Raw genomic sequence first — 44,626 nt, 5'->3', positions numbered from 1 at the left:
GTCGTCGGTCAGCTCGGCCTCGTCGAACTCGAACAGGACGTCGGCCCGCAGGGCCACGGTCTCCTGGTCGGAGTCGGTCTCCCGCCCGCCGACCACGCTCTCGGTCGTCGAGACCAGCGAGGAGACGAGGGGCTCCTCCTCCGACTCCCCGCCATCCACCGGGACGGTGACCGTCTCGCCTTCCTCCGGCCACCCTTCCGCCCGCTCCTCGGGGAGGCCGGCGGGGTCGTCCCGCGGTTCGCCGTCGGTCACGGGCACCCCCGCGAACTCCCCGATCCCGCCGGGCCCCTCGACGGTGACGCGGTCCGGGTCGCCCTCCAGGGGCGGCAGGAACGCCACCATCTCGTAGGTGACGCCCGGCTTCCACAGCTCTTCCTCGTAGAAGTCGCCGATGTCGGCGCCGATGTCGGGGAACGGGGCGTAGCGGAGCTGGTTGACCGGGTCGAGCACCCGGAAGAACGACTGGATGTGCATGGGGTTGTCGTAGGCGCCCATCTCCTGGATGGGTTCGTCGCCCAGACCCGTGTATTCGACGGTGAGGCGCGTCATCCCGTCGATGCTCGCCAGCTCGGTGACCTCCATCCGGACGTTCTGGTACGCGCCCCAGGTGCCGACGTAGCCTTCGCGGACAAATCCGTCTTCGGGGGTGCCGCCGGAGCCGCTGCCGCCGGGCTCCTCGGGTTCGCCCCCTCCGCCGAAGAGGCCGCAGGAGCTGGCGGACAGAGTCAGGGCCACGGCTCCCGCTGCGGTGGACAGTGTGCGCTGCATGGAGGGGCTCCATTCGTAGGCATGCGCTCTCCACTGTGACGTGCAGCACCGGATTCCGGTTCGGCTGGCGCGGAAAAACATCGGTAGGGCAGTGCAGCGGCGTCCCCGCGCCGCCCGCCCGCAGCGGCCTGGGCGGCGGGTCCCGGTGCGGACGTGCGGTCCCCTTTGCCTGCGGGTCCCTAGGATGGGGCCGGTGGAACCCGATCGCTTCGTGCGCGTCCGCGGGGCGCGCGTGCACAACCTGCGCGACGTCGACGTCGCCATTCCGCGCGACGCACTGGTCGCCTTCACCGGCATCTCCGGGTCGGGGAAGTCGTCCCTGGCCTTCGGCACCCTCTACGCCGAGGCGCAGCAGCGCTATCTGGAGTCCGTCGCCCCCTACGCGCGCCGGCTGCTGCAGCAGGTCGGAGCGCCCGACGTGGACGCCATCACCGGAATGCCGCCGGCTGTGGCGCTGCGCCAGCAGCGCGCCGCGCCGTCGTCGCGCTCCACGGTCGGCACGCTCGCCCAGCTCTCCAACACGCTGCGGATGCTCTTCTCGCGCGCCGGCGATTACCCGCCCGGTGCCGAGCGGCTCGACTCCGACGCGTTCTCGCCCAACACCGCGGCCGGCGCGTGTCCCCGCTGCGAAGGCATCGGCGCTGTCCTGGACACGACCGAAGAACTGCTGGTGCCCGATCCGGGCCTGAGCATCCGGGACGGTGCGATCGCGTCCTGGCCGGGAGGGTGGCAGGCGAAGAACCAGCGGGAGATCCTGGAGACGCTCGGCTACGACGTCGACGCCCCGTGGAAGTCGCTGCCCCGCGGCGACCGCGACTGGGTCCTCTTCACCGACGAGCAGCCGGTGGTGACCGTGCACCCGGTCCGTGCGGCGCACCGGATCCAGCGGCCGTACCAGGGCACGTTCGCCAGCGCCCGGCGGATGGTGCTGCACGCCTACGCCGCCTCCGCGAGTGACGCGCGCCGGGACAAGGCCGCCGCGTTCCTCTCCAGCGAGCCGTGCCCGGTCTGCGGCGGAAAGAGGCTCCGCCCGGAAGCGCTGGATGTGGCCTTCGCGGGCCGCGACATCACCGAGCTGGCCGCGCTGCCCATGTCCGATCTCGCCGCGGTGCTCGCACCGCACCGCGACCGCACCGAAGGCGCCGCGGGGGTGCTCGTCTCGGACCTGCTGGACCGGATCGACGTGCTGGAGCGGCTCGGCCTGGGCTACCTGAGCACCGGGCGCGGCGCGCCGAGCCTCTCGGCCGGCGAGGTGCAGCGGCTCCGGCTGGGCACGCAACTCCGCTCCGGCCTGTTCGGCGTCGTCTACGCGCTCGACGAGCCGTCCGCCGGCCTGCACCCCGCCGACGCCGAAGCGATGATGGAGGTCCTCGCCGGGCTCAAGGACGCCGGCAACAGCGTCTTCCTGGTAGAGCACGACCGCGATATCGTCCGCCGCGCCGACTGGATCGTCGACGTCGGCCCGGGCGCAGGCGCCCGCGGCGGGCGCATCCTGCACAGCGGCCCGGCCGCGGAGCTGCGCAGCGCAGCGGAGTCGGCCACGCGCCGCTACCTCTTCGACCCGCCGCAGCGCCCCTCCCGCGGACGCACGCCGGACGGCGTCCTGCCGCTGCGCGGGCTGTCCCGCAACAACCTGCGCGACCTCGGCGCGGACCTGCCGCTCGGTGTCCTCACCGCGGTCACCGGCGTATCCGGCGCGGGCAAGACGTCGCTGCTCGCCGAGGTCGCCGCGCACGCAGCGGAAGCCGGCGGCGACCGCATCACCCGCACCGTCGAGGTCGACCAGCGCCCGATCGGCCGGACCCCGCGGTCCAACCTCGCCACCTACACCGGCATGTTCGACGCGGTACGCAAGCTCTTCGCGGCGACCGGTACCGCGCGCGAGCGCGGCTACGGTGCCGGGCGGTTCTCCTTCAACGTCGACGGCGGGCGCTGCCCCGTCTGCCGCGGCGAAGGGTTTGTCGAGGTCGAACTGCTCTTCCTGCCGAGCAGCTACGCGCCCTGCCCCACCTGCCGCGGCGCCCGCTACACCCCGGAGACGCTGGAGGTGGCCTACCGCGGCGCCACCATCGCCGACGTGCTCGCGATGACCGTGGAGGAGGCGTCGGCGTTCTTCGCCGACGTGCCGGCGGCCGCACGTGCGCTGCAGGCGCTGGACGAGGTCGGCGTCGGCTACCTCCGGCTGGGACAGCCCGCGACCGAGCTGTCCGGCGGCGAGGCGCAGCGCATCAAGCTCGCCTCGGAACTGCAGCGCGGCCGCCGCGGCCGCACCCTGTACCTGCTCGACGAGCCCACCACCGGCCTGCACCCGGCCGACACCGACCTACTGGTGCGGCGGTTGCAGGACCTGGTGGACGGCGGCGCGACCGTGGTGGTCGCCGAGCACGACATGGACGTCGTCGCCGGCGCCGACCACGTCATCGACCTCGGGCCGGGCGGCGGGGCCGCGGGCGGCCGGATCGTCGCCCAGGGCACCCCGGCCGAGGTGGCAGCGGCCCCCGGCAGCCGCACCGCCGACTTCCTGAAGGCGTAGCCGGCCCGGCCCCCGGCGGCGGCCGGCCCTGCGGGGAGGCGGCCGGCCCGGCGGCGTCCGTGTGAGGATGGGGCGCATGAGCGACACCGGTGCGGGCGGCACGGACACCGCCGACATTCCAGCGGCCGTGGCGCGGGTGGCGCGCCGACCCGCGGGGCCCGCGGAGAGCGCGCGGGCCAGCCGCGCCTGGTGGGACGCCTCGGCCGACGAGTACCAGGCCGAGCACGGCGGCTTCCTCCGCGACGCCGGGTTCGTGTGGGGTCCGGAGGGGCTCGACGAGGCCGACGCCCGGCTGCTCGGCCCGCCCGAAGCGCTGCGCGGCGCGCGGGTCCTGGAGATCGGCTGCGGCGCCGCCCAGTGCGCCCGGTGGCTGCTCGCCCAGGGCGCGCGGCCGGTGGGGGTCGACATCGCCTTCCGCCAGCTCCAGCACGCCCGGCGCATCGACGGCAGCGAGGGCGTCCGAACGCCGACTGCGCAGGCCGACGCGCAGGTGCTGCCGTTCGCCGACGGAGCCTTCGACATCGTCTGCTCGGCTTTCGGCGCCTTCCCGTTCGTCCCGGATGCGTCCGCCGCGGTCGCCGAAGCCGCCCGCGTGCTGCGCCCGGGCGGCCGCCTCGCGTTCGCCGTGACCCATCCGGTGCGCTGGATGTTCCCGGACGACCCGACCGCGTCGGGGCTGACCGCCGAGCAGTCCTACTTCGACCGGACCCCCTACATCGAAGAGGACGCCGCGGGCCGCGCCGCCTACGTCGAGCACCACCACACGCTGGGCGACTGGATCGGCGCCATCGCCGCCTCCGGCCTGGTCCTGGCCCACCTGGCCGAACCCGAGTGGCCCGCGTCCCTCACCCAGACCTGGGGCGGCTGGGGCCCCGTCCGGGGCCGCCTCCTCCCCGGCACCGCCATCTTCGCCGCCGACAAGCCCGCGGAGGCCCGATGAAGCTCAAGCTCGACCTGCACGACATCTACAACCGCGGCGCCGACATCGACCGCGCCCTCGCCGACATCCTCGCCGAAGCCGTCCGCACCCGCGCCCCCCTCGTCGAGATCATCCCCGGCAAGGGCTCCGGCCAGCTCAAGAAGCGCGTCCTGCGCTACCTCGACCGGAAGGACGTCCGGCCGCTCTACCACCGGATCGACAAGGACTCCAAGAACCACGGCCGCCTGTTCGTGCGCTTCAAGCACTGAGGAGGATTGGTGCCCGGGGAGCCCGTGGACGGTGGCCATCGCGCCGGTATGAGGCGGTGTCCGCGGAATCGGCGGAGGAGCTGACCGAGCATGCCGATATGGCCGGGATGGACGTGCCGTCTTGCCTTGTCAACGCGGCCCTGCGGCAGATGGCAGAGACCGAGCAGGCGGAACAGCAGTTCGCCCGCGTCGGTGCGCTCATCGCGGAGGCCGAGCGCGATGCCCCCGGCGTCGAAGCGTGAGCGGAAGGCGGAGCGGTGGGAGGAGCGTTCGTTCGAGGCGCTAGGGCTGCCTGCGGATCCATGATTGCCGCGGAATCGTGCCAACGTGGCCGACCTCGCCAACATCGCCAACATGGCGCATAATGGTGGCATGAGTGCTGAGCGCGCCGAACTGTCCGTTGCCCACGCCCGCGATCACTTCTCCGAGCGTGTGAACAGAGCCGCTTATGGAGATGAGGTCACCTATGTGACGCGTGGTCGCAAGCATGAGCGCGTGGCGGCGATCGTCCCGATCGGTCTGGTCGAGGCATATGAGGAGATGATCGATCTCGAGGACGGGCGAATCGCCCACCAGCGGCTGGAGGAGATCCGGTCCGGGGACGCTGAAGTCGTTTCCGCTGAGGACGTGGCCAGGGAGCTCGGCCTGTGACGGACGGTGGATCACGCGTCTTCGAGGTGGTGTTCGACAGCCGGGCCCGCAAAGAACTCGGCAAGCTGGACGGGATCGTCGCTCGCCGCGTGTACTCGGCCGTGCTGGCGCTGGCTGAGGAGCCGCGCCCCGATGGCTGCCGCCAACTCAGCGGTTACCCGGGCCTGTGGCGTGTCCGGGTGGGCGACCATCGAGTGGTCTACTCGATCGATGACGGCCGGCTCGTCGTCGTAGCCCTGCGCATCGCTCATCGCCGTGAGGTGTACCGCAAACTCTGAGGCCGCTTCCACGTCCTGAGCCGCATTTCTCCTTTCCGTGCGTCGCACGGCCGCGCCGCTACGGGGTCGGGCCGGTTCGCGGGGCCGGGCGGTAGGTGAGCCTGCGCAGGAGGACCTCGGCCGGTCCGCGGAGGCCGGCGCGGTCCAGGGCGAAGGCGATGGCGACGGTGGCCAGCCAGGCCGCGATGCCGAGGGCGGCGGCCGACCAGCTCGACAGGTGGGCGCCCAGGCCGAGGCCCCAGGCGGCGAGCAGCGGCCAGAGCAGGACGGACTGGGCGAGGTAGCCGCTGAGCGAGCGGCGGCCCAGGGCGGACAGCGCGCGGACCGGCAGCCGGCCTGCGGAGCCGCGCCGGGCGATGCGGTGCGCGATCAGGCCGAACAGGGCGGCGTACCCCGCGCCGGTGAAGATGCCGGTGAAGAAGTGGACCGCGGTCAGCGCACCGTCGGGGGCGATCTCGGCGGCACCGGTGTGCTGCAGCGCCACCGCGATCCCGGCCGCCCAGCCGGCCCCGATACCGAGCACGGCGGTGCGGCGCAGCAGCTTCAGGTGGCGCTGCGGCTCCTCGAGCACCCGGTGCCGCGCCGCCAGCAGGCCCATCACGAACGCCGCCGGCAGGGCGAACGAGACCACGCCCGAGAACATGGTGAACACCCAGGTCGGGAAGCGGACCAGCGCCGAGGCGAGGAAGGCCGGCTCGGCGATGCTGAGCCGCTGCATGTCGGCGGCGCTGAACGCTTCGCCGGCGGGGGCCGCGTAGGCCGCCGCGACGGACACCGCGCACACCACGGCGGCCGCCCCCAGCAGCGCGCCCAGCCAGATCATGATCGTGCGGTCGCTGCGGTGCAGCAGCAGCCCCACCATGATCAGCCCGATCAGGCCGTAGGTCCCGATGATGTCGCCCTGCCACAGCAGCGCCGCGTGCACCGCACCGAACGCGAGCATCCACCAGTGGCGCCGGCGCAGCAGCCGGCGCACGTCCGCAGGGCCGGCGCCGCGGGCCGCCTGCCGGGCGGCCATCTGCCCGATTCCGTAGGCGAACAGGAAGCCGAACATGGTGTGCGTGCGGGCGTCGACGACGATCAGGGTGAGCGCCTGCACGATCCGGTCGGCGAGGCCCCCTCCGACCGGGTGGAGCATCGCCGCGCCGGTCGGAGCGGTGTAGAGGAACCAGGGGACGTGGGCGAGCACGATCAGCAGCAGCATCATGCCGCGGGCCAGGTCGGGGGCGAGGATGCGCTCGGCCGCCGTCGTCGGGGCGGCCGGCTCGGCAGGGCGGGGGGCGCTCGCGGGGAGGGGCGGAGCGGTGGATTCGGACATGGCATCAACGATGTGCCGCAGGCCCGCCCCGGGCCCAGTGGGGCGAGTCACCGGTTGGCCGTGACATCTGTGCGGGGGCGGACATGACGCGGCGTCACTGGCGGGGGTGGGATGCTGAGCCGGAGACTGCTGGGTGTCCGATCCGCGACACCGACACTGCTGGGGGTTTTCCGGATGGTTCAGGGCCTGCGGGCGCCGGCTGCGGCGGCCCATCGGGGGGTGTGCCCGTGACGTCGCCGCAGACTGAGGCGCAGCAGGGCCAGTTGCGCAGCCTGAACCACTCGATCGTGATCGGCTCGCTCTCGGCGGTCGGGGCGCTGCTGATCGCCGTCGACGCCCGGTCGCTGTCCGACGGCCTTCTGCTCGGCTCCGGGCTGGCGCTGACCCTGCTCGTCGTGCAGCGGTGGAAGGGCGAGCGCGTGCCTCCCGGCGAGCTGCTCGCCGGCCTGGCGGCGGTAGCCGTGGTGTGGCTGCTCAGTGTGCTGGTCGCCGACCTCACCGCCGGCGCCTACTTCTTCGCGGTCCTCGCCACCGTCACGCTCCTGGAGCTTCCGCGCCACCGGCGTGTGCTGAGCGCGGTGCTCGGCGTCTATGTCGCCGCCGTTCTCGTGGTGAAGCTGACGGTGGGCCGCGAAGACGCGGTGGACGTGCTCATCCGGTACGTGGGCATCTCCGCGTGCGTCTCCCTGGGCGGCGTCACCCTCGCGTTCCTCGCCCATGCGGTCCTGGGCCTGGTCAGCGAGCTCGCCCGGGCGCGCGAGCGCGAGGCGGAGATGGCCGTCATGCAGGAGCGGGTGCGCTTCGCCGGCGACCTGCACGACATCCAGGGCCACACACTGCACGTCGTGAAGCTCAAGATCGCCCTGGCCAAGCGGCTCCTGCAGGTCGACGCCGGCCGGGCCGAGCGGGAGCTGGACGAAGTGCACACGCTGGTCGGCGACACCATCGCCGAAACGAAGGAGCTCGCCTACGCCCAGCGCAGGCTGAACCTCTCCGCCGAGCTGGAGAACGCGAAGAACCTGCTCGAGGCGGCCGGGATCAGCGTGCACGTCGACCGCAGCGGCGAGCCGGGAGCCGGCGGCGAACTGCTCGGCCAGGTGCTGCGCGAGACCACCACCAACATCCTGCGGCACTCCGACGCCGGCGAAGTGCGGATCAGCCTCACCGGCGACGGCATATCCGTCGCCAACGACGGGGCCGGCACCGGGGAGCAGCCCCGGCTGGGCGGGCTCGCCGCGCTGCGCGACCGGCTGGCCGCCGAAGGCGGCACGCTGGAGGTGGAGCGGAGCGGGGGGCGCTTCCGGACGGCCGCGGCGGTTCCGTACCGCCGCTCCGGCGCCGCACCGACGACGCGGAAGGACGACCGATGACCACCGTGGTACTCGCCGACGACGAGGCGCTGCTGCGCACGGCGCTCGCGTCGCTGCTCCCCCTGGAAGGCGACGTCACCGTGCTCGCCGAGGCCGCAGACGGCGACGAGGCCGTGCAGGCCACCCTGGAGCACCGTCCCGACGTGCTCGTGATCGACCTGGAGATGCCGGGCACTGACGGGCTCGGGGCGGTCGCGGCGATCCGGCGGAAGCTGCCCGACCAGCCGGTCCTCATGCTGACCCGGCACGCCCGGCCCGGTGTGCTGCGCAAGGCCCTCAAGCTCGGCGTGCAGGGTTTCGTCAGCAAGTCCGCGGACCCGTCGCACATCACCGAGGTGGTCGCCGCCCTGCACGGCGGCCGCCGGTGGATCGACCCCGAGGTGTCGGCGCTGGCGGTCATCGACGACAACCCGCTCACCGACCGCGAGGCCGACGTGCTGCGCGAGACCGGCGAGGGCTACTCCGTCGCCGACATCGCGACCCGCGTGCACCTGGCGCAGGGAACCGTGCGCAACTACCTCTCCAACGCCATGCAGAAGACCCAGACCCGCAACCGCCACGAGGCCGCCCGCTACGCCCGCGAACACGACTGGCTGTAGCGGCGGGCCGGTCCGGGTGATGTGGCCCACCGCGCCGCGCAGGGCGGGTGATCTCGGGAGCTGCGGGTAGAGGGCGGGTGGGGCCGGAACAGGCCCGTCCGCGCCGCGGACCGCCGAATCAGGAGGGGCCACTGCAGATGGCGAATCTGAGCAGAAGCAGTTCGTCGAAGGTCATCGCGGGGGTGTGCGGCGGCCTGGCCAAGCGCTTCGGCCTGTCGCCGACACTGGTCCGCGCCCTGTTCATCATCTCCTGCGTGCTGCCGGGCCCGCAGGTGCTCATCTACATCGCCCTGTGGATCATCATGCCCAAGTAGAACTGACCCCTGCCCGGCCGCGCGCCGGAGCAGGCGGCGCAGGACGCACGGGGCTCGGCAGCGGCGGCAGCGGGCTGAGGAGCGGCTGCCGTCAGCGGTCCTCGTTGAGCACCTGGTAGACGATGTGGTCCTGCCACTCGCCGGCGATCCTGAGGTAGCGGGGCGCGATCCCGAACGGGGTGAAGCCGTTGCGCGCGAGCACGCGCTGCGACGCGGTGTTGTGCAGGAGCGTCTCGGCCTGGAGCCGGTGCAGCCCCAGCCCGGTGAACGCGCGGACCTTCGCCTCGGCGAGCGCGGCCGTGGCCACCCCGCGGCCGGCGGTGTCCTCGGCCACCCAGTAGCCGACGCTGGCCGACTGGAAGGCGCCGCGGGTGATCCCGCTGAGCGTGATGCGCCCGGCGATGCGCCCGCCGTCGACGATGGCGAGCGGCAGCATGGCCCCGGCCGCGTACGCCTTGAGCGCCGCGTTCAGCAGGCCCCGCTGGGCGGCCGCGGTGAAGTAGGCGTCGTCGCGGAGCGGTTCCCACGGTGCCAGGTAGGCGCGGTTGCGGCGCAGCACCTGCGCCAGCTCCTCGGCGTCGTCAGGGGTGAACAGCCGAGTGGTCTCCACGGTCCCGCCTCCGTCGCCCGGCACCCGCTCCGGGCGCACCGGAACGACTCTACTGGGGCCGGCCCCTCCCCGGGGCGCTCCCGCAAGGGCAGCCCGACGGGGCGTGCGGCCGCTGGTCCGGGCCGGCTTCCCGCTACTTCAGCAGCCGGGACATGCGCCGGTCCGCCAGGATGCGCCCGCCGGTCTGGCAGGTCGGGCAGTACTGCAGGGACGAGTCGGCGTAGGAGACCTCGCGGACGGTGTCCCCGCAGACCGGGCATGCCTGCCCGGTGCGCCCGTGCACGCGCATCGCGCGCCTGCCGGCCGCTGCCCGGTCCCCCGCCGCGGCCCGGGCGCGCTCCAGCGCCGCGCCCAGCACCGAGCGGATCGCATCCGACAGCCGGTCCACCTCGTCTCGGCCCAAGTCCGCGGCCAGCGCGAACGGTGAGATGCGCGCCGCGTGCAGGATCTCGTCGGAGTAGGCGTTGCCGATGCCGGCGATCAGCTTCTGGTCGCGCAGCACCCCTTTGATCCGGGTGCGCCGTCCGTTGAGCAGGGCACCCAGAGCGGCGGCGCCGAAGTCCGGCGCCAGCGGCTCGGCGCCGAGGTCGGCGAGGCCCGGTACCTCGGCCGGATCGTGCACGAGCCAGACCGCGAGCCGCTTCTGCGTGCCCGCCTCGGTGACGTCGAATCCGGAGCCGTCATCCAGCCGGATCCGCAGCGCCAGCGGGCCCTTGCCCGGCCGCGGCGCGGCGGACGGCAGCCGGTCAGCGAGGCGCACGCGCCCGGCGCGGGCGAGGTGCAGGACCAGGTGGAGGCCGCCGATCTCGGCGTCGAGGTACTTGCCGCGCCGCTGCACCCCGGCGAACTCCAGGCCGCCCAGTGCGTCCAGCGGCGGGTCGTAGGTCTTGAGCACGGCGACGGCGCGCACGTCCGCGCGGGCGACCGCGCGGCCCCGGGTCCGCGCGTCCATCTCCTCGGCGAGCGCCTCCAGCTCAGGCAGTTCGGGCATGGCGCATCCCCCTCACGTCTCCTCCAGGTGCCTACCCCGCGTCTCCCGGATGCAGCGGAGCACGAACACGGACGACAGCGCGGCGGAGACGGTGTGGAGGAGGGGGGAGCCGCTGAGGCTCCACCCGCACGGGCGCGGGACGCTCGCCGTGGCCGGCCGGTTCGCGATCCACCGGGCGGCGGTGGCCGCACCCGTGGCCGCGCTCCGGATCGGCATCGGGAACATCTCCCCGATCAGCACCCGCATGACGATGCTCTACGACGTCCCGTAGCAGAGCACGAACAGGCGTGCGGCGGCCAGCGCGGCGCCCCCGGCCGAACGCGGCGCCCCATCCGGTCGACCAGGAGGAGCGCGATCACCGTGCCGGCGATGGTGGCCACCGAGGTGAACAGGCTCGGCAGTAGCGCGCCGTCGGCGCTCGCCGAGTAGGAGAAGACCACGCCGGTGCCGGCGCGCGACGCCGCCGCAGCGTGCCCGCTTACGGTGCCGGCTTCCCCCCCCCGGGAGGCCGCCGGGCACCGTGCCACATGCCCGGGCGAGGGGCGGGCGCGGCGGCGCAGTCCGGCTCCGCCGCGCCCCGACGTCACGCCCAGCCGTCGGGGACGAGGCCGGCGGCCGTCAGCAGCGAGTAGAGGAACGCGAGGCCGAAAACGGTGATGAGTACGGCCTGGAGCACGGGATGCGCGATCCAGCCCGCCTTCCACAGGGGCTCCTGGTCACCGAAGCGGCGGGCGCGGCGCAGCATGAGCACGGGGACGACCGACATGATCGCGCCGGCGAACCCTCCCGCGTACCCCAGCGCGGACACGAAGCCGGCCAGGTTCAGGGCGGCGATGAGGAACGGCGGCACGGCGATGAGCGCGAGGGCGGCCAGCCGGTACCCCGGCGCGTCCTGCGCGGGCCAGGAGAAGCGGTCGAAGACGTTGGTCATCAGAGTGAGGCCGATCGCCCAGAAGGACGTGAGCATCGCGAGCACCGCGAAGGCGTTGGCCAGGATGTAGGCGACCGGGCCCAGCTCGCGGCCCCAGCCGATGGTGATGACCTCGGTGACGCCGTCCGGCCCCATCATCCCCAGCGCCGCGAGCGGCACCAGCACCAGCAGGAAGCCGGTCGCCCCCATGCCGGCCACGACCGCGCCGGGCAGGACGCGACCGCCGTGCCCGGCCAGGCCGCGGGCGAGCTCGGGCACCGTGTACTGCGCGATGAACGCGAACACGGCGAGGTTCATGATGGGCACCACGAAATAGGGGTTGGTGTAGGCCAGGTGCTGCGCCTCCACCCCCGGTCCGGCGATCGTCCACCCGCACAGCAGCAGGATGATCCCCAGCATCGCGACGGTGATGAACTGCTCCGAGCGTCCGGTCGCCTTCAGGCCCAGCCACACCACCGCGACGCCCGGCACATAGAACAGGGCGCTGCCCAGCACCGGCGGGATGCCGAACAGGTCGCCGAGGATGGCGCCGCTTCCGCTGGCGTAGGAGATCAGCGCGCCGATGCCGTTGACGGCCACGCCGGCGAAGATCAGCCAGGAGCCCGTCTCGCCGAGGTACTTGCGCGCCAGTCCAGCCAGCTGGAGCGGCTTGCGGGTACGCAGCGACACCTCGGCCACGTACAGCATGGAGACCGTGGTCAGGAAGCCGGCGATGCCCAGTGCCACGACGAGGGCGAGCAGCCCGCCGTTCCGGGCTCCGTAGGGGAGGCTGAGAATTCCGGCACCGATGTTGGCGCCGAAGATGATCGCCACGCCCTGCCAGAAGGACAGGACGGGGGAATGACTGCGCTGCTGAGAGGACACGGTTCTCCTTGCGCCGGTGGCGGCAGGCGCCGCCCAGGGGGTCCGGATGTGACGAGGATACGCATCGTATGTGTCGATTCGGTGTCCCGGGCTGGGGAAACCGGCCCCCGCCGTCGCCGATGGCCGCGCCGGTGGAGCACCATCCTCTGGACGACCCGCTGGAGGAGGAGAACCATGGACGCACCCGCCCCCCGATCCCCGCGCATCCAGGATGCAGAGGGGGTCCGCACCATCGCGTTCGACCGCCCGGAGGCCCTGAACGCCCTCATTCCGGACGACCTCGCCGCCGCGGTGGCGGCCCTGCGCGAGGCCGAGGACGGCGCCGCCGCGGCCGTCGTGTTCACCGGGACCGGGGAGCGCGCCTTCTGCGCGGGGATGCACCTCTCCTGCTTCGAAGGGCTCACCCCGGGTTCGGCGCGCGCGCTCATCACCGGGGTGCGGGACTTCCTGCGGGCGGTGCGGACCAGTCCGCTGCCCACGGCGGCCGCCGTCAACGGGCACTGCATCGGCATCGCGTTCGAGCTGGCCCTCGCCTGCGACCTAAGGAGCTCATCCTCACCGGAGACCTCTGGGAGGACGCCCGGCTGGAGGGGCACGGGTTCTTCAACCGCATCGTCGAGCGGGCCGAACTGCACGGGGCCGCGGCGGAGCTGCTCGGGCGGATCACCCGGCACGAGCCCCGCGTCATCGCGGCGCAGAAGCGGCTCTTCGAGACGTGGCAGAACACCGGGCTGCAGGACGGCGCAGAGGTGAGCATCGGCGAGTTCGCGCGCGTCTTCGCCTAGCGCGCGTGGTGGGTGGCGTCTGCCGCGAGTCGTGCCGCCGGGGGCACCGCCGACACCGCTCGCGACGAACGCCATTCACCGCACACGCCCTAGCCGCGCGAACCCACCGCGTAGGCGTACTGGTGCGGCCAGCGCCGCTCGGCGCCGAGGTGGCGGGCGGCGTGGTGCGGCCAGTAGGGGTCGCGGAGCAGTTCGCGGCCGAGGAAGACGGCGTCGGCAGCGCCGGAGGCGACGATCGACTCGGCGTGGTCGGCGTCGGTGATCATGCCGACCGCGCCGGTCGGCAGCTGCGTCTGGGCCCGCACGTCCGCGGCGAACGGGACCTGGTAGCCCGGCTCCGCCGCGATCGCCGCGTCCGGCACGGCGCCGCCGGTCGACACGTCGAGCAGGTCCACACCGAGCGCCCGCAGCTCCTTGGCGAGCCGCACGGTGTCCGCACCGGTCCAGCCGTCCCGCGGGTCGGCGGGGTTCTCCGACAGCCAGTCGGTGGCTGATGTGCGGAACAGCACCGGAAGGCTGTCCGGCCAGACCTCGCGGACCGCCGCCGCCACCTCCAGCGCCAGCCGGATGCGGTTCTCGAACGGGCCGCCGTAGGCGTCGGTGCGGGTGTTCACCGCGGGGGAGAGGAACTCGTGCAGCAGGTAGCCGTGGGCTCCGTGCACCTCGGCGACAGCGAAGCCGGCGCGCAGGGCGCGCCGGGCGGAGTCCGCGAACGCGCGCACGACGCCGGCGATCTCCTCCTCCGTCAGCGCGTGCGGCGCGCGGAAGCCGCCGAACGGCTCGCCCGTGGGGCCGACCGGCGTCCAGCCTCCCTGGTCCAGGGGCACACTGGCCGACGGGTCCTCCCAGGGCACGTGGGCCGACGCCTTGCGTCCGGCGTGCGCGAGCTGGATCGCCGGGACGGCGCCGTGCGCGCTGACCGCCGTGGTGATGCGGCGGAAGGCGCTCTCCTGCGCGTCGTTCCAGAGGCCGAGGTCGGCGGGGGAGATCCGGCCCTCCGGGCGGACCGCGGTCGCCTCGACCATGACCAGCCCGGCGCCGCCGGCGGCGCGCGCCGCGAGGTGCCCGAGGTGGAAGTCGGTGGGGGAGCCGGTCTCCGGCCCTTCCGCGGCCGCCGAGTACATGCACATCGGCGACATCCACGCCCGGTTGGGGATGGTCAGCTCGCGCAGTGTCAGAGGCTCGAACAACGCACTCATGAATCGTCACTTTCCAAGCGGGGAACGCGGTTTTGTGGACAAAACCGGCACTCGAACCCTAACCGCGCGGTCGGAGTGAGGGGGCGCACGCCGGCGGCGGGGCCGGAGCGGAGGGGCTCAGCAAAAGTGCGTCACTTCTCGCCCACAAGAGGACAAAGTGGGGCATCCCACCGGGATTGGGAGGGCACCGGACCCGTAGCGGAGATGACGAGTCGGGGGATTGGTTCACATGGCGGAACAGCGAACGGCACAGGACTTCGTCGGCCACAGCCTGCTGGACAGGGAAGGGAACCACGTCGGCAAGATCGAGCAGGTCTTCGTCGACGACCGGACGTCGCAGCCGAAGTGGGTGTCCGTGCAGACCGGCATGTTCCGGAGCCGGCACGTGTTCGTCCCGCTCCAGGGGGCCCGCTCGCAGGCGGACGACCTGACGGTCCCCTACGACCGGCAGATGATCAAGGACAGTCCCCGATTCGACACTGACCAGCACCTCTCCATGACCGAAGAGGAAGAGCTCTACCAGTACTACGGCGTGAACGTACCGCACGCCCGCACCCAGCCCGAGGCCGAGCAGATGGACCACGCGGCGGAGCACCGGACCGAGGCGTCCGGCGGCGCGGACACCGCGCAGCGCGCGGCTCCGGACAGCGCGGCCCCGGACAGCGCGGCCGCGGGCACCGCTGCCGCGGCGGGTACCGCCGCAGGCACGGACGAGGGGCAGCATGCGCAGCACGCCGGGCCCGAGGCGGAAGCGGCGGACTCGGCCGCGGCGCCCGACGAGGCGGCCGCGCAGCGCGCGGCCATGCCCCCGCGCGGGCGGCACGCCGCCCCGGCCGGGGAGACCGCGGAGGGGATGGCGGCCGCGGAGGACACCGAGGGCAGCGCAAGCGGTACGGCCCACGAGCCGATTCCCATGCCGGCCGCCGCTCCGGAGTCCGCGCCGCACGACTCCGATTCCCTGCAGTCCGAACGCATGGTCTACGAGGGCAGCCCGCCGAACGCGGCCGGAACCGCAGCCGCGCCGTCCGCTGAATCGGCGGCCGCACCCGCGGCAGCGCGGGCGGAGGACGACGGCGACCTGTCCATGACCCGCTACGAGGAGCAGGCCCGGGTCGAAGTCTCCAACGACGAGGTGGGGCGGGCGCGCGTCCGCAAGACCGTGGAGCACCAGCACTTCGAACGCGACATCCCGGTCAGCCACGAAGAACTGCGCATCGAGCGGATGCCGGTCACCGAGGCCGACCGCGCGCCGGACGGCACCTTCCAGGAGCGGGACGAGGAGATCTACCTCTACGCCGAGCACGCCACGGTGACCACCGAATCCATCCCGGTGGAGAAGATCCGCATCACCAAGGAGGCGGTGTCCGGCACCCAGCACGTCGAGGGCGAACTGCGCCGCGAGCGGATCGTGATCGACGGCGACTCCGGTTTCACCACCGACGACGACGCCGAAGAGCAGACCGGCGCGGCCGACGGCACCGCCGGGCCCGGTACGGCGGACTCCGCCGCCGAGACCGGCTCCGACGACCACCGCGCCCTCTGACCCGGAACCGTCCGCAACCCCGGCGCCCTGCCGATCCCGCATCGGCCGGGCGCCGCTGTCCTGCGGCCTGCGCCGGCGGCCCGGCACCGGCACTGCGCCGGCGGCCCGCCATCCTTGCCGCGGGCTGCCGCCGACCGCCGTGCGGGAGGCGCGGCGCGTGCGGACCGCGGAATCTGTTCTGCGGTCCGGCGACCGGCCCGGCTGCCCGGGCTCGTCAGTTCAGCTCTGCGCGGCCGGGCCAGGCAGCCCCGCCGGTGCACGGGACGCGGCAGGGGAAGGGCGGCCCGGCTCCGGGAGCCGCCTGCCCGGCGGATCCTCAGCGGGCGGGCAACCGATCGGGGCAAACCCGCGCGGTCATCTAGGCGCGGGCCGGAATTGGGCGCACAATGACCGGCGCGACACAGCGAACCCGCCGTTCCCGACCAGCACCACCCGCCCCATCCGCGGATTCCCGACGAGGAGTCGTTGATGACTGCTGGCACCCCTGACGGACCCCCCGACGCTCAACCGCCCCGCACTGACGTCGAGTCGGCGCTGCTCGGCCAGGCCACCTACCGCAGCCTCGGCGAGCAGCGGCTCTCCCCGGCCGAAGAGAGATTCGAGAAGGCCCGCAACACCGCGGGGTTCATCCTCGCCCCGCTGATCACCGCTCTCGTCTGGTTCCTGCCGCTCGACATCCCCGGCGACCAGCACGCCCTCGCCGCGATCCTGCTGGGCGTGATGGTGCTCTGGGTGACCGAGCCCGTGCCCATCCCCGTCGGCGGGCTGATCGGCGTCGCGGCGGTCGTCATCCTCGGTGTCGCCGAGCCGGACGCGGTCCTCGGCCCGTTCGGCAACTCGACCGTCTTCACCTTCATCGGCGCGTTCATCCTCGCCCAGGCGATGCTGCGGCACGGCCTGACCCGGCGGTTCGCGCTGTTCATCCTCGGCCTGCCCGGCGTCGGCCGGAGCAGTCACGCGGTGATCATCGCCTTCGGCTTCATCACCTGCGTCATCTCGGCGTTCATCTCGAACACGGCCACCGTCGCGATGCTGCTGCCCACCGCCCTGGGCATTCTCACCGTCATCGCGAAACTGCTGCAGACCCGCGGGCTCGTCGCGGCCGACTTCGACCCGACCCGGCTCCGCGTCGGCACCGCGCTGATGCTGATGCTCGCCTACGGCGCGAGCGTCGGCGGCCTGCTCACCCCGGTCGGGTCGCCGCCCAACCTCATCGGCCGCGGCCTCATCGAGGAGGCGACCGGCGTCCGCATCTCGTTCGGCGAGTGGATGATCATGGCGCTGCCGATCTGCGCCGCGATGTTCGTCCTGCTCGCCGTGGTGATGCTGCTGCTCAACCGGCCGGAGCTGCGCCGGCTGGAGGGCGTCGAGGAGTACGTGGCCTCCGAGCGCGCCGAGCTCGGCCGGATGTCGCGCGCCGAGGTCAACACCCTCATCGCCTTCTCCGCCACGGTCGCCCTGTGGATCGCGCCGGGCATCGTCGCCGTGGCCGCCGGCACCGAGTCGGCGATCTACGAGACGGTCTCCAACCGGCTGGACGAGGGCGTCGTGGCGATCGCCGGCGCATCGCTGCTGTTCCTGCTGCCGGTGAACTGGGGCCGCCGCGAGTTCACCCTCACCTGGTCGGAGGCGGCCCGGATCGACTGGGGCACCGTCGTGCTGTTCGGCACCGGCATCATCTTCGGCACGCTGCTCACCGACGTGGGGCTCGCAGAGACGATCGGCACCGGCTCTGCCGACCTGCTCGGCATCGGCAGCCTCTTCGCGCTGACCGCGTTCGCGGTGGTCCTGTCGATCATCATCTCGGAGACGATGAGCAACACCGCGTCCGCTGCCGTCGTGGTGCCGATCATCATCCCGATCGCGGTCGGTGCGGGTGTGGATCCGCTGGTGCCGGCCTTCGCGGCGACGTTCGCCGCCTCGTTCGGCTTCATGCTGCCCGTGTCGACGCCGCAGAACGCCGTCGTCTACGGCTCCGGGACCGTGCCCATCACCCGGATGATCCGCACCGGCGTCTCCTTCGACGTGCTCGGCGGGCTGATGATCCTGGTCCTGCTGCCGCTCATGGTGGCGGCGATCAGCCTGGGCGCCTGAGCCGGCATCTTCTGCGCGAACGCCGCAGATCCGTGCCCGCAGATGCGGGTCAGCGGCGGCGAGAAGGGAAAGGATCACTCGCGGCGCCCGTCACCGGCGGGCGCCGCTCGATCGTGCAGCCGAAAAACCGACAAGGAGACCGGACATGGCGACCAAGCGCAAGGCGACCACCGAGTGGAGCGGCGGACTCCGCGACGGCTCCGGGCAGGTGGCCCTGGAGTCCTCCGGCACCGGCACGTTCGACGTGAGCTGGCCCTCGCGTGCGGAGGAGCCGAACGGAAAGACCAGCCCGGAGGAGCTCATCGCCGGCGCGCACTCCTCGTGCTTCTCGATGGCCCTGTCCAACGGCCTGGGCCAGGCCGGCCACACCCCGGAGTCCATCCGGACCAGCGCCGAAGTGGCCTTCCAGCCGGGCCAGGGCATCACCGGCATCGCCCTCACCGTCCGCGCCCGCGTCCCCGGCATCTCCGCCGCCGATTTCACCGCCGCGGCGGAGGACGCCAAGGCCAACTGCCCGGTCAGCCAGGCCCTCGCCGCCGTCCCGATCACCCTTGACGCATCCCTGGAGTCCTAAGGCGTTCGGCGGCGCCGCCCCCCAGCCAGGGGCGGCGCCGCCGTGCCGCTACCCTTCGCCGCCGGAGCCGCCGCGGCCGGCGGTGAGCGTGTGCTTCCGCGACACGTAGACCGCGGCCATTCCTGCGGCGACGGCGACTCCCGCCAGCCGGACCGCCCAGGCGGCGATCTCGGATGCGACCGCGCTGATCTGCGCGCCCGCTGCCCCGCCGGCGGCGACGCCGACCGCGAACAGCAGGCCGATCACCACGCCCAGCGCGACGGCAGCAGCGACGAGCACCGCGTAGGCCTTCTCCAGAACCGGTTGCACGGCCTCTCCTATCCGGCTCCGACCGCGGCCAGCGGCAGAAGCCCTGCGAGCAGGATGATGGTGGTCAGCAGGTGGAAGGCGACCCAGGGGAGGGCCGCCCTGACGGTGGCGCCGAAGCCGGAGCCGGCGATGCCCATGGTGACGAACAGCCCGAGCGCCATCGGCGGGGTCATGCCCTCCATCGCGCCGGTCATCGCCGGGAGCAGCACGGCCAGCACCAGCGGGTCGCCGCCGGTCGCGGCGAAGCCGGCGACGACCGCCGAGCCGAGGATGGCGACCTGCGCCGTGCCGGGCAGCACCATGCCGAGCACGGCGAAGAACAGCGGGATGACGATGATCATCGCCGTCAGGTTCAGGTCGAGCCCCACGAACCAGGCGTGGATCTCGTCGTCGGCCTGCAGCCCCGCGAACGCCTCGGAGACGGCATAGGCGAAGTACACCGTCGCGCCGATCGGGACGACCCGCGGCACCGCTGCGGACAGGGTGGACAGCAGGGCGGACGGCCGGAGCAGCCGGCGCCCGCCGCCGCCCGCGATGAGCAGGGCATACAGGGCGGCGGTGCCCGGGATGATCATGAGCACGCTGTCCGAGAAGGCCGCGGCGCCCGCGGTGCCCAGCCGCGCGGCCAGCAGGTCCTGCGCGCCGATGTCGACCAGGAGCGGGATGAAGAGGACGACGGGGAGGAGCAGGGCCGGCCACCCCTCCCGCCATGCCTGGCGCAGGTCGGGCCGCTCGTGTGCCGGGACCGGTTGCACGCCGGCCCGCCGGCACAGCACGTAGAGGTAGAGGAACCGCTGCAGCAGGTACCAGCCGCCGACCGAGTACGACGCCAGCAGCCATCCGCTGAGGGAGATGCTGCCCGGGGCGAAGCTGTCGTAGATCCCATAGGTCAGGAAGATGATCCCCGCGGGCGGGATGATGTTGCCCAGCATGCTGGCCGACATCTCGATGGTGGCCGCGTGGGCGGGGCGGAAGCCGGTGCGCTTCATCAGCGGGATCGTGAAGGTGCCGACGGCGGCGGCGTTGCCCGGCCCGCTGCCCGACAGCGAGGCCATGAACGCGCTGGCCGTCAGCGCCACGTAGCCGGCGCCGCCGCGGACCCGCCCGATGAGGGCCAGCATGATGCGGACGATGCGGTCGACCGCGTCGGTGGCGTCGAAGACGACGGCCACCACCATGAAGGCGACGATGACGTAGAAGAGGCTGCTCTCGGTCGGCGCCGCGAGGTAGGTCGGCAGCCGGTCCAACTGGCCGGAGGCGGCGACGAAGAGCACGAAGGCGACGGCCATGCACTCGTAGATCGGGCGCTTGGCCACGAGGAAGAGGACTGCGACGGCGGCGAGGAGGCCGGCGAGCAGGAGGAGGGCGGGGGGTATTCCGAGCACGGTGGCGCTCCCGGAGTGAACGGGTAGATACCATTGGTGTTACTGGTCATATCCTGTTGGCGCGGAAACCTAGCACGGCGGCGCCTCGCGGGGGAAGGCCCCGGCTCTGCGGCCCCGGCTGCCCCGGCGATGCGGCATCGTGGTCCGCGGCGGCCGGAGTGGCGCCGCAGTGGCGACGCGAGGGAGAGTGACGGTGAACGGTTCCGGGCGCCCGCTGTACGCGCAGCTCGTCGAGACGTTCCGGGAGCGTATCCGCAGCGGAGAGTGGGTTTCAGGGCAGCAGCTCCCCTCTGAGCGGGAGCTGTGCCACCTGTTCGGCGTCAGCCGCATCACGGTGCGGCGCGCCATCGACATCGCCGCCTCCGAAGGGCTGCTCGACCGCGCCCAAGGGGTGGGCACCTTCGTGGCCGATCCCCGCGTGGCGCAGCCCATCGACCACATCAACAGCTTCGAGCGCACGCTCGAAGAGCGCGGGATCGTCGCCTCCACCCGGGTGCACGCCGCCCACCCGGTCGTCGGCGACCTGCAGACCGCCGCCATCCTGCGCATCCCCACCGGCGATCCGGCCGTCCAGCTGCAGCTCGTGGGCTGCGGCGATGCGACGCCGATCGTGTTCTACGACAGCGTCTTCCCGCGCGGCCTCGGCGAGGAGATGGTCGCCGCCGCGCGCCGCACCGAGGGCGCGGGCACCCCGTTCTCCACCCTGGACCTGTACCGGGAGCCGGTGTCGCGGCGGCCCGACCGCCTGGAGCAGACCTTCGAGGCGACCACCGCCGACCCGGCCCTCGCCGGCCTGCTCGAGGTTGCCGAGGGGTGGCCGATCCTGCGGGTGACCTCCCTGCTCACCGCTGCCGGGGAAGCGCTGGAGTACCGCCGGGCCGCGTACCGGGGCGATCGGTACACGTTCGCCGTCGACCGCCGGCTCCCGCCGCTCGCACCGGGTTCCTGACCGGCCGCTCCGGCCCGTCCCCGCGTGCCGGGACCGGTGCGGCTGCGGTTCCCGCCGCCGTCTGCCGCCGTCCGTTCGCCGCTGCGTCCGGGGGTTTCCCGCGTTCTCCGGCGTTCAGCCCCGGCGCAGGGCTGTTGACAGCCCCTGGAGCCGCTGCAATGCTGCGCCAAGTGGTTATAACCGGTTATAGGGAGGTCTCGTGAAGTCCGAGCTCCGAGTCGTCAGCCCCAACGGCCATCTGGGATTCGCTCCGACCAAGGAGGAGAGCTTCCGCATCGCCGCGGCCACGCGGCCCGACTACTACTGCTGCGACTCCGGCAGCGATGACATCGGCCCCGGCGCGCTGGGGACGGACTCGTCGGTCAGCATGGCGGAGTGGCAGCGGCACGACCTCGAGCTCATGCTGCTCGCCTCCCGCGAGCAGGGGGTGCCGATGATCGTCGGCTCGGCTGGGGACTGCGGCAGCGACAGCAGGGTCGACCTGTTCGTCCAGATGATCCGGGACCTGGCCCGCGAGCACGGGCTGGCGCCCTTCACGCTCGCCTACTTCTACTCCGAGGTGGACACCGCGGACCTGTCCGCGGCGCTCGGGCGGGGGCTGGTCCTCGAAGGGCTCGACGGCCGCGCGCCGCTCACACCGGAGGACGTGGAGCGCACCACGCGGGCCGTCGCGGTCGCCGGCGTGCACCCGTTCATCACTGCCCTGGAGGCGGGGGCCGACGTCATCATCGGCGGGCGCTCCAGCGACTGCGCCGTGTTCGCCGCCCCCGCGATCTACGAGGGCTTCCCCGAAGAGCACGCCTACTACCTGGGCAAGGTGCTCGAATGCGCCTCCTTCTGCGCCGAGCCCTACGGCGCCAAGGAGAGCGTGATCGGCACCATCACCCACGACGACGTGAAGGTCACCGCGATGGCGCCGCACCAGCGGTGCACCATCGCCAGCGTGGCCGGCCACGCGATGTACGAGCGCTCGAACCCCTTCTACGAGCACTTCGCCGGCGGCATGCTGGACATGTCCGACTGCACCTATGAGCAGTACGACGAGCGCACCACCCGCGTCACCGGGCAGCGCTACGTGCCCTCGGCGGGCGGCGCCGCGGTGAAGATCGAGGGCTCCGGGCGCGTCGGCGAGAAGTACATCGGCATCGCCGGTGTCCGCGATCCCTACACCATCGCCAATATCGACACGGTGGTCGAACTGGCGCGCAACGAGGTCGCGGCCGTCCTGGGCGGGGCCGACTACCAGCTGAGCTTCCGCGTGTTCGGCAAGAACGGGGTGATGGGCGACCTCGAGCCGGTGCGCGAGACCGCCTCGCACGAGCTGTGCATCGTGATCGAGGGCATCGCCGAGACGGCGGAGCTGGCCGAGACCGTCGCGCTGATGGGCACCCGGCAGATCTTCTACGCCCGCCTGCCCGAGGTGAAGGGCACCGCCGGCACGGCCTCCTTCGTCGTGGACGAGGTGCTGCCCGCGAAGCCCGCCTTCATCTGGACCGCGAACCACACGCTGCCGGTGGACGACCCCGCGTCGCTGTTTCCGGTCCACACGGTGCACATCGACGGCACCGGCGGCGCGGAGCCGGTCGGCGCCGCCGCCGCGCAGCAGGGCTGACCCAGCGGCGCCGGGTGCGCGCCGCACGTGGAGAGATCGGGAGAGGACATGGCGATCACAGCGGATGAGACCACCGGCACGGCACTGGCGGAACTCGCCAAGACCGTGCGGAGCAAGAACGCCGGCACCGACCGGATCACGTTCGACGTGATCTTCCACGGCCGGGAGGACTACGAGCGGGTGAAGCGCAGCGGCGCACTGACCCGGGCGACCGTGGCCGCGCTCTACCGCATCCCGGACGAGCGGATCGTGGACTTCGTCGAGTTCGATCCGGCGTTCGCGATCAAGTTCACCATTGCGCGGACGCAGCCGAGCGGAAGCCCGGGCGAGGGCGACATCTTCGGCTGCCAGCAGTACCCGCCGCTGCTGGGGGTGCGCATCCCCGCGGACTCCTGACGGCGTCCGAACGGCGCGCTGCCCGCGGGTTCCGGCTGCTGCCGGAGCGCGCGGGCAGTTTCCGGTGCCCCCCGGGTCAGGCGCGCTGGCGGATGGCGGGGAGGACGCGCTCGGCCAGGAGGGGGGCGAGGCGGACGCCGGCGGGCGGGGCGGCGGGGTCGATCCGGAGGAGTTCGGCGATCTCGCCGTCGGCGGCGGGGGTTCCGGGGAGCGCGGCCGTGTAGACCGTCGCGCAGACCTCGGTGTCGGCCTCGTTGGCCGCCGGGGCGGTCCAGGCGCCGAGGGGGGCCAGGGTGCCGGCGGGCACGGTCAGGCCGATCTCCTCGGCGACTTCGCGGACGGCCGCGTCAAGCGGCTCCTCGCCCGGTTCGAGCTTGCCGCCCGGAAGCATGAAGGCGCCCGTTCCGCGCTTGCGCACCGCGACGACGTGCCCGTCCGGGTCGGTGAAGCAGACAGCCGCGACGTACAGGGTGGTCAGAGGCATACCCGGATTCTATGGCGCGCTCCGGACCGCGGCCCGCCCCCGCCCCCGACCGGGACGCTCGGCCCACCCGGATCCGCCGGCGGGCCCCGCGCTAGGGTGTGGGCTGTGACGAAGGTCTCAAGAGGCGGCGAAAGCGGCGGACCTGCGCCGATGGGCGGCGAAGCCGGCCGGGTGCAGGCGTTCTGGCGCGCGCTGGACATCCCCGGACTGGCCGATGCCCGCACACGCCGGGTTTCAGGGGGCGCAGATGCCTGACGGTGTGCGGCGCGAAGCGCCGTCTGAAGAGCCGCCCTCGGGCGTCGCCGGCGTGCGCGGCGAGGCGGAGCGTGTGCGCGGGCTGTGGGGTGGGCTCGGGATCCCCGGGCTGGTCGACGTGCACACCCATTTCATGCCCGACAACGTGCTCCGCAAAGTCTGGGCCTACTTCGAGGCGCTGCCCGGGGGCGTGTGGCCGATCACCTACCGGCGCTCTGAAGAGGAGCGGGTGGACCTGCTGCGCTCCTTCGGCGTGGCGGCCTACAGCGCACTGTCCTACCCGCACCGGCCCGGCATGGCGCAGTGGCTCAACGGATGGGCCGCCGGCTTCGCCGCGGCCCATCCCGACAACCTGCACAGCGCCACGTTCTACCCCGAGGAGGGCGCGGCGGCCTACACCGCGGAGGCCGTCGGCGCGGGGGCGCGCATCTTCAAGGCGCACCTGCAGGTCGGCGGGTACGACCCGCGGGACCCGCGGCTCGACGGCGTGTGGGGGACGCTGGCCGAGGCCGGTGTCCCGGTCGTGGTGCACTGCGGCTCCGGCCCCGAGCCGGGGCGCTTCACCGGGCCCGGGCCGTTCGCGGAGGTGCTGCGCGCGCACCCGCGCCTGATCGCGGTCATCGCGCACGCGGGCACGCCCGAGTACCGCGGCTTCCTCGATCTCGCCGACCGCCATCCAGGGGTCCACCTGGACACCACCATGGTCTTCACCCCCTTCACCGAGCGCACGGCGCCGTTCCCGAAGGATGAGCTGCCCCGGTTGAAGGGGCTCCAGGACCGGGTGCTGCTCGGCTCGGACTTCCCCAACATCCCCTACCCCTACGAAGTGCAGCTGGAGAGCCTGGCGGCGCTGGACATGGGAGGCGACTGGATGGCGGACGTCCTCTACCGCAACGGCGCCCGGTTGTTCCGGCTCGGCACAAGCGGCACCTCCGCCTGACGGCCGCACCGCCCCACCCCCTGATCGATCCCCGCGCAGCATCACCGTCCCGGAGAGAAGGCGCCATGGAAATCGCTCTCAGCCCGCTGCAGTTCGCCCGCCGCACGCGCCGGCTGCACCCGCAGCGCGAAGCCGTCGTCGACGGCGGGCTCCGCCTCACCTACGAGGAGTTCTTCGACCGGTGCGACCGCTGGTCCACCGCACTGCAGGGGATGGGGGTCGGCAAGGGCGACCGCGTCGCCTACATCGCCCCCAACACCCATGCGCAGCTGGAGTCCTTCTACGCCGTGCCGCAGATCGGCGCGGTCCTCGTGCCGATCAACTACCGGCTCACCGCCGAGGACTTCGTCTACATCGTCGAGCACTCCGGCGCGACGGTGCTGTGCGCGCACTCCGACCAGCTCGACACGGTCGACGGCGTGCGCGACCGGATGCCCGGTGTGCAGCGGTTCATCGCGCTGGAGGGCGCCGAGGAGGGACGGCCCGGGTGGGAGGACTACGAGAGCCTCGTCGCCGCCACCGAGCCCGCCGTCGTGCAGCCCGACATCGCCGAGTCGGACCTGCTCACCATCAACTACACCTCGGGAACCACCGCGCGCCCCAAAGGCGTGATGATCACCCACCGCAACGCCTACATGAACAGCATCGGCACGCTGCTGCACCTGCGGATGGACCTGGGCGACCGCTACCTGTGGACGCTGCCGATGTTCCACGCGAACGGGTGGACCTACACCTGGACGGTGACGGCCGCCGCGGCCACCCACGTCTGCCTGCGGGCGGTGGACCCGGCGCGGGCGTTCGAACTGATCCGCACCGAGCAGATCAGCTGGCTCTGCGCGGCCCCGACGGTGCTCATCATGCTCGCGAACACGCCGCCCGAGGTGCGCGGCGAGCTGCCGCCGGGCGTCCACGTGGTGACGGCCGGCGCGGCGCCGGCGGCCGCGACCATCGAGCTGCTGGAAGACGTCTTCGGCTGGACCGTGACGCACGTCTACGGCCTCACCGAGACCGCGCCGTTCATCACCGTGTGCGAGATGCGCCCGGAGCACGCGGGCCTCGGCGCCCGCGACCGCGCTGCGCACAAAGCCCGCCAGGGCGTCGAGATGATCAGCTCGGGCGAGCTCGCCGTGCTCGACGACGCCGGGCGCGAGGTGCCGTGGGACGGCGCCACCGTCGGAGAGATCGCGGTCCGCGGCAACGTGGTGATGGCCGGATACTTCAACGACCCGGAGGCGACCGAGAAGGCGATGGGCGACGGCTGGTTCCACACCGGCGACGCGGCCGTGACCCACCCGGACGGCTACGTCGACATCCAGGACCGGATCAAGGACGTGATCATCTCCGGCGGCGAGAACATCTCCTCCGTCGAGGTGGAGGGTGTGCTGCTGCGGCACCCGTCGGTGCTGGAGGCCGCGGTGGTCGGCGTGCCGCACGAGCGGTGGGGCGAGACGCCGCTGGCCACCGTCGTCCTCCAGCAGGGCGCGGAGGCCACCGAGCAGGAGATCATCGCCTTCGCCCGGGAGCACCTCGCCCACTTCAAGGCCCCGACCCGGGTGGTCTTCTCCGACGCCCTGCCCAAGACCGCCACCGGCAAGATCCAGAAGTTCGTCCTCCGCGGTGGCGCCTCCGCGGTCACGCGCCAGTAGGGCGCATCCGGCGGCGCGCTCCGGCGCGCCGCCGGCTCGGGGCACTGCCCCCCCCGCCGCGGAGCGCCCGAAGCCGGAGGGGGCGGGCAATCACGGCAAAAGGCCGGTGATGCACGCGTAAAACCAGATGCCGGGCCGCGCGCCGCCCCGCCCCGGTCGCGCACGCGTACGCAGACTGGCCCCCATGAAACGAGCGGGCACTGTGAGGGCGGGCGTGCGGATGCTCGCGGCGGCCGCGGCGCTGCTGCTGGCGGGCGCGCCGGCCGCCGGTCCGTCCGCCGCGGCGGAGCGCGTTGCGGCCGGACCGGCCGCACCCGCTCCGGGAGCGGCCCCGGTCCCGGACCCGCCCTCAGCGACGGCGACCCCCGAGCCGCAGCCGACTCCGGACCCGCCCTTCCCCTCTGCCGAGCACGGCGCCTCCTCCGCAGAGGCGGGGGCGGCCGAGGCGGCGGGCGGCGCGAGCTCCCCCGGGGCGGACCGGGAGACGCCGGACGCCGGCGAAGGCGGTGGCGGAGAGGGCACCGCGGACGGGGCCGAGGACGGCCGGCTCGCTCCGCAGCTGTCGGTGTCGAAGACGGCGTCGCCGGACCCGCTGGCCATCGGCGGTGAGGCCGTCTACACGATCACCGTCACCAACTCCGGCGACGAGACGGCGCGCGGCGTCACCGTCACCGACACCCTCGACCCGAACGTCACGGCCGGTGCCCTGCCCCCGGAGTGCAGCGCTACGGGCGCGACCGTCACCTGTTTCGGCGCCGGTACCGACATCCCGGCCGGCGAGTCGGTGACCGTGGAGGTGCCGGTCACCGTCGACCCGTCGCTGTCGGACGGGACCAACATCGCCAACCGGGTCAGCGCCGTGGCGGAATCCGGCGAGTCGGCGAACGACCAGCTCATCAGTGTCGCGCGGGTGGAGACCGACGTCGAGATCATCAAGACGGCGTCGGCGACGGCCGAGGAGGACGGGACCGTCACCTACACGATCACGGTCATCAACCACGGCCCGTCGAACGCGGTCGAGGTGACCGTGGAGGATCCGACCGACGGGAACCAGACGACGCTGGTGGGGCGGCCGGGCGTGTGCAGTGTCGAGGGTCTGACCCTGACCTGCCCGCTGGGCACGCTGGCCCCCGATGAGGAGGTCTCCTTCTCCTTCACCGAGTCGGTGAACGACGGTGTCGACGCCGGTGAGCTGATCGAGAACTGTGCGGAGGTCTTCACCGGGAGCACGCAGACCACCACCGACAACGACCGCTCGTGTGCGACCACCACGGTCGTGCCGGCTCCGACCCCGACTCCGACGATCAGCCCCAGCCCGATTCCCATCCCGACCGTGTCACCGCTGCCGATTCCGTCGCCCAGCCCCAGCCCCAGCCCGACCGTGGAACCCTCGCCGAGTCCGAGTCCGACGGTGAGCCCGAGCCCGACCACGTCGCCCACGGCTTCGCCGTCGCCGGAGCCCACGGCGTCACCGGGCCCCACCGCGGAGCCGTCCGGTGAGCCGGAGGAACCGCCGGGTCCGGGCGGCGGCGCTGCGGGGGCGGGCGCCGCGGGAGAGCCGGCCGGCCCGATCCTGCCGCTGACCGGTGCGGGGATCTGGTCGCTCGTGGTGGCGGCGGTCGCCCTGACCACGGCGGGGGTAGCGGCCTGGCGGATCGGCCGGCCCCGCGCCGGCGGCCGCTGAGGCACCGCGGCGCCGTGCGGGCGGCGCCCCGCCCCTCCCCGGAGGGGCGGGGCGCCGGGCCCGGCCGGGAGCGTCTGCACGGATCGGACGCCCCGCATCCCGGTGCGCGCGTGTGTCCGCGCGTCAGCCCGCCGCGGACGGGATGTGCTCCCGGAGGAAGGCGGTGACCAGGCCGGCCACCTCCGCGGGGCGGTGGTAGAGCATGCCGTGGTCGGCGGCGATCCGGCGGACCCGCAGCGAAGGACGTGCCGCCGCCAGCGCATCGAGGTCGCGCAGCAGCGCGGTGCGGAACGCGGCCATCAGCGGGTGCAGCTCGGCCGGGACCTCGGGGCCGGTCTGCGTCGCGGCGACGACCAGCAGCGGCGCCGTGACTTCGGCGAACACCGGAAGCGAATCCCGGAACTCGGCGGACTCGCGGAGTGCGGCGGTGGTCTCGGGACCGGGGCGCAGCCGGGTGCGGCCGCCGCGCTCGTCCAGGTTGCGCCGCACCGCCTCGACCGCCGCGTCGGCATCGGCCCCGGTGGCGGCGCTGGCGCGGCGCTGCATGGCGAGCAGTGCGGTGACACCGCCGGCGTCCATCGGCTGCGCCGTGGCGTCCTGCTGCGCACTGAACAGCGCGCGGAGCCGGGCGAGGTCCTGTTCGAGCCGTTCCGCCGGGAGGCCCGCGTAGTGGACGGCGTCGGTCTCGGCGGCGCGGTGCCCGTCCAGGCTGACCGCGGCCGGGCAGTCGGGATGCCGCCGCGCCCACGCCCCGGCGAGCATGCCGCCCAGGGAGTGGCCCACCACTGCCGGGGTGCCGAGGCCGCACTGCGCGGCGACCGCGTCGAGGTCGTCGAGCACCCGCTCCCATTCCCAGGCCGCGTCGCCGGAGCGGCCGTGGCCGCGCAGGTCCACGGCGACGACCCGGTACCCGGGCACGAGGAAGGGGGCGAAGCCGGCCCAGTGCAGCAGATTGCCGCCCGCGCCGTGCAGGAGCAGGACGGGCGGGCCGTCCCCGCCGTGGTCGCGGACGGCGATGCGGGTGTCCGGGGTGGTGACGGTCGCCGCGGTCATCCCTGCGCCTCCGGTCCGCCCGGACGCGCGGCGGCGCGGTCGCGCACCGACGCCGACGTCACTCCGCCGTCGGGGTGGCGCACGAGCTTTCCGCGGCGCGCCAGGTCGTGCACGCCCTGCCGGGTGATCCCGAGCATCGCGCCGGCCTCGGCGAAGGTGACCCGCTGCTTGGCGGTGTGCCCGAGCGTCCGCGCCACCGCGCCCCCCAGCGGCGTCCGCCACCACTGCTCGGGCGGATCGAACGCCTCGTCACCGGGGTAGAGCAGCCCCACCAGCCGTGCCGCGGTATGTGCCGCCCGCTCCTGGTCGCGCCCGAGCAGCTGCGCCGCCCACATCTGGGCGTCGGCCTCCACCCGGCGCCGCACCGGAGCCACCAGCTCTTCGTCCTCCACCAGCACCGCCAGCGGATCCACCAGCCGCGCCGCCACCACCCGCCGCAGGTCCTCCACCAGCGCCGCGTGTACCGCCGTCGACACACTCGCCATCAGCCCGCCTCCTCTGCTTGACAGGAGTGTGCAAATGCTTGACATAATTTGTCAAGGATATTGCGGGCGGTGGCGAAGCTCGGTGGTTGCAGCGGAGGCGGCACCGCGCGGCCTCCGCGCGGTGCCGCCTCCGCTCAGTCGTGCGCGGGGTCCGCGGCGGTGGTCGTGGTGAGCCGCTTGGTGGACTTGCGCCATGCCCAGACGATCACCACGGCGGCCACCGCTGCCAGCGGGAACCCGGTGACGGTGTCCGCGATGGCGAGGCCGGTGGTGGAGTCGGCGCGGTAGAACCATTCCTGCGAGATGTAGCGGGCGGCGAAGACGGCGGCCACCGTGCCGGTCGCCAGGTCGTGCGCGAGCAGCACGGGCCGGTCGGCGCGCCAGTCGTGGCTGCCGCCGTGCATCGCGTTCCAGATCATGCCGGTGACCGGGCGGCGCGCGACCAGGGTGGCCAGGGTGGCCAGGCCGAGCACCAGCGCGGCCCAGATCCCGATCAGGAAGAAGTCGGCGGCCGAGCCGGTCGCGGCGGACACCGCACCGGCGGCGGCGACACCGATCACGCCGCCGGTGGCGGCGCCGAACTTCTCGCCGCGCCACATGCGGAAGACGGCGAGCAGGACGGCCGCGGCGACCGCGACGCCGATCGCCACCGGCAGCGCGGTGAATCCGGTGATGGCCGCGAAGAGGACGACGGGCAGGGCCGTGTAGACCATCCCCATCGGTCCGCCGACGCCGTCCAGCACCGCCTGCTTCACATCGGCGGACGCGCCGTTCGTTTCGGGGCCGGCGCCGCTGGGCGGGCCGTGCGGATTCGGGTCCGGTTCGGGGGGTTGCATAGTCACTCCGTCGTTCGGGTAGCGGGAGGCTGCGGGTCCGCCGCAGCCGTCAGCGGCCGCCGAGGTGCTCGGCGAGGAAGCGGTCGGCCGCGCGGTAGGCGGTGACCTGGTTCTCCGGGTTCACCAGCGCGTGGCCCTCGTCGGGGAAGACGATGTACTCGGTGTCCACGCCGCGGTCGCGGAGCCCCTGGACGATCCGGTCGGACTCCTCCTGCACCACCCGGGCGTCGTTGGCGCCCTGGACCACCAGCAGCGGGGTGCGGATGGCGTCGATGCGGCTGATCGGCGAGCGGGCCAGCATGTCGGCCTCCTGCTCGGGGATGTCCGGATCGCCGACGTAGCGGTACCAGTTGGTGACCAGGCCCGGCCGGACGAACTCCGGCTGATTGCGCATGAAGTTGGCGAGGTCGGAGATGCCCACCAGGTCGATGGCCGCGGCGAAGCGGTCGGGAGTGAAGGTGACACCCACCAGCGCGGCGTAGCCCCCGTAGGAGCCGCCCACGATCGCCACCCGCTCCGGGTCGGCGTAGCCCTCTCCGACCGCCCAGTCCACCGCGTCGATCAGGTCGTCGTGCATGGCGCCGGCGAACTCGCCGATCGCCGCCTCGGTGTGGGCCCGGCCGAAGCCGGTCGATCCGCGGAAGTTGACCATCAGCACGGCGTAGCCGCGGTTGGCGAACAGCTGCGCCGCGGTGTGGAAGCCCCAGGAGTCCCGGGCCCACGGGCCGCCGTGTACGCAGAGCACCAGCGGCAGGGCGCGGGGTTCGATGCCCACGGGGAGGGTCAGGTACGACGGGAGCCGGAGCCCGTCGCGCGCGGTGATGGTGACCGGCTGCATCGGGGCCATGGCCTCGGGGTCCCGGTGCGGGTAGGGGCGGAACAGCATTCGCGATTCCCCGGTGGCGTGGTCGTAGAACCAGGTGACGCCCGGGTCCCGGTCGTGCACGAAGGAGACGGTCCAGCGCATCCCGCTGTCGTCGCAGGAGAGCGCGCCGACGTCGCCGTCGGACAGCGCCTCCAGGTGCGCCAGCACCTCCGCGAAGTGCGGGTCCAGCGGATGGATCACCTGGCGCTCGCCGTAGTAGCGCACCCCGAGCAGCTCGCCCCTGCGGTCGGTGATCAGCGGCGCCGGCAGGGTGGGGAACGCCTGGGCCCGCGGGTCGATGTCGTACTCCGGATGGCTGTCCACCTCGGTCTGGGCACCGGTCGCCAGGTCGATCCGGACGAGCCGGGTGCGGTCCGTTCCGCTGTTGGAGCCGATCAGCATTCCGGTCCCGTCGGGGGTGAACTCCGACGGGTAGGCGCCCATGGGGAAGTCGTCGCCCTTGAGCCGCACCACCGGGCGCCGCTCGCCGGTCTCGGGGTCCACCCGCGCGAACTCGGTATCGCCGTTCTCGGCCAGGGAGCTGGAGAACCACTGCCCCTCACCCACCTCGAACACGCTCTGGCCGGGACCGGGGCTGCGCGCGAGCATCGTGAGCTCACCGCTTGCCACGTCCAGCTCGTGCAGGTCGAACTCCCCGGGTGTGCGTGCGTTGAGCAGCAGCGTCATCTTCCCCGGGCGGCCGACGGCCTTGTCCATGGACACGACCCGCGCGCCGGGGAACGGTGTCATGTCCACCGCGGCCGCCCCCGGGGCCTCCAGGTCGATGCGGAACACGTGCCAGTTCTCGTCCCCGCCAGTGTCCTGCAGGTAGAGGATGTGGCGCGCGTCGTCGGCCCACTCGAAGCTCAGCACGCTGCGCTCCTCGAACGAGACGCACCGGTCAGTCCCCTCGCCGCCGAGGTCGGCCACCCACACGTTGAGCCGGTTCTTCCACGGCGCCAGGTAGGCGATCCGCAGCCCGTCCGGCGCGATCGCCGCCCCCGCACGTTCCGGCGATCCGAAGAAGTCCTCAACCGCGATCCTGTCGGGCAGTGCCATGCCGTCTCTCCTCCGTGCGGACTGGGGCCGCCCTTGCGGCCTGCTGACATGCCCCAATCCCATCCGCCCGAGCCGCGACAGCACAGTGCACGCGCGTCACCACTCCGCGATGACATTCCGCGAGGCCGCGCATGACCCCCGTCATAAGCCCAGCTCCGAGTGGTTCTCCCGCAGAGCTCCCGGAGCGGGTCGAAGGGGGAGCTGCGTCCGACGGGCGCCCCCGCTACCTCCGCGCCCTCGGCATCCGCGGCGTCCGGAGTGCACGCTCCGGCGCAGTTTCGGGGGATTGGTTGCGATCTGGTGACGGGACGTTCCTTCGCGGTGCCGCTCTGTCTACCGTTATGGGGTCCTGCCAGGGGTGGCGGGACGGCTGCGCTCCTGGCCGGCCTGGGCTCCGTGAGGGAGGGCGATGGAGCTGGAGGGGCTGGAGCCGGCGGATCCCGAGCGGATCGGCGGATACCGGCTGACCCGCCGGCTGGGCGAGGGCGGGATGGGCCGGGTCTACCTCGGCAGCACCGCATCGGGGCGCCAGGTCGCCATCAAGGTCATCCGGCCGGCGCTGGCCCGGGAGGAGGGCTTCCGGGCCCGGTTCTCCCGGGAGGTCGAGGCCGCGCGGCGGGTGGGGGGATTCCATACTGCGCCGGTCGTCGACGCCGATCCGGACGGGGAGCCGGCCTGGGTCGCCACCGCGTATATCCCCGGCCCCACCCTGGACCGTGCGGTGCGCGACGAGGGGCCGCTTCCATCCGCTGCGCTGCGCACGCTTGCGGCTGGACTGGCGGAGGGACTCCAGGCGGTGCACGCCTGCGGCCTGGTCCACCGCGACCTGAAGCCGGGGAACATCATCCTCAGCGCCGACGGGCCGCGGATCATCGACTTCGGCATCGCCCGCCCGATGGACTCGGAGAGCCTGACGACCCACGAGGCCGTGTTCGGCACCCTGCCCTACATGTCCCCCGAGCAGACCGAGAACTCCCACGTCGGGCCGGCCTCGGACCTGTTCTCCCTCGGCACCGTCCTCGCCTTCGCCGCCACCGGCACCAACCCCTTCAACGGGGACTCCATGGCGGCCACCGTGCGCCGCCTCATCGGCCCGCCTCCCGACCCCGGCGACATGGACCCGGAGATCCGGGCGCTGACCGCGGAGTGCTGGAACCATGTCCCGCACCGGCGGCCCACCGCGGAGGCGGTCCTCGCCCGGTTCGCCGCGCACATCGACCGCCCCGCTGATCCGCCGCCCGGTACTCCCCGGGAACCCGCCGGCGGAATCGGGCCCGACGCGGTCACGCATGCCGCGGGGCCGCCGGCGCCGACCTTCCTCGAACCCACTCGCCGGGTTGCCGGTGCCCCGACACGGACGCCGGCGGACGGCGCGGCAGCCGCTCGTTCCGGCGGATCGCGGCGGAGAGCGCTCTGGATCGCCGCGTCGGCTTTCGTCGCGGTCAGCACCGCCGCCGCAGTGGGCGCCGTCGCGCTGCGCGCGCAAGGCGACAACGCCGCGCCCGCAGGCGACGCCGGCGGCCCCGAGCTTGCGGCCACCTTCGCTGAATACGAGGAGTGGGTGGTCACGGTGGCCTTCAGTCCGGACGGGTCCACTCTGGTCACCGCCTACGAGGGCGGCACGGTGGAGCTGTGGGACACCGGCAGCTGGGAGCGGGACCGCACTCTCATCGAGGAAGACGACCTGCTGACCCAAGGCTCGCCCGTGGCGGCGTTCAACGGCGCGGGGGACCTCCTCGCCACCGGGGGAGAATCGCTCGAAGTCTGGGACACCGGTACCTGGGAGAAGACGCAGACCCTTGAGGACGAGGACTGGATCACCGCGGTCGCGCTCACCACGGGCGGGGACACCGTGGCCGCCAGCGACCCGGTTGGGCGGGTGCGGTTGTGGGACACCGCAACTGGTGCGGAGTCCGCCGAATTCTCCGGTCCCGGCGACTACATGACCTCGGTGGCCTACAGCCCGGACGCCTCGGTGATCGCAACCAGTACCGCGGTGGACACCTCCGAGGTCGTCGAGGACAGCGACGGCGGTGCCATCCGGCTGTGGGACGCCGCCACCCTCGAAGAGGTCGACGCCCTCGTCACCGAGGGACCGTCCTACGAAGCGGTCGTGTTCAGCCCGGACAACTCGATGCTTGCCGCGGTCTCCGGCGGCCTCGATGTCTGGGACACCGGGACATGGGAAGAACGCACCGGCCTCCCGGACTGGCGGCAGGAGGACGGCGTGCTTTCGGCGGCGTTCAGTCCCGACAGCGGCACGCTCGCCACCGGCCACAACAGCGGCACCATACGCCTCTGGGACACCGCAACCTGGAAGCGGACCGCCGAGATTCCCCCGAAGGAAGACGATTCAGTACTGTCCCTGGCGTTCAACCCGGACGGCGACACACTCGCAGCGGGCCACGCCAACGGCACGGTCCGGGTGTGGGACCTCCCCTGACCCCGCCCGTCCCGCAGACGTGCCCACCGGCCGCATCCGCCGCGTGTGCGTCACGCCTCCGGGAAGCCCCAGTAAACGACGAAAGCCAGGCCCCGGTTTCCCGGTGTGACCTGGCTTTCGTCGTTGCTGGAGCGGATGACGGGGATCGAACCCGCGTTATCAGCTTGGGAAGCTGAAGTTCTGCCATTGAACTACATCCGCGTGCGGGGAGTACCCGACAGTGGACAGCTTAGCGGATGGCGGGTGGGAGCGGTAATCGGCCGGGCCGGATCTGGCCGGGCTGGGGGGACGGAGCAGGTAGGTTCGGAGCGTGCTGCTCTCAGATGGGGATATCCGGGCCGAGATCGAGGCCGGGCGGGTGCGGATCGACCCCTATGACCCGGGTCTCGTCCAGCCGTCCAGTATCGACGTGCGGCTGGACCGGTTCTTCCGGGTGTTCGAGAACCACAAGTACCCGCACATCGACCCCGCTGCTGAGCAGCCCGACCTGACCCGGCTCGTCGACGTGGAGCCCGACTCCGAGTTCGTGCTGCACCCGGGGGAGTTCGTGCTCGCCTCGACGTACGAGGTCGTGACACTGCCGGACGACATCGCGAGCCGCCTCGAGGGCAAGAGCTCGCTCGGCCGGCTCGGGCTGCTGACGCACTCCACGGCCGGCTTCATCGACCCGGGGTTCTCCGGCCACGTGACGCTGGAGCTGTCCAACGTCGCGACGCTGCCGATGAAGCTCTATCCGGGCATGAAGATCGGCCAGCTGTGCATGTTCCGGCTGACCTCGCCCGCCGAGTACCCCTACGGCTCGGACCGGTACGGCTCCCGCTACCAGGACCAGCGCGGGCCCACCCCGTCGCGCTCCCACCTCAAGTTCAGCCGCGCCTCCTTCTGAGCGCAGCGGCTGCGCCCGTACCGGCGCAGCCTGCCGGCAGCACGAAGGGGCCGGGCGGTGATCGCCCGGCCCCTTCGCCATGCCTGTCCCCGGTACGCCGTGCCCCGGAGCGCTGCCGCCCCCGGGCGGCCCCGTTCCGCTAGTACCGCCCGTACGGCGGACCGTAGGGACCGGTGTTCGGCGGGCCGGGGCGGTAGCCCGGGGTGGGGCCGTAGCCGGGGCGCGGGTGGTAGCCGCCGGCCGGCGGCTGGCCGTAGGCACCCGGGACGGCGGGCCCGGCGGGGCCGGCACCCCGGGTGCGCCTGGGCAGGAACCAGGCGGAGAGGAGCCCGCCGAGGAAGCCGAACAGGTGGGCCTGCCACGAGACCCCTTCGGTGAGCGGGAGGACGCCGATGATCAGCGTCCCGTAGAAGAGGATCACGCAGACCATGATCACGATGTCGATGGTCTTCCGCTCCACGATTCCGCGCAGCACCGTGTAGCCGAAGTAGCCGAAGACCAGGCCGCTCGCACCGACGGTGAGGGTCCCCGGAGCGGAGAACAGCCAGACACCGGCGCCGCTGACCAGGATCACGATCACGGTGGTCCACACGAAGCGGCTCAGGCCGCTGAAGGCGACCAGCGCCCCCAGCACCAGCAGCGGCACCGTGTTGCTCATGAGGTGGGCGAAGTCGGCGTGCATGAACGGGGCGGTCGCGATCGTCCAGGGCGCGTCGGCGTTCCAGGAGCGCAGGCCGAAGACCATGTCGAGGGCGCCCCCGAGTAGGAAGTCGACGAGCTCGAACACCCACATCGCCGCGGCGAAGCCCGCGACGGCGAGTATGGCGACTATCCGGGAGTGCGTCACCCTTCCGAGGGTATGCGACGGCCGGCCGGCGACCTAGGACGAATCCGGCCTCTGTGCGTCGCGGTGACGTATCCGGACCGAAGGGGTGCGAAGGGTGGCCGCCGGACCTGCCTTGACCGGGATTTGTGTGACACGATTCACACCTTTTGCCCAAGTGGCATAGATCACATTTCGCCGCGTTCGCCCGCGCCCGTTGCGGGGCCCGCCTCGCCTTGCGCGCCGCGACCAGGCTAAACGTGTTACTTTCCCGTGATCTCCGCGGGGCGGCAGATAAGCTTAGCTCGGTAATGTCCGTAAAGCCATAAAAAGGACTTAAGGCGCGGTGGGCGGCACGCGCCGCACCGTGCGCCTGAGGGCCCCGGGGGGAGCCGGGCCCGGGACGACGGGGTGCAGCCTCGCGCGCCGTTTCGCCCCAGTGCCGGAGGGCAAGGGTGCCGAGGGCGGCCGGACGAGGGGTCTGCGCTGCCTCCGGTCCCTGGTGAGCAACGAGGCTAAGAGGAGACCGTGCCAGCAGTTCGTGCAGAGAATCTCTACAAAGTGTTCGGGAAGCGGGCCGACAAGGCTGTCGACCTGCTCGCCGACGGCCGCCACCGGGACGAGATCTCCGATCTCGGCGTCACGGCGGCGGTCATCGACGTGTCGTTCGAGGTCGAGCCGGGCGAGATCTTCGTCGTCATGGGCCTGTCCGGCTCCGGCAAGTCGACGCTGATCCGCATGCTCAACGGCCTGTGGCGCCCCACGTCGGGCACGGTCGAAGTCGGCGGCACCGACATCACCAGCCTGTCGAAGTCGGGCCTGCGCAACCTGCGCAGCGAGAAGATCAGCATGGTCTTCCAGCACTTCGCGCTGTTCCCGCACCGCACGGTGCGCGACAACGCGGCGTACGGCCTGGAGGTGCGCGGGGTCGACCGCGAGGAGCGCGAGGCCAAGGCCCAGGAGGCGCTGGAGCTGGTCGGACTCGCCGGCTGGGAGGACAAGGTCCCCGGCCAGCTGTCCGGCGGTATGCAGCAGCGCGTCGGCCTGGCCCGCGCGCTGGCGGCCGACACCGACATCATCCTGATGGACGAGGCGTTCAGCGCGCTGGACCCGCTGATCCGACGCGACATGCAGACCCAGCTGCTGGAGCTGCAGGAGTCGCTCGGCAAGACCATCGTCTTCATCACCCACGACCTCAACGAGGCCATGCGCCTCGGCGACCGGATCTGCGTGCTGCGCGACGGGCGCGTCGCGCAGATCGGCAGCGCCGAGGAGATCCTCAACGACCCGGCCAACGACTACGTGGCCCAGTTCGTCGAGGACGTCGACCGCACCCGCGTGCTCACGGCGTCGTCGGTGATGGAGCAGCCGATCCCGGTCGTGGCGCCGGACAACGGCCCGCGCGCCGCACTGCGGACGATGCGCGAGAACCAGACCTCCTACGCGTTCGTGCGGCGCAACGACCGCCGCCTCGTCGGCGGCCTGCGCGAGGGCGCGGTCGCCGAGGCCGTGCGCGCGAACAAGAGCGATCTGGCCTCGCTCACCGACACCGAGATCGAGCGCGTCTCCCCCGACACCGCCGTCGCCGACCTGTTCGGCCAGGCCGCGGAGAGCACGTTCCCGCTGGCCGTCGTGGACGAGGGCGAGCGCCTGGTCGGCGTGATCCCGCGGGGCACGCTGCTGGCCGCGCTCGCGCCGGACAACGGCAGCGGCGAGGCCCCGGCCGGCTCCGGCGCTGTCAGCGCCGCCGACGCCACCGACGCCGCCGGCACCGACGCCGCAGAGAGCAGCGAGAGCGGCGATGCCGTCGGCTCAGCTGCCTCTGACGAGGAAGGGGGCGCGAAGTGAACCCGCTGACCATCGCGATTCCGCGGATCCCCGTCGGTGACGCCTTCGAGGCCGCGATCCAGTGGATGCGCGTCTCGCTCAGCGCCGTCTTCGACGCGGCCGGCGTCGTCATCCGCACCTTCGTCGACGCCCTGTTCGGCCTGTTCGCCGAGACCTCGGCGACGCAGTACACGCTGCTCGCGGCCGCCATCATCGGCGTCGCGCTCTACCTGCGCGGCAAGCGCCAGTCGGTACTGATCGCCGTCGCCGTGTGGGCGGTGCTCTACGTCGGAGAGCTGCTGTTCGGCCTGGTCACTCTGATCGTGACCAACCTGCCCGCCGCGCTCTTCCAGCCGTTCATGGCGCTGTTCGGCTCCGAGTACGTCTACCCGCCGCTGATCGCCGCGCTGCTGCTGCTGATCGCGCTGCTGGTGCTCAGCTTCGTCCAGGGCCGCAACACCCGCCAGGAGCTGCTGGCGGCGATCACCACGGTGGCGCTCTTCGCCTTCCTGGTGCTGCACTTCGTCGCCGGAGTCCAGCTGGCGCTGCTGAACATGCTGCTGTTCGCGCTGCTCGCGACCGTTATCGCGAGCTGGAAGGTCGGCCTGTTCACCGTCCTCGGCTTCCTGCTCATCATGAGCATGGACAAGTGGGAGAACGCGATGAACAGCCTCGCGCTGATCGTCGTGGCGACGTTCGTCGCGGTCATCATCTCCATCCCGATCGGCATCCTGGCCGCGAAGAGCGACCGTGTCAGCACCGTCGTGAAGCCGATCCTCGACTTCATGCAGACGCTGCCCGCCTTCGTCTACCTGCTGCCGGCGATCGCGTTCTTCAGCATCGGCGCGGTGCCCGGCGTCATCGCGACGGTCATCTTCGCCATGCCGCCCGGTGTCCGCCTCACCGAGCTGGGCATCCGCCAGGTCGACAAGGAGCTGGTGGAGGCCGGCGAGGCGTTCGGCGCGCCGGACATGCAGATCCTCCGCCGGATCCAGCTGCCGCTGGCACTGACCACCATCATGGCCGGCGTCAACCAGGTCATCATGCTGAGCCTGTCCATGGTCGTCATCGCCGGCATGGTCGGCGCGGGCGGTCTGGGCAACGACGTCTACACCGGTATCGCGCAGGGCAACATCCCCGTCGGCTTCGAGGGCGGCATCGCCGTCGTCATCCTGGCGATCTACCTGGACCGCCTCACCGGGGCGGTCACCCGCTTCTCCCCCGCGGCCCGTGCGGCCCGCGCGGCCTGACCCCGCTGCCGGCGGAGGCGGCCCGCGGTTCCGGGCCACTCCGCCGGATCACCGTTCACCCAGCACAGAGGAGAAGGACATGCGCACCCGCATCCGATCCCGTCGTTTCCTGGCCGTCGGCGCGGCATCCGCGTCGCTCATGCTCTTCGCTGGAGCCTGCGGCGGCGGTGGCGGCGTCGCCACCGGCCCCGAAGGCGGCGAAGAGGGCGGCCAGGAGATCAGCATCGGCATGATCCCCTGGGAAGAGGACATCGCGGTCACCAACATGTGGAAGGTGATCCTCGAAGAGAAGGGCTACACGGTCAACGTCGAAGAGGTCGACGTCGCACCGACCTTCGAAGGCGTCTCCAACGGCGACATCGACCTGTTCCTGGACACCTGGCTGCCCACGACCCACGGGGAGTACTGGGACCAGTACGGCGACCAGCTGGAGGACCTCGGCACCTGGAACGAGAACGCCTCGCTGGAGCTGACCGTCCCGTCCTACGTGGACGAGGTGGACAGCATCGCCGACCTCAAGGACAACGCCGACCTGTTCGACGGCCGCATCGTCGGCATCGAGGCCGGCTCCGGCCTGGTGCAGCAGGTCGAGAACGAGGCCATCCCGACCTACGGCCTGGAGGACTACGAGCTGGTCAAGTCCTCCACCCCGGCGATGCTCCAGGAGCTGGAGACCGCGATCGCCGACGAGGAGCCGATCCTGGTCACCCTGTGGCGGCCGCACATCGAGTACTCCAAGTACGACCTCAAGGACCTGGAGGACCCGGACGGCGCGATGGGCGAGGCCGAGAGCATCCACTCGGTCGGCCGCGCGGGCTTCGGCGAGGACTTCCCCGAGGTCACCAAGTGGATGGAGGGCTTCGAGCTGTCGGACGACCAGATCCAGGAGCTGGAGACCGCCGTCCTGCTCGACAACGAGGACGACCACGAGGCCGGCGCCCGCCAGTGGCTGAAGGAGAACCCGGACTTCCTCGAGACCGTCATGGGCGAGGACGCCGAGGGCCTGGAGTTCTGATCTCCGCCTGACGTATGCGCAGCCGCGCACCTGCACAACCGGCCCCGTCGGTCCGCCGGCGGGGCCTTGCTGCGCCGAAAACCGGTTCGGACGAGCCAGCGCGCCCGCCTTCCCCCGCCCGCACACCCACCGCCTGCGGCCGTCCCGCCGGCCGCGCCCCCCGCAAGGAGATGGTTCGGATGGCTTCCCTTCCCCGGAGTCCCCGCTGGCTGCCCCTCGGCGCGCTGGCCTCCTCGGCCGTTCTGCTGGCCAGCTGCAGCGGAGGCGGCGGGGTCGCCACCGGCCCGGAGGGAGGTGAGGGAGGCAAGGAGATCAGCATCGGCATGATCCCCTGGGAGGACGACATCGTCGTCACCAACCTGTGGAAGGTGATCCTGGAGGAGAAGGGCTACACGGTCACCATCGAGGAGGTCGACGTGGCGCCCACCTTCGAAGCCGTGGCAAACGGCGACCTCGACCTGTACCTCGACGTGTGGCTGCCCACCACCCACGAGGACTACTGGGACCAGTACGGCGACCAGCTGGAGGACCTCGGCGCGTGGAACGACACGGCGTCGCTGGAGCTGACCGTCCCGTCCTACGTGGACGAGGTCGACAGCATCGCCGACCTCAAGGGCAGCGCCGACCTGTTCGACGGCCGCATCGTCGGTATCGAAGCCGGGTCCGGCATCGTGCAGCAGGTTGAGGGCGAGGCCATGCCGGCCTACGGCCTGGAGGACGACTACGAGCTGGTCACCTCCTCCACCCCGGCGATGCTCCAGGAGCTGGAGACCGCGATCGCCGACGAGGAGCCCATCCTCGTGACGATGTGGCACCCGCACATCGAGTACTCCAAGTACGACCTCAAGGACCTGGAGGACCCCGAGGGCGCGATGGGCGACGCCGAGTCGTTGCACGCCGCCGGCCGGGCGGGCTTCACCGAGGACTACCCCGAGGTCGCCGAATGGCTCGGCAGCATGGAGCTCGGCAACGAGGAGATCGAGGACCTGGAGTCGGTCGTCCTCGTCGACCACGAGGACGACCACGAGGCCGGCGCCCGCGCGTGGCTCGCCGACAACCCCGAGTTCCTCGAGACCGCCATGGGCGAAGACGCCGACGGCCTCGAGTTCTGAGGGCACCCGCCCGGGCAGCCGGCGGCCGCGGGCCGCCCGCCCCCACCACCACCGGTGAACAGCCGCCGGACGTGCCCCGGGCACGGCCGGCCCCTGCGCGGACGCCGCAGGACATCCCCGAGGGAGAACCGTGAATACCGTAACCACCAGTCGATCCCGACGCTCCTGCTGGCTGCCCGTCAGCGCGCTGGCCTCCTCCGCCGTGCTGCTGGCCGGCTGCGGCGGCGGTGGCGGTGTCGCCACCGGCCCGGAAGGCGGCGAAGGGGGCGGCCAGGAGATCAGCATCGGCCTCATCCCGTGGGAGGAGGACATCGCGGTCACCAACCTGTGGAAGGTGATCCTGGAGGAGAAGGGCTACACGGTCAACGTCGAAGAGGTCGACGTCGCGCCGATGTACCAGGGCGCCGTGAACGGCGACATCGACCTGTTCCTGGACACCTGGCTGCCGGAGACCCACGCCGGCTACTGGGAGGAGTACGGCGACCAGCTGGAGGACCTCGGCAGCTGGAACGACAACGCCTCGCTCCAGCTGACCGTCCCGTCCTACGTGGACGAGGTGGACAGTATCGCCGACCTCAAGGGCAGCGCCGACCTGTTCGACGGCCGCATCGTGGGCATCGAGTCGGGATCGGGCATCGTGCAGAAGGTCCAGGACAGCGCGATGCCGACCTATGGCCTGGAGGACGACTACGAGCTGGTCACCTCCTCCACCCCGGCGATGCTCCAGGAGCTGGAGTCCGCCGTCGCCGAGGAGGAGCCCATCGTGGTGACCCTGTGGCGGCCGCACATCGAGTACTCCAAGTACGACCTCAAGGACCTGGAGGACCCCGAGGGGGCGATGGGCGAGGCCGAGAGCATCCACATGGTCGGCCGCGAGGGCTTCGGCGAGGACTTCTCCGAGCTCAACGCCTGGCTGCAGGAGTTCGAGCTCGACGACGAGCAGCTGCAGGAGCTCGAGTCGGTCGTGCTGATCGACAACGAGGACGACCATGAGGCCGGCGCCCGCGCGTGGCTCGCCGACAACCCCGGGTTCCTCGAGACGACCATGGGCGAAGACGCCGAGGGGCTCGAGTTCTAGCAGCACCGGATTCTCCGAGCGGTGGCGCTGCCGAGCGGTGCTGCCCGCGGCGGCCGCGCCTGCAGGGGTGCGGCCGCCGCTCTGCGCCGGGGCTCCCGGCTGCGCGGAGCGTCAGGACCCGGCGGTGAGCGAGCGGTCCCGCGGCGGGATGCCCGCGCCGCCCATGAACATCTCGACCTTGTCCGGCGAGGTCAGGCCGGTGAGGGAGAGGTAGGGACGGGACGCCCGGCGGCCCTCGGTGGAGGGGAACTTCAGCGGCCGCCCGGCCGGGTCGTACAGCGCGAGCGAGCGGGTGCGGCCGGTCAGCATGGCGTAGGAGCCGATCCGGTCCCGCGGCACGGTGACGTGGTAGCGGCCGCGCGCGTAGACGAACTCGTCGGCGTCGACCTCGATGACCGGCGCGTGCAGGGTGGCTCCGTGCCCGGCCAGCGCCACGCCGGCGGCGGCCAGCAGGATGCCCAGGACGAGCCCGGCCCAGTGGTCCCACGCGCTGGCGAGGACCGCGATGCCGACGGCGGCGAGCGCGGCACCGCCCCACAGCTCGCCGTATTTGCGCCCGAGGGGGCAGAGCAGGCGGACCGGCTCGGACACAGCGGAGCCTCCCTCATCGGAGTGGCGGGTGCGGCGGAGATCGCGCATCGAACCCTATCGGCTGAGCGCCGGCCGCCGCGGCCGATTGGGGCACACGGCGGGTCCATTGGGCGCGGATCCGCGGAATCACCGCCTATGCGGACAACGCTATCGGTTGTCCCCGCGGCGAATGCCGCGGCGCGCCCGGCGGCAGCGCGGCCGCCGGGCGCGCCTGCCGGGGAAGCACGGGCGGCCGCGCCGGTGGTCGGGCGCGGCCGCACCAGGTCCGTGCGCGGGGGAGCGCGTGGCCGTCCCGCTGCTCACTCCGCCTCGCCGGCCCCGCTGACGAGGAACGGCTCCAGCAGGCCGGGGACCGCGGCGTCGGCGAAGGCCACGGCGCGCCCCTGGGCCATGTCGGCGGTCCGGTGCACGCCGCCGCCCGCGGCGACGAACGCGCCCAGCGTCGCCAGGCCGGCGCGGCGCTGGAACGGCGTCCGCCGGATCGACCAGCCGATCACGCCGTCCCGGCGCAGTGCGTCGGTCGACCGGGCCGGACCGCCGCGGCGCAGGTAGAGGAAGGTCCGGTCGAGGCCGTGGCCCAGGCCCCGGTAGGAGCTGCGGGCCCACGCCCCGCCCACCGCGGCGGTCAGCAGGGCGGCCGCGGCGGTGCCGGCGGCCGTGGCCGGCGCGCTGGTGAACGGCAGCAGCGCCGCACCGGTTCCGGCCGCCGCGACGGCGAGGACGGCGAAGGCGGCGCGCACAACCCGGCGGCGGAGCGCGGCCTTGGGGTGCGGCGCCAGTGCGGGGATCTGTGCACCGCCGGTCGCCTCGGCCGCCACCGCGAGCGCGCGCTCCCGCGGCATCTCCGGGGTGAGCGTGCGCTTCGGCACGAGGCCGGCCTTCTGCGAGGACTCGGTGAGCCCGGTCGCGATGGCCGCCACCGAGGCGGCTCCGGCCCAGCGCAGCGGCAGCGGCTCGTGCACGCGCACACCGCGCATCCGGCCCTCCTCGATGGAGACCGAGCTCAGGTTGGCCAGCCCGCGGCGGACCCGCA

General features: G+C 72.6%; 43 protein-coding genes, 1 tRNA gene and 1 pseudogene (1 of these 45 cut by a window edge). 27 read left to right on the top strand and 18 right to left on the bottom strand.

Translation table 11 applies throughout. From position 1 onward, the window contains the following. Positions 1–768 (bottom strand): annotated as a pseudogene (locus tag ACYVGT_RS11940) (OmpA family protein); the annotation flags it as partial. 184 nt (positions 769–952) lie between these two features. Here ACYVGT_RS11940 and ACYVGT_RS11935 point away from each other — a divergent pair. The 6 genes from ACYVGT_RS11935 to ACYVGT_RS11910 all read left to right on the top strand — a co-directional run bounded on the left by ACYVGT_RS11935 (position 953) and on the right by ACYVGT_RS11910 (position 5,418). Further along, entirely contained in the window at positions 953–3,301 is a 2,349-nt protein-coding gene (locus ACYVGT_RS11935; RefSeq protein ID WP_460857171.1) for an ATP-binding cassette domain-containing protein, read from the top strand. Positions 3,302–3,377: 76 nt separating this feature from the next. Further along, positions 3,378–4,241 carry a class I SAM-dependent methyltransferase gene (locus ACYVGT_RS11930; protein WP_460857168.1) on the top strand — a complete coding sequence of 288 codons (864 nt, stop codon included), beginning with the start codon at positions 3,378–3,380 and terminating at the stop codon, positions 4,239–4,241. After that, positions 4,238–4,489 (top strand): Smr/MutS family protein, encoded by a 252-nt coding sequence (locus ACYVGT_RS11925; protein ID WP_460857165.1) that lies wholly within the window; start codon positions 4,238–4,240, stop codon positions 4,487–4,489. The genes ACYVGT_RS11930 and ACYVGT_RS11925 overlap by 4 nt, the downstream gene beginning before the upstream one ends. A 56-nt stretch (positions 4,490–4,545) precedes the next feature. Then, complete coding sequence (locus ACYVGT_RS11920; protein ID WP_460857163.1) at positions 4,546–4,731, top strand: hypothetical protein; 186 nt, start codon at positions 4,546–4,548, stop codon at positions 4,729–4,731. 85 nt (positions 4,732–4,816) lie between these two features. Continuing rightward, a complete protein-coding gene (locus ACYVGT_RS11915; RefSeq protein WP_460857160.1) occupies positions 4,817–5,140 on the top strand; it encodes an antitoxin of toxin-antitoxin stability system in 324 nt (107 codons plus the stop codon). Further along, positions 5,137–5,418, top strand: coding sequence for a type II toxin-antitoxin system RelE family toxin (locus ACYVGT_RS11910; protein WP_460857158.1), 282 nt, complete (start codon positions 5,137–5,139; stop codon positions 5,416–5,418). Before ACYVGT_RS11915 ends, ACYVGT_RS11910 begins: the two co-directional genes overlap by 4 nt. 58 nt (positions 5,419–5,476) lie before the next feature. Here ACYVGT_RS11910 and ACYVGT_RS11905 read toward each other — a convergent pair whose 3' ends face one another. Beyond that, a complete protein-coding gene (locus ACYVGT_RS11905) occupies positions 5,477–6,736 on the bottom strand; it encodes a DUF418 domain-containing protein (RefSeq protein WP_460857155.1) in 1,260 nt (419 codons plus the stop codon). Between the two features lie 227 nt (positions 6,737–6,963). On the opposite strand from ACYVGT_RS11905, the gene ACYVGT_RS11900 reads away from it, so the two are divergent. From ACYVGT_RS11900 to ACYVGT_RS11890, 3 genes are all read left to right on the top strand, one after another. Next, positions 6,964–8,106 (top strand): sensor histidine kinase, encoded by a 1,143-nt coding sequence (locus ACYVGT_RS11900; protein ID WP_460857153.1) that lies wholly within the window; start codon positions 6,964–6,966, stop codon positions 8,104–8,106. Continuing rightward, positions 8,103–8,705: a response regulator transcription factor gene (locus tag ACYVGT_RS11895; RefSeq protein ID WP_460857150.1), complete on the top strand. Its 603-nt coding sequence runs from the start codon at positions 8,103–8,105 to the stop codon at positions 8,703–8,705. The genes ACYVGT_RS11900 and ACYVGT_RS11895 overlap by 4 nt, the downstream gene beginning before the upstream one ends. A 137-nt stretch (positions 8,706–8,842) precedes the next feature. Further along, entirely contained in the window at positions 8,843–9,019 is a 177-nt protein-coding gene (locus ACYVGT_RS11890) for a PspC domain-containing protein (protein WP_460857148.1), read from the top strand. A gap of 91 nt (positions 9,020–9,110) precedes the next feature. Here ACYVGT_RS11890 and ACYVGT_RS11885 read toward each other — a convergent pair whose 3' ends face one another. From ACYVGT_RS11885 to ACYVGT_RS11870, 4 genes are all read right to left on the bottom strand, one after another. Further along, complete coding sequence (locus ACYVGT_RS11885) at positions 9,111–9,629, bottom strand: GNAT family N-acetyltransferase (RefSeq protein WP_460857145.1); 519 nt, start codon at positions 9,627–9,629, stop codon at positions 9,111–9,113. A gap of 133 nt (positions 9,630–9,762) precedes the next feature. Beyond that, positions 9,763–10,620: an Fpg/Nei family DNA glycosylase gene (locus ACYVGT_RS11880; protein ID WP_460857143.1), complete on the bottom strand. Its 858-nt coding sequence runs from the start codon at positions 10,618–10,620 to the stop codon at positions 9,763–9,765. Positions 10,621–10,632: 12 nt separating this feature from the next. After that, entirely contained in the window at positions 10,633–10,836 is a 204-nt protein-coding gene (locus ACYVGT_RS11875) for a hypothetical protein (RefSeq protein ID WP_460857185.1), read from the bottom strand. A 367-nt stretch (positions 10,837–11,203) separates the two neighbouring features. After that, positions 11,204–12,415, bottom strand: a complete 1,212-nt coding sequence (locus ACYVGT_RS11870; RefSeq protein ID WP_460857140.1) for an aromatic amino acid transport family protein — start codon at positions 12,413–12,415, stop codon at positions 11,204–11,206. A 174-nt stretch (positions 12,416–12,589) separates the two neighbouring features. Here ACYVGT_RS11870 and ACYVGT_RS11865 point away from each other — a divergent pair, with 174 nt between their 5' ends. Beyond that, positions 12,590–13,168: an enoyl-CoA hydratase/isomerase family protein gene (locus tag ACYVGT_RS11865; protein ID WP_460857137.1), complete on the top strand. Its 579-nt coding sequence runs from the start codon at positions 12,590–12,592 to the stop codon at positions 13,166–13,168. A 121-nt stretch (positions 13,169–13,289) separates the two neighbouring features. Here ACYVGT_RS11865 and ACYVGT_RS11860 read toward each other — a convergent pair whose 3' ends face one another. After that, entirely contained in the window at positions 13,290–14,399 is a 1,110-nt protein-coding gene (locus tag ACYVGT_RS11860; protein ID WP_460857135.1) for an NADH:flavin oxidoreductase/NADH oxidase, read from the bottom strand. A 229-nt stretch (positions 14,400–14,628) separates the two neighbouring features. On the opposite strand from ACYVGT_RS11860, the gene ACYVGT_RS11855 reads away from it, so the two are divergent. The 3 genes from ACYVGT_RS11855 (at position 14,629) to ACYVGT_RS11845 (ending at position 18,610) form a co-directional block, all read left to right on the top strand. Then, on the top strand, positions 14,629–15,942 hold the full coding sequence (locus ACYVGT_RS11855) for a YsnF/AvaK domain-containing protein (protein ID WP_460857133.1): 1,314 nt from the start codon (positions 14,629–14,631) through the stop codon (positions 15,940–15,942). A 468-nt stretch (positions 15,943–16,410) separates the two neighbouring features. Further along, positions 16,411–18,036: an SLC13 family permease gene (locus tag ACYVGT_RS11850; protein ID WP_460857131.1), complete on the top strand. Its 1,626-nt coding sequence runs from the start codon at positions 16,411–16,413 to the stop codon at positions 18,034–18,036. Between the two features lie 145 nt (positions 18,037–18,181). After that, positions 18,182–18,610, top strand: coding sequence for an OsmC family protein (locus ACYVGT_RS11845; RefSeq protein WP_460857130.1), 429 nt, complete (start codon positions 18,182–18,184; stop codon positions 18,608–18,610). A 48-nt stretch (positions 18,611–18,658) separates the two neighbouring features. Here the strand turns inward: ACYVGT_RS11845 and ACYVGT_RS11840 are convergent, their stop codons facing one another. Together ACYVGT_RS11840 and ACYVGT_RS11835 are read right to left on the bottom strand one after the other, a co-directional pair. Then, positions 18,659–18,919 (bottom strand): hypothetical protein, encoded by a 261-nt coding sequence (locus tag ACYVGT_RS11840; RefSeq protein ID WP_460857127.1) that lies wholly within the window; start codon positions 18,917–18,919, stop codon positions 18,659–18,661. Between the two features lie 8 nt (positions 18,920–18,927). Beyond that, complete coding sequence (locus ACYVGT_RS11835) at positions 18,928–20,304, bottom strand: TRAP transporter large permease subunit (RefSeq protein WP_460857124.1); 1,377 nt, start codon at positions 20,302–20,304, stop codon at positions 18,928–18,930. A 193-nt stretch (positions 20,305–20,497) separates the two neighbouring features. Between ACYVGT_RS11835 and ACYVGT_RS11830 the strand changes: the two genes are divergently transcribed. From ACYVGT_RS11830 to ACYVGT_RS11820, 3 genes are all read left to right on the top strand, one after another. Then, the gene (locus ACYVGT_RS11830; RefSeq protein ID WP_460857122.1) at positions 20,498–21,253 is read left to right on the top strand and encodes a GntR family transcriptional regulator; all 756 of its coding nucleotides are present in this window, start codon (positions 20,498–20,500) and stop codon (positions 21,251–21,253) included. A gap of 199 nt (positions 21,254–21,452) precedes the next feature. After that, positions 21,453–22,865 carry an acyclic terpene utilization AtuA family protein gene (locus ACYVGT_RS11825; RefSeq protein ID WP_460857120.1) on the top strand — a complete coding sequence of 471 codons (1,413 nt, stop codon included), beginning with the start codon at positions 21,453–21,455 and terminating at the stop codon, positions 22,863–22,865. Positions 22,866–22,913: 48 nt separating this feature from the next. After that, on the top strand, positions 22,914–23,261 hold the full coding sequence (locus tag ACYVGT_RS11820; RefSeq protein ID WP_460857117.1) for a DUF4387 domain-containing protein: 348 nt from the start codon (positions 22,914–22,916) through the stop codon (positions 23,259–23,261). Positions 23,262–23,337: 76 nt separating this feature from the next. On the opposite strand, the gene ACYVGT_RS11815 is transcribed toward ACYVGT_RS11820, so the two are convergent. Next, positions 23,338–23,745, bottom strand: coding sequence for an NUDIX hydrolase (locus ACYVGT_RS11815; RefSeq protein ID WP_460857115.1), 408 nt, complete (start codon positions 23,743–23,745; stop codon positions 23,338–23,340). Between the two features lie 105 nt (positions 23,746–23,850). Here ACYVGT_RS11815 and ACYVGT_RS11810 point away from each other — a divergent pair, with 105 nt between their 5' ends. The 4 genes from ACYVGT_RS11810 (at position 23,851) to ACYVGT_RS11795 (ending at position 28,270) form a co-directional block, all read left to right on the top strand. Next, a complete protein-coding gene (locus tag ACYVGT_RS11810; protein ID WP_460857113.1) occupies positions 23,851–24,000 on the top strand; it encodes a hypothetical protein in 150 nt (49 codons plus the stop codon). Further along, positions 23,993–24,940: an amidohydrolase family protein gene (locus ACYVGT_RS11805; RefSeq protein WP_460857111.1), complete on the top strand. Its 948-nt coding sequence runs from the start codon at positions 23,993–23,995 to the stop codon at positions 24,938–24,940. Before ACYVGT_RS11810 ends, ACYVGT_RS11805 begins: the two co-directional genes overlap by 8 nt. Before the next feature lie 65 nt (positions 24,941–25,005). Beyond that, positions 25,006–26,586, top strand: a complete 1,581-nt coding sequence (locus ACYVGT_RS11800) for a long-chain-fatty-acid--CoA ligase (RefSeq protein WP_460857109.1) — start codon at positions 25,006–25,008, stop codon at positions 26,584–26,586. A gap of 184 nt (positions 26,587–26,770) precedes the next feature. Continuing rightward, positions 26,771–28,270, top strand: a complete 1,500-nt coding sequence (locus tag ACYVGT_RS11795; RefSeq protein ID WP_460857106.1) for a DUF7507 domain-containing protein — start codon at positions 26,771–26,773, stop codon at positions 28,268–28,270. A gap of 123 nt (positions 28,271–28,393) precedes the next feature. Here ACYVGT_RS11795 and ACYVGT_RS11790 read toward each other — a convergent pair whose 3' ends face one another. From ACYVGT_RS11790 to ACYVGT_RS11775, 4 genes are all read right to left on the bottom strand, one after another. Continuing rightward, positions 28,394–29,323 (bottom strand): alpha/beta fold hydrolase, encoded by a 930-nt coding sequence (locus ACYVGT_RS11790; protein ID WP_460857105.1) that lies wholly within the window; start codon positions 29,321–29,323, stop codon positions 28,394–28,396. Next, complete coding sequence (locus ACYVGT_RS11785; RefSeq protein ID WP_460857103.1) at positions 29,320–29,808, bottom strand: hypothetical protein; 489 nt, start codon at positions 29,806–29,808, stop codon at positions 29,320–29,322. The genes ACYVGT_RS11790 and ACYVGT_RS11785 overlap by 4 nt, the downstream gene beginning before the upstream one ends. 134 nt (positions 29,809–29,942) lie before the next feature. Next, entirely contained in the window at positions 29,943–30,644 is a 702-nt protein-coding gene (locus tag ACYVGT_RS11780; protein WP_460857101.1) for a DUF3159 domain-containing protein, read from the bottom strand. 49 nt (positions 30,645–30,693) lie between these two features. Beyond that, positions 30,694–32,568 carry a S9 family peptidase gene (locus ACYVGT_RS11775; RefSeq protein ID WP_460857099.1) on the bottom strand — a complete coding sequence of 625 codons (1,875 nt, stop codon included), beginning with the start codon at positions 32,566–32,568 and terminating at the stop codon, positions 30,694–30,696. A gap of 409 nt (positions 32,569–32,977) precedes the next feature. On the opposite strand from ACYVGT_RS11775, the gene ACYVGT_RS11770 reads away from it, so the two are divergent. Continuing rightward, positions 32,978–35,011, top strand: coding sequence for a WD40 repeat domain-containing serine/threonine protein kinase (locus ACYVGT_RS11770; protein ID WP_460857097.1), 2,034 nt, complete (start codon positions 32,978–32,980; stop codon positions 35,009–35,011). Between the two features lie 127 nt (positions 35,012–35,138). Here the strand turns inward: ACYVGT_RS11770 and ACYVGT_RS11765 are convergent. Then, positions 35,139–35,212: transfer RNA gene (locus ACYVGT_RS11765), tRNA-Gly, on the bottom strand. 109 nt (positions 35,213–35,321) lie between these two features. Here ACYVGT_RS11765 and dcd point away from each other — a divergent pair. Further along, on the top strand, positions 35,322–35,897 hold the full coding sequence (gene dcd / locus ACYVGT_RS11760) for a dCTP deaminase (protein WP_460857094.1): 576 nt from the start codon (positions 35,322–35,324) through the stop codon (positions 35,895–35,897). Positions 35,898–36,036: 139 nt separating this feature from the next. Here the strand turns inward: dcd and ACYVGT_RS11755 are convergent, their stop codons facing one another. Then, a complete protein-coding gene (locus ACYVGT_RS11755; RefSeq protein WP_460857091.1) occupies positions 36,037–36,744 on the bottom strand; it encodes a rhomboid family intramembrane serine protease in 708 nt (235 codons plus the stop codon). A 537-nt stretch (positions 36,745–37,281) separates the two neighbouring features. On the opposite strand from ACYVGT_RS11755, the gene ACYVGT_RS11750 reads away from it, so the two are divergent. From ACYVGT_RS11750 to ACYVGT_RS11730, 5 genes are all read left to right on the top strand, one after another. Continuing rightward, on the top strand, positions 37,282–38,568 hold the full coding sequence (locus tag ACYVGT_RS11750; protein WP_460857088.1) for a quaternary amine ABC transporter ATP-binding protein: 1,287 nt from the start codon (positions 37,282–37,284) through the stop codon (positions 38,566–38,568). Beyond that, entirely contained in the window at positions 38,565–39,797 is a 1,233-nt protein-coding gene (locus ACYVGT_RS11745; RefSeq protein WP_460857084.1) for an ABC transporter permease, read from the top strand. The genes ACYVGT_RS11750 and ACYVGT_RS11745 overlap by 4 nt, the downstream gene beginning before the upstream one ends. A gap of 79 nt (positions 39,798–39,876) precedes the next feature. Continuing rightward, positions 39,877–40,812: a glycine betaine ABC transporter substrate-binding protein gene (locus ACYVGT_RS11740; RefSeq protein WP_460857081.1), complete on the top strand. Its 936-nt coding sequence runs from the start codon at positions 39,877–39,879 to the stop codon at positions 40,810–40,812. Between the two features lie 179 nt (positions 40,813–40,991). Continuing rightward, a complete protein-coding gene (locus ACYVGT_RS11735; protein WP_460857079.1) occupies positions 40,992–41,924 on the top strand; it encodes a glycine betaine ABC transporter substrate-binding protein in 933 nt (310 codons plus the stop codon). Positions 41,925–42,054: 130 nt separating this feature from the next. Continuing rightward, positions 42,055–43,002: a glycine betaine ABC transporter substrate-binding protein gene (locus ACYVGT_RS11730; RefSeq protein WP_460857077.1), complete on the top strand. Its 948-nt coding sequence runs from the start codon at positions 42,055–42,057 to the stop codon at positions 43,000–43,002. A gap of 111 nt (positions 43,003–43,113) precedes the next feature. Here ACYVGT_RS11730 and ACYVGT_RS11725 read toward each other — a convergent pair whose 3' ends face one another. Together ACYVGT_RS11725 and ACYVGT_RS11720 are read right to left on the bottom strand one after the other, a co-directional pair. Beyond that, positions 43,114–43,593: a hypothetical protein gene (locus ACYVGT_RS11725; RefSeq protein ID WP_460857073.1), complete on the bottom strand. Its 480-nt coding sequence runs from the start codon at positions 43,591–43,593 to the stop codon at positions 43,114–43,116. A 299-nt stretch (positions 43,594–43,892) separates the two neighbouring features. Continuing rightward, positions 43,893–44,626: the 3' portion of a PH domain-containing protein gene (locus ACYVGT_RS11720; protein WP_460857070.1), read on the bottom strand. Its footprint extends 964 nt past the window's final position; 734 of the gene's 1,698 nt are visible here — the last part of the coding sequence; its start codon lies off the right edge, out of view; it ends in the stop codon at positions 43,893–43,895.

The sequence above is a fragment of the Nocardiopsis coralliicola genome (assembly GCF_054779695.1).
Note: the sequence above shows the minus strand (reverse complement) of the source record. Positions and strands in the feature narration are given on the sequence as shown.

Coding starts and splice junctions, on each gene's coding strand:
- ACYVGT_RS11935 (WP_460857171.1), top strand. CDS start 953: ATGGGGCCGGTGGAACCCGATCGCTTCGTGCGCGTCCGCGGGGCGCGC.
- ACYVGT_RS11930 (WP_460857168.1), top strand. CDS start 3,378: ATGAGCGACACCGGTGCGGGCGGCACGGACACCGCCGACATTCCAGCG.
- ACYVGT_RS11925 (WP_460857165.1), top strand. CDS start 4,238: ATGAAGCTCAAGCTCGACCTGCACGACATCTACAACCGCGGCGCCGAC.
- ACYVGT_RS11905 (WP_460857155.1), bottom strand. CDS start 6,736: ATGTCCGAATCCACCGCTCCGCCCCTCCCCGCGAGCGCCCCCCGCCCT.
- ACYVGT_RS11895 (WP_460857150.1), top strand. CDS start 8,103: ATGACCACCGTGGTACTCGCCGACGACGAGGCGCTGCTGCGCACGGCG.
- ACYVGT_RS11890 (WP_460857148.1), top strand. CDS start 8,843: ATGGCGAATCTGAGCAGAAGCAGTTCGTCGAAGGTCATCGCGGGGGTG.
- ACYVGT_RS11880 (WP_460857143.1), bottom strand. CDS start 10,620: ATGCCCGAACTGCCTGAGCTGGAGGCGCTCGCCGAGGAGATGGACGCG.
- ACYVGT_RS11875 (WP_460857185.1), bottom strand. CDS start 10,836: ATGCCGATCCGGAGCGCGGCCACGGGTGCGGCCACCGCCGCCCGGTGG.
- ACYVGT_RS11865 (WP_460857137.1), top strand. CDS start 12,590: ATGGACGCACCCGCCCCCCGATCCCCGCGCATCCAGGATGCAGAGGGG.
- ACYVGT_RS11860 (WP_460857135.1), bottom strand. CDS start 14,399: ATGAGTGCGTTGTTCGAGCCTCTGACACTGCGCGAGCTGACCATCCCC.
- ACYVGT_RS11855 (WP_460857133.1), top strand. CDS start 14,629: ATGGCGGAACAGCGAACGGCACAGGACTTCGTCGGCCACAGCCTGCTG.
- ACYVGT_RS11850 (WP_460857131.1), top strand. CDS start 16,411: ATGACTGCTGGCACCCCTGACGGACCCCCCGACGCTCAACCGCCCCGC.
- ACYVGT_RS11845 (WP_460857130.1), top strand. CDS start 18,182: ATGGCGACCAAGCGCAAGGCGACCACCGAGTGGAGCGGCGGACTCCGC.
- ACYVGT_RS11820 (WP_460857117.1), top strand. CDS start 22,914: ATGGCGATCACAGCGGATGAGACCACCGGCACGGCACTGGCGGAACTC.
- ACYVGT_RS11815 (WP_460857115.1), bottom strand. CDS start 23,745: ATGCCTCTGACCACCCTGTACGTCGCGGCTGTCTGCTTCACCGACCCG.
- ACYVGT_RS11805 (WP_460857111.1), top strand. CDS start 23,993: ATGCCTGACGGTGTGCGGCGCGAAGCGCCGTCTGAAGAGCCGCCCTCG.
- ACYVGT_RS11800 (WP_460857109.1), top strand. CDS start 25,006: ATGGAAATCGCTCTCAGCCCGCTGCAGTTCGCCCGCCGCACGCGCCGG.
- ACYVGT_RS11795 (WP_460857106.1), top strand. CDS start 26,771: ATGAAACGAGCGGGCACTGTGAGGGCGGGCGTGCGGATGCTCGCGGCG.
- ACYVGT_RS11790 (WP_460857105.1), bottom strand. CDS start 29,323: ATGACCGCGGCGACCGTCACCACCCCGGACACCCGCATCGCCGTCCGC.
- ACYVGT_RS11785 (WP_460857103.1), bottom strand. CDS start 29,808: ATGGCGAGTGTGTCGACGGCGGTACACGCGGCGCTGGTGGAGGACCTG.
- ACYVGT_RS11780 (WP_460857101.1), bottom strand. CDS start 30,644: ATGCAACCCCCCGAACCGGACCCGAATCCGCACGGCCCGCCCAGCGGC.
- ACYVGT_RS11775 (WP_460857099.1), bottom strand. CDS start 32,568: ATGGCACTGCCCGACAGGATCGCGGTTGAGGACTTCTTCGGATCGCCG.
- ACYVGT_RS11770 (WP_460857097.1), top strand. CDS start 32,978: ATGGAGCTGGAGGGGCTGGAGCCGGCGGATCCCGAGCGGATCGGCGGA.
- ACYVGT_RS11740 (WP_460857081.1), top strand. CDS start 39,877: ATGCGCACCCGCATCCGATCCCGTCGTTTCCTGGCCGTCGGCGCGGCA.
- ACYVGT_RS11735 (WP_460857079.1), top strand. CDS start 40,992: ATGGCTTCCCTTCCCCGGAGTCCCCGCTGGCTGCCCCTCGGCGCGCTG.